The organism is Lentibacillus halophilus (assembly GCF_055395055.1).
The window spans coordinates 1,670,650-1,727,052 of sequence record NZ_AP043750.1; the positions used below are offsets into that span (position 1 = coordinate 1,670,650).

Annotated in this window: 61 protein-coding genes, 2 pseudogenes, 1 riboswitch and 1 other annotated feature (2 of these 65 cut by a window edge); of the genes and pseudogenes, 37 read left to right on the forward strand and 26 right to left on the reverse strand. The window is 43.4% G+C overall.

Annotation, left to right across the window (positions count from 1 at the left end; genetic code table 11):
* The 4 genes from ACZ5Q7_RS08185 to hemY all read left to right on the forward strand — a co-directional run.
* Positions 1-1,355 carry the 3' portion of a transglycosylase domain-containing protein gene (locus tag ACZ5Q7_RS08185; RefSeq protein WP_343752033.1) on the forward strand. 799 nt of this gene lie to the left of the window's left edge, so the window shows 1,355 of its 2,154 coding nt (coding positions 800-2,154); its start codon lies beyond the left edge, outside the window; its stop codon occupies positions 1,353-1,355.
* Between the two features lie 88 nt (positions 1,356-1,443).
* A complete protein-coding gene (gene hemE / locus ACZ5Q7_RS08190; RefSeq protein ID WP_343752031.1) occupies positions 1,444-2,478 on the forward strand; it encodes a uroporphyrinogen decarboxylase in 1,035 nt (344 codons plus the stop codon).
* Between the two features lie 24 nt (positions 2,479-2,502).
* Positions 2,503-3,441: a ferrochelatase gene (gene hemH / locus ACZ5Q7_RS08195; RefSeq protein WP_343752030.1), complete on the forward strand. Its 939-nt coding sequence runs from the start codon at positions 2,503-2,505 to the stop codon at positions 3,439-3,441.
* Positions 3,438-4,838, forward strand: coding sequence for a protoporphyrinogen oxidase (gene hemY, locus ACZ5Q7_RS08200; protein ID WP_343752029.1), 1,401 nt, complete (start codon positions 3,438-3,440; stop codon positions 4,836-4,838). The genes hemH and hemY overlap by 4 nt, the downstream gene beginning before the upstream one ends.
* 427 nt (positions 4,839-5,265) lie before the next feature.
* Here the strand turns inward: hemY and pepF are convergent, their stop codons facing one another.
* Together pepF and yhfH are read right to left on the reverse strand one after the other, a co-directional pair.
* Positions 5,266-7,068, reverse strand: a complete 1,803-nt coding sequence (gene pepF, locus ACZ5Q7_RS08205; protein WP_343752028.1) for an oligoendopeptidase F — start codon at positions 7,066-7,068, stop codon at positions 5,266-5,268.
* A 172-nt stretch (positions 7,069-7,240) separates the two neighbouring features.
* On the reverse strand, positions 7,241-7,369 hold the full coding sequence (gene yhfH / locus ACZ5Q7_RS08210; RefSeq protein WP_343752027.1) for a protein YhfH: 129 nt from the start codon (positions 7,367-7,369) through the stop codon (positions 7,241-7,243).
* Between the two features lie 100 nt (positions 7,370-7,469).
* Here yhfH and ACZ5Q7_RS08215 point away from each other — a divergent pair, with 100 nt between their 5' ends.
* From ACZ5Q7_RS08215 to ACZ5Q7_RS08225, 3 genes are all read left to right on the forward strand, one after another.
* A complete protein-coding gene (locus ACZ5Q7_RS08215; protein WP_343752026.1) occupies positions 7,470-8,213 on the forward strand; it encodes an MBL fold metallo-hydrolase in 744 nt (247 codons plus the stop codon).
* Positions 8,214-8,275: 62 nt separating this feature from the next.
* Positions 8,276-9,271 carry a lipoate--protein ligase gene (locus tag ACZ5Q7_RS08220; RefSeq protein WP_343752025.1) on the forward strand — a complete coding sequence of 332 codons (996 nt, stop codon included), beginning with the start codon at positions 8,276-8,278 and terminating at the stop codon, positions 9,269-9,271.
* A 192-nt stretch (positions 9,272-9,463) separates the two neighbouring features.
* Positions 9,464-9,985, forward strand: a complete 522-nt coding sequence (locus tag ACZ5Q7_RS08225) for a competence protein ComK (RefSeq protein ID WP_343752024.1) — start codon at positions 9,464-9,466, stop codon at positions 9,983-9,985.
* Here the strand turns inward: ACZ5Q7_RS08225 and ACZ5Q7_RS08230 are convergent.
* Positions 9,933-10,322: a YhjD family protein gene (locus ACZ5Q7_RS08230; RefSeq protein ID WP_343752023.1), complete on the reverse strand. Its 390-nt coding sequence runs from the start codon at positions 10,320-10,322 to the stop codon at positions 9,933-9,935. The genes ACZ5Q7_RS08225 and ACZ5Q7_RS08230 overlap by 53 nt on opposite strands.
* Before the next feature lie 192 nt (positions 10,323-10,514).
* Between ACZ5Q7_RS08230 and ACZ5Q7_RS08235 the strand changes: the two genes are divergently transcribed.
* The 4 genes from ACZ5Q7_RS08235 to addA all read left to right on the forward strand — a co-directional run bounded on the left by ACZ5Q7_RS08235 (position 10,515) and on the right by addA (position 19,123).
* Positions 10,515-11,177 (forward strand): TVP38/TMEM64 family protein, encoded by a 663-nt coding sequence (locus tag ACZ5Q7_RS08235; protein ID WP_343752022.1) that lies wholly within the window; start codon positions 10,515-10,517, stop codon positions 11,175-11,177.
* A 72-nt stretch (positions 11,178-11,249) separates the two neighbouring features.
* Entirely contained in the window at positions 11,250-11,798 is a 549-nt protein-coding gene (gene lepB, locus ACZ5Q7_RS08240; protein ID WP_343752021.1) for a signal peptidase I, read from the forward strand.
* Positions 11,799-11,906: 108 nt separating this feature from the next.
* Positions 11,907-15,401, forward strand: coding sequence for a helicase-exonuclease AddAB subunit AddB (addB, locus tag ACZ5Q7_RS08245; protein WP_343752020.1), 3,495 nt, complete (start codon positions 11,907-11,909; stop codon positions 15,399-15,401).
* Positions 15,402-15,403: 2 nt separating this feature from the next.
* Positions 15,404-19,123 (forward strand): helicase-exonuclease AddAB subunit AddA, encoded by a 3,720-nt coding sequence (addA, locus tag ACZ5Q7_RS08250; protein WP_343752019.1) that lies wholly within the window; start codon positions 15,404-15,406, stop codon positions 19,121-19,123.
* 195 nt (positions 19,124-19,318) lie between these two features.
* Here addA and ACZ5Q7_RS08255 read toward each other — a convergent pair whose 3' ends face one another.
* From ACZ5Q7_RS08255 to ACZ5Q7_RS08285, 7 genes are all read right to left on the reverse strand, one after another.
* On the reverse strand, positions 19,319-19,537 hold the full coding sequence (locus ACZ5Q7_RS08255; protein WP_343752018.1) for a spore germination protein: 219 nt from the start codon (positions 19,535-19,537) through the stop codon (positions 19,319-19,321).
* A gap of 40 nt (positions 19,538-19,577) precedes the next feature.
* Complete coding sequence (locus tag ACZ5Q7_RS08260; RefSeq protein ID WP_343752017.1) at positions 19,578-19,976, reverse strand: spore germination protein GerPE; 399 nt, start codon at positions 19,974-19,976, stop codon at positions 19,578-19,580.
* A gap of 6 nt (positions 19,977-19,982) precedes the next feature.
* Entirely contained in the window at positions 19,983-20,156 is a 174-nt protein-coding gene (locus ACZ5Q7_RS08265; RefSeq protein WP_343752015.1) for a spore gernimation protein GerPD, read from the reverse strand.
* Complete coding sequence (gene gerPC, locus ACZ5Q7_RS08270) at positions 20,153-20,707, reverse strand: spore germination protein GerPC (RefSeq protein ID WP_343752014.1); 555 nt, start codon at positions 20,705-20,707, stop codon at positions 20,153-20,155. Before gerPC ends, ACZ5Q7_RS08265 begins: the two co-directional genes overlap by 4 nt.
* 64 nt (positions 20,708-20,771) lie before the next feature.
* The gene (locus ACZ5Q7_RS08275) at positions 20,772-20,978 is read right to left on the reverse strand and encodes a spore germination protein GerPE (protein ID WP_343752013.1); all 207 of its coding nucleotides are present in this window, start codon (positions 20,976-20,978) and stop codon (positions 20,772-20,774) included.
* An 18-nt stretch (positions 20,979-20,996) separates the two neighbouring features.
* Positions 20,997-21,212, reverse strand: a complete 216-nt coding sequence (locus tag ACZ5Q7_RS08280; RefSeq protein ID WP_343752011.1) for a spore germination protein — start codon at positions 21,210-21,212, stop codon at positions 20,997-20,999.
* A 119-nt stretch (positions 21,213-21,331) separates the two neighbouring features.
* Positions 21,332-22,528 carry an ornithine--oxo-acid transaminase gene (locus tag ACZ5Q7_RS08285; protein WP_343752010.1) on the reverse strand — a complete coding sequence of 399 codons (1,197 nt, stop codon included), beginning with the start codon at positions 22,526-22,528 and terminating at the stop codon, positions 21,332-21,334.
* A 170-nt stretch (positions 22,529-22,698) separates the two neighbouring features.
* On the opposite strand from ACZ5Q7_RS08285, the gene ACZ5Q7_RS08290 reads away from it, so the two are divergent.
* Together ACZ5Q7_RS08290 and ACZ5Q7_RS08295 are read left to right on the forward strand one after the other, a co-directional pair.
* Positions 22,699-23,064 (forward strand): YisL family protein, encoded by a 366-nt coding sequence (locus tag ACZ5Q7_RS08290; RefSeq protein WP_343752008.1) that lies wholly within the window; start codon positions 22,699-22,701, stop codon positions 23,062-23,064.
* A gap of 139 nt (positions 23,065-23,203) precedes the next feature.
* A complete protein-coding gene (locus tag ACZ5Q7_RS08295) occupies positions 23,204-24,709 on the forward strand; it encodes an alpha-amylase family glycosyl hydrolase (RefSeq protein ID WP_343752007.1) in 1,506 nt (501 codons plus the stop codon).
* 25 nt (positions 24,710-24,734) lie between these two features.
* On the opposite strand, the gene yppF is transcribed toward ACZ5Q7_RS08295, so the two are convergent.
* Both yppF and ACZ5Q7_RS08305 read right to left on the reverse strand, forming a co-directional pair.
* A complete protein-coding gene (gene yppF, locus ACZ5Q7_RS08300) occupies positions 24,735-24,920 on the reverse strand; it encodes a YppF family protein (RefSeq protein ID WP_343752006.1) in 186 nt (61 codons plus the stop codon).
* A gap of 144 nt (positions 24,921-25,064) precedes the next feature.
* Positions 25,065-25,925, reverse strand: a complete 861-nt coding sequence (locus ACZ5Q7_RS08305) for a DegV family protein (protein ID WP_343752005.1) — start codon at positions 25,923-25,925, stop codon at positions 25,065-25,067.
* A gap of 124 nt (positions 25,926-26,049) precedes the next feature.
* On the opposite strand from ACZ5Q7_RS08305, the gene ACZ5Q7_RS08310 reads away from it, so the two are divergent.
* Positions 26,050-26,892, forward strand: a complete 843-nt coding sequence (locus ACZ5Q7_RS08310) for a YitT family protein (RefSeq protein ID WP_343752004.1) — start codon at positions 26,050-26,052, stop codon at positions 26,890-26,892.
* Positions 26,893-26,943: 51 nt separating this feature from the next.
* Complete coding sequence (locus tag ACZ5Q7_RS08315; RefSeq protein WP_343752002.1) at positions 26,944-27,186, forward strand: hypothetical protein; 243 nt, start codon at positions 26,944-26,946, stop codon at positions 27,184-27,186.
* Between the two features lie 45 nt (positions 27,187-27,231).
* On the opposite strand, the gene ACZ5Q7_RS08320 is transcribed toward ACZ5Q7_RS08315, so the two are convergent.
* A complete protein-coding gene (locus ACZ5Q7_RS08320; protein ID WP_464432734.1) occupies positions 27,232-28,425 on the reverse strand; it encodes an IS256 family transposase in 1,194 nt (397 codons plus the stop codon).
* A gap of 101 nt (positions 28,426-28,526) precedes the next feature.
* Here ACZ5Q7_RS08320 and ACZ5Q7_RS08325 point away from each other — a divergent pair, with 101 nt between their 5' ends.
* A complete protein-coding gene (locus ACZ5Q7_RS08325) occupies positions 28,527-28,727 on the forward strand; it encodes a hypothetical protein (RefSeq protein WP_343751245.1) in 201 nt (66 codons plus the stop codon).
* Between the two features lie 58 nt (positions 28,728-28,785).
* On the opposite strand, the gene ACZ5Q7_RS08330 is transcribed toward ACZ5Q7_RS08325, so the two are convergent.
* The 4 genes and pseudogenes from ACZ5Q7_RS08330 to ACZ5Q7_RS08345 form a co-directional block, all read right to left on the reverse strand.
* Positions 28,786-29,049, reverse strand: coding sequence for a NifU N-terminal domain-containing protein (locus tag ACZ5Q7_RS08330; RefSeq protein ID WP_343751244.1), 264 nt, complete (start codon positions 29,047-29,049; stop codon positions 28,786-28,788).
* Positions 29,050-29,251: 202 nt separating this feature from the next.
* Positions 29,252-29,455: a DUF3813 family protein gene (locus ACZ5Q7_RS08335; RefSeq protein WP_343751243.1), complete on the reverse strand. Its 204-nt coding sequence runs from the start codon at positions 29,453-29,455 to the stop codon at positions 29,252-29,254.
* Positions 29,456-29,605 (reverse strand): hypothetical protein, encoded by a 150-nt coding sequence (locus ACZ5Q7_RS08340; RefSeq protein WP_343751242.1) that lies wholly within the window; start codon positions 29,603-29,605, stop codon positions 29,456-29,458.
* A gap of 157 nt (positions 29,606-29,762) precedes the next feature.
* Positions 29,763-30,594 (reverse strand): annotated as a pseudogene (locus tag ACZ5Q7_RS08345) (Cof-type HAD-IIB family hydrolase).
* Positions 30,595-30,719: 125 nt separating this feature from the next.
* Here ACZ5Q7_RS08345 and ACZ5Q7_RS08350 point away from each other — a divergent pair.
* The 5 genes from ACZ5Q7_RS08350 to moaD all read left to right on the forward strand — a co-directional run bounded on the left by ACZ5Q7_RS08350 (position 30,720) and on the right by moaD (position 33,291).
* Positions 30,720-31,481, forward strand: coding sequence for a prolyl oligopeptidase family serine peptidase (locus ACZ5Q7_RS08350; protein WP_343751241.1), 762 nt, complete (start codon positions 30,720-30,722; stop codon positions 31,479-31,481).
* 175 nt (positions 31,482-31,656) lie between these two features.
* The gene (locus ACZ5Q7_RS08355) at positions 31,657-31,968 is read left to right on the forward strand and encodes a metal-sulfur cluster assembly factor (protein WP_343751240.1); all 312 of its coding nucleotides are present in this window, start codon (positions 31,657-31,659) and stop codon (positions 31,966-31,968) included.
* A 117-nt stretch (positions 31,969-32,085) separates the two neighbouring features.
* Positions 32,086-32,592 (forward strand): molybdopterin-guanine dinucleotide biosynthesis protein B, encoded by a 507-nt coding sequence (mobB, locus tag ACZ5Q7_RS08360; RefSeq protein ID WP_343751238.1) that lies wholly within the window; start codon positions 32,086-32,088, stop codon positions 32,590-32,592.
* Complete coding sequence (locus ACZ5Q7_RS08365; protein ID WP_343751237.1) at positions 32,592-33,065, forward strand: molybdenum cofactor biosynthesis protein MoaE; 474 nt, start codon at positions 32,592-32,594, stop codon at positions 33,063-33,065. Before mobB ends, ACZ5Q7_RS08365 begins: the two co-directional genes overlap by 1 nt.
* Positions 33,058-33,291 (forward strand): molybdopterin converting factor subunit 1, encoded by a 234-nt coding sequence (gene moaD, locus ACZ5Q7_RS08370; RefSeq protein WP_343751236.1) that lies wholly within the window; start codon positions 33,058-33,060, stop codon positions 33,289-33,291. The genes ACZ5Q7_RS08365 and moaD overlap by 8 nt, the downstream gene beginning before the upstream one ends.
* 72 nt (positions 33,292-33,363) lie before the next feature.
* Here the strand turns inward: moaD and ACZ5Q7_RS08375 are convergent, their stop codons facing one another.
* Both ACZ5Q7_RS08375 and ACZ5Q7_RS08380 read right to left on the reverse strand, forming a co-directional pair.
* Positions 33,364-34,056, reverse strand: a complete 693-nt coding sequence (locus ACZ5Q7_RS08375; RefSeq protein ID WP_343751235.1) for a Crp/Fnr family transcriptional regulator — start codon at positions 34,054-34,056, stop codon at positions 33,364-33,366.
* A gap of 345 nt (positions 34,057-34,401) precedes the next feature.
* Positions 34,402-35,217 carry an undecaprenyl-diphosphate phosphatase gene (locus tag ACZ5Q7_RS08380; RefSeq protein ID WP_343751256.1) on the reverse strand — a complete coding sequence of 272 codons (816 nt, stop codon included), beginning with the start codon at positions 35,215-35,217 and terminating at the stop codon, positions 34,402-34,404.
* A 103-nt stretch (positions 35,218-35,320) separates the two neighbouring features.
* Here ACZ5Q7_RS08380 and ACZ5Q7_RS08385 point away from each other — a divergent pair, with 103 nt between their 5' ends.
* Positions 35,321-35,695 carry a hypothetical protein gene (locus tag ACZ5Q7_RS08385; protein ID WP_343751233.1) on the forward strand — a complete coding sequence of 125 codons (375 nt, stop codon included), beginning with the start codon at positions 35,321-35,323 and terminating at the stop codon, positions 35,693-35,695.
* A gap of 117 nt (positions 35,696-35,812) precedes the next feature.
* Here ACZ5Q7_RS08385 and ACZ5Q7_RS08390 read toward each other — a convergent pair whose 3' ends face one another.
* Positions 35,813-35,992, reverse strand: a complete 180-nt coding sequence (locus ACZ5Q7_RS08390; RefSeq protein ID WP_343751232.1) for a DUF2929 family protein — start codon at positions 35,990-35,992, stop codon at positions 35,813-35,815.
* A 93-nt stretch (positions 35,993-36,085) separates the two neighbouring features.
* Here ACZ5Q7_RS08390 and ACZ5Q7_RS08395 point away from each other — a divergent pair, with 93 nt between their 5' ends.
* The 5 genes from ACZ5Q7_RS08395 (at position 36,086) to ACZ5Q7_RS08415 (ending at position 40,571) form a co-directional block, all read left to right on the forward strand.
* Positions 36,086-36,649, forward strand: a complete 564-nt coding sequence (locus ACZ5Q7_RS08395; protein WP_343751231.1) for a hypothetical protein — start codon at positions 36,086-36,088, stop codon at positions 36,647-36,649.
* Between the two features lie 301 nt (positions 36,650-36,950).
* A complete protein-coding gene (locus ACZ5Q7_RS08400) occupies positions 36,951-37,892 on the forward strand; it encodes a beta-ketoacyl-ACP synthase III (RefSeq protein ID WP_343751230.1) in 942 nt (313 codons plus the stop codon).
* A gap of 181 nt (positions 37,893-38,073) precedes the next feature.
* Positions 38,074-39,312, forward strand: a complete 1,239-nt coding sequence (fabF, locus tag ACZ5Q7_RS08405) for a beta-ketoacyl-ACP synthase II (RefSeq protein WP_343751228.1) — start codon at positions 38,074-38,076, stop codon at positions 39,310-39,312.
* Positions 39,313-39,457: 145 nt separating this feature from the next.
* Positions 39,458-39,664, forward strand: a complete 207-nt coding sequence (locus ACZ5Q7_RS08410; protein WP_343751227.1) for a hypothetical protein — start codon at positions 39,458-39,460, stop codon at positions 39,662-39,664.
* 145 nt (positions 39,665-39,809) lie between these two features.
* A complete protein-coding gene (locus ACZ5Q7_RS08415) occupies positions 39,810-40,571 on the forward strand; it encodes a YjbA family protein (RefSeq protein ID WP_343751226.1) in 762 nt (253 codons plus the stop codon).
* Positions 40,572-40,697: 126 nt separating this feature from the next.
* On the opposite strand, the gene trpS is transcribed toward ACZ5Q7_RS08415, so the two are convergent.
* Entirely contained in the window at positions 40,698-41,696 is a 999-nt protein-coding gene (gene trpS, locus ACZ5Q7_RS08420) for a tryptophan--tRNA ligase (RefSeq protein ID WP_343751225.1), read from the reverse strand.
* A 57-nt stretch (positions 41,697-41,753) separates the two neighbouring features.
* Positions 41,754-41,932 (reverse strand) — a binding site (T-box leader).
* 543 nt (positions 41,933-42,475) lie between these two features.
* Between trpS and ACZ5Q7_RS08425 the strand changes: the two genes are divergently transcribed.
* The 3 genes from ACZ5Q7_RS08425 (at position 42,476) to ACZ5Q7_RS08435 (ending at position 44,196) form a co-directional block, all read left to right on the forward strand.
* Positions 42,476-43,393, forward strand: a complete 918-nt coding sequence (locus tag ACZ5Q7_RS08425; RefSeq protein WP_343751223.1) for a COX15/CtaA family protein — start codon at positions 42,476-42,478, stop codon at positions 43,391-43,393.
* A gap of 1 nt (position 43,394) precedes the next feature.
* Positions 43,395-43,775 carry a hypothetical protein gene (locus ACZ5Q7_RS08430; RefSeq protein ID WP_343751222.1) on the forward strand — a complete coding sequence of 127 codons (381 nt, stop codon included), beginning with the start codon at positions 43,395-43,397 and terminating at the stop codon, positions 43,773-43,775.
* Between the two features lie 94 nt (positions 43,776-43,869).
* Positions 43,870-44,196 (forward strand): hypothetical protein, encoded by a 327-nt coding sequence (locus ACZ5Q7_RS08435; protein WP_343751221.1) that lies wholly within the window; start codon positions 43,870-43,872, stop codon positions 44,194-44,196.
* 208 nt (positions 44,197-44,404) lie between these two features.
* Here ACZ5Q7_RS08435 and folE read toward each other — a convergent pair whose 3' ends face one another.
* Both folE and ACZ5Q7_RS08445 read right to left on the reverse strand, forming a co-directional pair.
* Positions 44,405-44,977, reverse strand: a complete 573-nt coding sequence (gene folE, locus ACZ5Q7_RS08440; protein ID WP_343751220.1) for a GTP cyclohydrolase I FolE — start codon at positions 44,975-44,977, stop codon at positions 44,405-44,407.
* 142 nt (positions 44,978-45,119) lie between these two features.
* Positions 45,120-45,992 carry a LysR family transcriptional regulator gene (locus ACZ5Q7_RS08445; protein WP_343751219.1) on the reverse strand — a complete coding sequence of 291 codons (873 nt, stop codon included), beginning with the start codon at positions 45,990-45,992 and terminating at the stop codon, positions 45,120-45,122.
* Positions 45,993-46,126: 134 nt separating this feature from the next.
* On the opposite strand from ACZ5Q7_RS08445, the gene ACZ5Q7_RS08450 reads away from it, so the two are divergent.
* Together ACZ5Q7_RS08450 and ACZ5Q7_RS08455 are read left to right on the forward strand one after the other, a co-directional pair.
* Positions 46,127-47,329: an MFS transporter gene (locus ACZ5Q7_RS08450; protein WP_343751254.1), complete on the forward strand. Its 1,203-nt coding sequence runs from the start codon at positions 46,127-46,129 to the stop codon at positions 47,327-47,329.
* A gap of 23 nt (positions 47,330-47,352) precedes the next feature.
* The gene (locus tag ACZ5Q7_RS08455) at positions 47,353-47,778 is read left to right on the forward strand and encodes a universal stress protein (RefSeq protein WP_343751218.1); all 426 of its coding nucleotides are present in this window, start codon (positions 47,353-47,355) and stop codon (positions 47,776-47,778) included.
* A gap of 87 nt (positions 47,779-47,865) precedes the next feature.
* Here ACZ5Q7_RS08455 and ACZ5Q7_RS08460 read toward each other — a convergent pair whose 3' ends face one another.
* The 3 genes from ACZ5Q7_RS08460 to ACZ5Q7_RS08470 all read right to left on the reverse strand — a co-directional run bounded on the left by ACZ5Q7_RS08460 (position 47,866) and on the right by ACZ5Q7_RS08470 (position 52,394).
* A complete protein-coding gene (locus tag ACZ5Q7_RS08460; protein WP_343751217.1) occupies positions 47,866-48,915 on the reverse strand; it encodes a homocysteine S-methyltransferase family protein in 1,050 nt (349 codons plus the stop codon).
* Positions 48,916-48,995: 80 nt separating this feature from the next.
* Positions 48,996-49,096, reverse strand: a riboswitch (SAM riboswitch).
* A gap of 151 nt (positions 49,097-49,247) precedes the next feature.
* Positions 49,248-51,455: a heavy metal translocating P-type ATPase gene (locus ACZ5Q7_RS08465; protein ID WP_343751216.1), complete on the reverse strand. Its 2,208-nt coding sequence runs from the start codon at positions 51,453-51,455 to the stop codon at positions 49,248-49,250.
* Positions 51,456-51,569: 114 nt separating this feature from the next.
* On the reverse strand, positions 51,570-52,394 hold the full coding sequence (locus ACZ5Q7_RS08470; protein ID WP_343751214.1) for a cytochrome c oxidase assembly protein: 825 nt from the start codon (positions 52,392-52,394) through the stop codon (positions 51,570-51,572).
* Between the two features lie 318 nt (positions 52,395-52,712).
* Here ACZ5Q7_RS08470 and ACZ5Q7_RS08475 point away from each other — a divergent pair, with 318 nt between their 5' ends.
* The 5 genes and pseudogenes from ACZ5Q7_RS08475 to ACZ5Q7_RS08495 form a co-directional block, all read left to right on the forward strand.
* Complete coding sequence (locus tag ACZ5Q7_RS08475; RefSeq protein WP_343751213.1) at positions 52,713-53,297, forward strand: DeoR family transcriptional regulator; 585 nt, start codon at positions 52,713-52,715, stop codon at positions 53,295-53,297.
* Between the two features lie 26 nt (positions 53,298-53,323).
* A complete protein-coding gene (locus ACZ5Q7_RS08480; protein WP_343751212.1) occupies positions 53,324-53,947 on the forward strand; it encodes an SCO family protein in 624 nt (207 codons plus the stop codon).
* A gap of 3 nt (positions 53,948-53,950) precedes the next feature.
* Entirely contained in the window at positions 53,951-54,700 is a 750-nt protein-coding gene (locus ACZ5Q7_RS08485) for a FixH family protein (RefSeq protein WP_343751211.1), read from the forward strand.
* A 126-nt stretch (positions 54,701-54,826) separates the two neighbouring features.
* Positions 54,827-56,050, forward strand: a complete 1,224-nt coding sequence (locus ACZ5Q7_RS08490) for a molybdopterin-dependent oxidoreductase (RefSeq protein ID WP_343751252.1) — start codon at positions 54,827-54,829, stop codon at positions 56,048-56,050.
* A 125-nt stretch (positions 56,051-56,175) separates the two neighbouring features.
* Positions 56,176-56,403 (forward strand): annotated as a pseudogene (locus tag ACZ5Q7_RS08495) (hypothetical protein); its annotated part runs 261 nt beyond the window's last position; the annotation flags it as partial.

Sequence of the window (56,403 nt, forward strand, 5' to 3'; positions counted from 1 at the left end):
TAGCTGTTCAGAAAGCAGCGGACCGATACCATTTATCTATGGACGAATTACAGCGCGGCGGCTATCGAATTGTTGTCACCGTCCATCCGGAAGCACAGAAGATTGCTTACCGACAATTTCAGAATGATAGCCATTTCCCGGGGAATACCGACGGCGTGCAAGGGGCGTTTGTGATGCTGGACCAACAGTCCGGTGAGGTTGCTGCGGCTATGAGCGGACGGAATTATGAATTCGGGAATTTGAACCGGGTGACGGTAAAAAGACAGCCCGGATCGGCAATAAAGCCGCTTGCAGTCTATGGTCCTGCCATGATGACAGGCAACTACGACCCGTATTCATTGATTCAGGATAAGAAACAAGCGATTGATGGGTATACCCCGACCAATTATGATGGACAATATGCCGGTTCGGTCTCCATTTATCAAGCGCTTATAGAATCAAAAAATGCTGCCGCTGTCTGGCTTTTGAATGATATTGGCATCCCGTATGCTAAAGATTATCTGAATCAGCTCGGTATGCCTATTCAGGATGATGGATTGGCGATTGCACTAGGTGGCCTGTCTGAAGGGGTGACGCCACTAAAAATGGCGCAAAGTTATCGGGCATTTGCCAATAGCGGCAAAACCATCGACGCATTCGCTATTGAAAAAATGATGAACCGGGATGACGAGGTAATTCATCAAGCAGATCCAGAAACGACATCGGTATTTCGTCCGCAAGTGGCCTGGAATATGACACGTATGCTCTCATCAGCTGTTGCGGATGGAACAGCCAGCGCGGGACATTATTCAAAAGCGCTGGCCGGTAAAACCGGATCCACACAGCATCCGCATGTGGAAGGGGCCGTCAAGGATGCATGGTTTGCAGGATTTACGCCCAAGTATGCCATGGCTACGTGGATAGGATATGACACATCCGATAAGACCCATTATCTGACAACTGGCAGTGAAGCGCCGACACGTTTAACAAAGGCTATTTTGTCTGAAATGAACAACCAAACCCCGTTGACAGCTTCCTTTGATAAGCCCGCCAATGTTTCAGATTTACCGGAACCAATAGACTTACCAACAAACATAACATTACACGGGAATCATTCATTTGGCGGTCTGTCATTTCTGAAAGGAACATTGGAATGGACGGAGTCTGCTGATGATCGAATCGTTTATCGTATTTATCGGGAGGAAGACGGCTCGGATGAACAAATTGGCAAAGTAAAAGGAGATAACGAGTATACGATTAAGCCTTTCCCATTTTTCGACTCGTCCCGATACTACGTGGTCCCGTACAACCCGTTGACAGATAAGGAAGGCAAGAAGTCCAATACGGTCAAACTCTCTCTGAATAAGACAAAATGATGACAATCGTCGTTGGTTGCTATGCAGTACAGCTGGAAAGCGCTATAGTGAATACAGATGAGATACGTTTTAATAAGGGTGAAAATAAGTGACTACAAACATTAATGATACCATTATCAAAGCCTATAATGGGGAAAAAACAGATTATACACCCGCTTGGTTTATGCGTCAGGCGGGTCGCTCGCAGCCGGAGTATCGGCAACTGAAAGAAAAATATTCGCTGTTTGAAATTACACATCAGCCGGAACTTTGTGCTTATGTGACTCGTTTACCGGTCGAGCACTATGGGGTGGATGCGGCTGTTTTGTACAAGGATATTATGTCCCCGCTTCCGGCAATGGGAATGGAAGTGGAAATTAAAAAAGGCATCGGCCCGGTAATCGACAATCCGATCACGAATTTTCAGGATGTGGAGGCACTGGGCATGCTTGACCCCGAGCGGGATGTGTCCTATGTACTCGATACGATTCGTTTGCTTACAGAAGAACAGCTAAATGTGCCGCTCGTTGGTTTTAGCGGGGCCCCGTTCACACTTGCCAGTTACATGATTGAAGGCGGTCCGTCCAAAAATTACAGTAAAACAAAAGCATTGATGTACAGCCAGCCGGACGTCTGGTTTGCATTAATGGATAAACTGGCGGAGATGAGCATTGCTTATATGAAAGCACAGATTGATGCCGGAGCGAGAACGGTGCAAATTTTTGATTCGTGGGTTGGTGCACTGAGTGTGGATGATTACCGTTATTACATCAAACCGGTGATGCATCGTATTTGTTCCGCACTGCGGACAAAACAGGTGCCGCTGATTATATTTGGTGTTGGCGCGCGGCATTTGCTGCTGGAATGGAATGACCTTCCGGTTGATGTCATTGGGCTTGACTGGCGTACATCCATTACCGAAGCGCGAAAGATGGGGATTACCAAAGTGCTGCAAGGCAATCTCGATCCGGCTGTGCTGATCAGTGATTGGGAGACGATTGAGACGAAAACAAAAGCGATTCTTGATGAAAGTGTCGCGGATGGGAACCATGTATTTAACCTCGGACATGGTGTTACGCCGGACGTTAAACCGGAAACACTTGAAAAACTGACAACATTGATTCACACGTACGCCAAGCGCTAAGATGAAAGCAGAGGTGCAGTAAAAATGAAAAAAAAGAAATTGGGACTGCTCGTTATGGCTTATGGGACACCGTATAAGGAAGAAGATATTGAACCGTATTATACGGATATCCGCGGTGGGCGAAAACCGACAGAGGAACAACTTCAGAATTTGAAAGACCGCTATAAAGCCATTGGAGGTATTTCGCCACTAGCCAGAATCACCGAAGAACAGACGCAAGCTCTTGAAGACCAATTGAATTCGATGCAGGATGAGGTTGAATTCAAGGCGTACATAGGTTTGAAACATATTCATCCGTTTATTGAAGATGCCGTCCGACAGATGGCGGATGACGGTATTACAGAAGCTGTGTCGCTTGTTCTGGCGCCGCATTATTCCACATTCAGTGTCAAATCGTATAACAAACGTGCTAATGATATCGCAGAAAACTATGGGATTGACATAGGATCAGTTGAAAGCTGGTATAACGAGCCGGGCTTTATTAAGTACTGGGCTGATCAAATCGGCTCTGTTTATGGCCGTATGCCGGCTGACGAGCGGGATAAAGCCGTGCTGGTCGTTTCCGCGCACAGTCTTCCGGAAAAGATTCTGAAAGACGGCGACCCGTATCCGGAGCAGCTCAAGGAAACAGCACGGCTTATCTCCGAAGCGACAGGCATCGATAACTATGCGATCGGTTGGCAAAGCGAGGGAAACACCCCTGATCCATGGATCGGCCCGGATGTGCAGGATCTGACTCGCGAACTTTATGAACAGGAAGGCTACGAGTCATTTGTTTATGCACCGGTCGGGTTTATTGCTGATCATCTCGAAGTATTGTATGATAACGATTATGAATGCAAGGTGGTTTGTGATGAACTTGGTGTTAACTATCACCGCCCGGAAATGCCGAATAGCCACCCGCAGTTTATCGCAACTCTTGCTGATGTCGTGATGAAGAAAGTGAAGCGTGAAGTCCAATGAGCACACATAAAAAAATACTGATAGCAGGCGGTGGCATAACAGGTTTGACAACTGCCTACTACTTGCAAAAAGAAATCGCGGAAAAGGATTTGCCATATGACGTGACGTTAGTTGAAGCGGGCAACCGGCTCGGTGGTAAGATAAAAACAATTCGCCGTAACGGGTTCGTCATTGAACAGGGGCCCGATTCATTCTTATCCCGCAAACAACCTGCTGTGAAACTGGCGTATGAACTCGGCCTTCACGATCAACTTGTCCGAAATGGGACAGGGCAGTCTTATATTCTCGTCAATGACAAGCTACACAAAATGCCAAAAGGATCCTATATGGGCATTCCAAAGCAAATCCGCCCCTTTTTATTCTCAGGCATATTGTCACCAGCAGGAAAGTTACGAACAGGAATGGATTTGATTATGTCAAGGGGGAAACAGGGGGATCAGTCATTAGGGAGCTTTTTCCGACGCCGTTTTGGCAATCAACTGGTGGAAAATCAGATTGAGCCCCTTTTGTCCGGTATATATGCTGGTAATATCGATGAGATGAGCATCAAGGCGACATTCCCGAACTTTTACGATTTGGAACAGACGTACCGCAGTCTGATTAAAGGGCTTCAGGAAACCGACCCAAAACCAAAAACCAAAAACGACGGAAAAAAACAAGGTGTGTTTTTTTCTTTCAAAAACGGATTGGAAACATTAATCGAGGAACTTGAAGCGTCTCTGGGTGATATTGTGGAAAAAAATGCCGGAATTGATCATGTTGAGAAAAAAGAGCACGGTTATCACGTGCTTCTGAGCAATGGCGATGTTCATAAAGCAGATGCGATTGTGATGGCCACACCGCATTATACCGTGCCTAAAGTTTTCAGTCAATTTGATCTGTTTGACAGCTTTCAGGAGATTCCCTCTAATTCGGTTGCGAATGTGGCCATGGCTTTTGATGAATCTGCTATCAAGCAGGATATTGACGGAACCGGTTTTGTTGTATCACGAAACAGCGATTATCGCATTACGGCATGCACCTGGACTCATAAAAAATGGCCGAATGCGGCACCCGAAGGCAAAGCGCTTGTCCGTTGTTATGTTGGTAAACCGGATGATCAGGATGTGATCAATCTGTCGGATGATGACATGATCGACATTGTGCTGAATGATTTAAACAAAACCATGAATATAACACAAAAGCCTGAGTTCAGTGTTATCAGCCGTTGGAAGAATGCAATGCCGCAGTACACAGTCGGTCATAACGATATGCTTGAGCATGTCCGTGCATCGATGCACAAAGAACTTCCCGGTGTATTTTTGGCCGGAAGCTCCTATGAAGGCGTCGGCATCCCGGACTGTATCGGCCAAGGAGAACAAGCCGTCGCAGACGTTCTTGATTTTTTAAAAAACTAGAAAAAACGGGCTGGGACAAAAGACGTTTAGTCAAATAAAAATCCGAACTATGATTCGCGAAAAATCTGAATCAGTTCGGATTTTCATTTAGCGTAGGAAAAACACGGAGACTCCTGCGGGATGAAAAGCCTAGATAAGACCCCGCAGTGCGATAAGCACAAAGCAAAGCTTCCATGAGTAGGCTGCGACCTGCGAGGAGCGTAGGCTTCGACGAATAACCTTGCAACGCGACGAGCACGAGGAGGCTTATCAGCGCCCGCGGCAAAGAAGACACTGTGAAAGCGACCAAAGGAAGCTTGAACAGATGTCGCGCTTGTGCCTGGCAAGGTGAAAGCGTAGTGTTTTTCCGGAGCGGTGACTACGTCTTAACTATATTGTTCGTGTTTAGAAAGGATTTGTTCAATCTTATCCCAGTCCCTTTCTTTATTCAAAAGCTTTCTTCCAGTTCATCGACGAGCTGTCCAACATAAGCGACGGCTTCTTTGATAGCGTCTGGACTGGACATATCGATGCCGGCCTTTTTGGCGAGTTCAAGCGGTTTCAAGGTGCCGCCGGCTTTTAGAACAGAAAGCCAGCGATCCACGGCAGGCTGGCCTTCATTCCGGATTTGTCCGGCCATGGCGGTAGAGATGGTCAGTCCGGCTGAGTACGTATACGGGTACAGCCCCATGTAATAGTGTGGCTGACGCATCCATGTTAGTCCTGCTTTGTCATCGATGGTTACCGCATCGCCCCAGAAGTTTTGCAGGGCTTCTTTCTTCTGTTCCGTCAAAATAGATGCTGTCAATGCTGTTCCTTCTTCAGCCAGTGTGTACACGCGGCGCTGGAATTCGCCCTCAAGCAGATGGGTGACAAAGTTGTGATAGTACGTTTCTAAAAGCTGGCTGATAACCCAGCGTCGCATTCGTTTGTCGTTAGTTCTGGCAAGCAGATGATCGGCCAGTAGCAATTCATTCAAGGTGGACGGTGCCTCGATGAAATAAGTGGATGGACTTGTATTGACAAGGGACTGGTTTTCGCCTGCCAGATAAAAATGACCGGCATGCCCAAGCTCGTGTGCCAATACAAAAGCGCTCCGCATGGTGTCGGTCCATGTCATCATGATATAAGGATGGACGTCATACGGGGGGTCACAGAACGCTCCGGACTGTTTACCGATATTGTCTGCCCGGTCCACCCAGCGATTGTTAATGCCTTTTTCTATGATGCTGCTATATTCTGGTCCCATCACCTGCAGCGCCTCAAGGATGGTGTCTGTTGCTTCATCATACGTTGTTTCCGGATTAAATTCCGGGTCAAGAGGTGCCTTCAGGTCGGCAAAATGCATGTCTTTGAGTCCGAGTTGTTCTTGTTTTAGACGGGCAAACCGGCGCATGTGCGGTGCCAGCTCGTCCTGAATGATATCCAGCTGTTGGTGATACATAGGTTTCGTGACTTGCTGCGGGTGCAGCAGCATGTCCGTGACCGAATCAAAGTAACGTAGACGTGCCATGGTCACCTGTTTGGTAACTTCCGTGGCATACGTTGCGGCATAGGTGTTTTTGTAGTGATTCAATGTTTTAAAAAACGTGTCATATGCCTGCCGCCGAATCGTTGTATCCGGTGATCCTTCATAACGGTCCTCAAACAGGGATTCGGACATGGGCCATTGGTCGCCGTTACTGTCCGTGATCGGTTCAAACGACATATCCGAGGCTTTGCTGCGTTCATAGATCATATAGGGGGCGTTATGTATCTCCTCAAGTGCTGCGACTGTTTCTTCTATTTCTGGTGCCAGGGTGAACGGTTTTTTCTCCAGTATGTCCTTAAGGCTTTTTCGGTACGTTTCCAATTCCGGTTCTTCTGATAGAAAATAATCAATCGCGTCCTGGGAAAGCGCCAGCAGTTCGTTTTCGACAAATGCCAGCTTTGCCCCGACAGCAGCCATGACCGATGCCGTTTTGGCCGAATCGGCTTGGTTTTGGGGGTCCGATCCATCGGCGCTTGCTTTCAGACTGGCGTAGGTGGAAACGCGGATGAGCCGTTTTTCGAAATGGTCTTTTGCTTTTAGTCCGTTTAATAACTGCTGAGCACTGGTTGTCAGTCTTCCTTTATATTGGGTGACATCACTGACGTTGGCCTGAAGGGCGTTCAATTCTTTTTCCCATGCTTCTCTCGTTGCAAATAGGTCGGTTAAATCCCATGTTTCTTCTTCCGGTACTTCCGAGCGGACGTTCCGATTGGCAGTCATTACCTTACTCCTCCCCTGATATGATTGGTTTTCATATCCAATTATAAACGATACAAGATGGAAATAATATGATTTCCCCCACCGTTTCGCCAAAAAAAAATACAGCTGTGTGCATAGCTGTATCAGTGGAAAGAAAATATAGGTTTAACGTACAATGGAAATAGATGGGTGATCATAGAGCAGGATGATCACATTCATCGCATAAGTTGCCATAGCAGTCGGCTTTCTCATGCATGGTATGGCCGCAATGATGGCACTTCTTCTCCGGCAGGTTACGGAAAAACTCAACAATGTTATACATATGGCATCCCCCTTTGATTTGTTATTTATATTGTAATATAACAGTATGCTAAAAGTCAATACTGTGTTACAACAAAAATTAAAAATCGAGGTGATTACAGGTGAAGCTGACCGTTATTGGTTTCTGGGGGGCTTACCCGGCTCAGGATAGTGCGACGTCTGCTTATTTATTGGAAAAAGATGGTTTTAATCTGTTGGTGGATGCCGGCAGTGGTTCGTTGTCCAAACTGCAAAAACAGATACATGTGATGGATTTGGATGCGGTTATCCTTTCACATTATCACAGCGATCACGCGGCGGATATTGGTGTTCTGCAGCATGCTTGGCTCGTGCAGTCTTATTTGACAGGACAGAAGGGTGTGCTGCCGATATATGGACACACGGACGATAACGACCATTTTCGTCAATTATCTCATAAATTTACGGAAGGTGTTTCTTATGATCCGGATACTGAATTGGTGATCGGACCGTTTTCGATCACTTTTCTGAAGACTATTCATCCGGTTCCGTGTTACGGGATGCGCATTACGGATGGCGACACGACGATTGTTTATACAGCAGATACAGCGTTTATGGATACATGGATGAATTTTGCCAAAGACGCTGATCTTCTTATAACGGATTGTAATTTTTATGCGGATCAAAACGGATCGGTTGCAGGCCATATGACAAGTGAAGAAGGGGCCTCCATTGCAGAAGGGGCGCATGTCGGTGAATTGCTGCTTAGCCATCTGCCGCACTATCGTAATACGCATGATCTAATTGATGAGGCCGGCGTGTATTTTTCCGGAGACATTTATTTGGCGCGGGAAGGACTGACTTGGGAAAAAAATAATAACTTTTGAATGGTATAACCATTTCGGTTACACTGATAGATATGGAATATTTAAGTCAAGGGGGCGTTGCTATGAAATTTATTGATAATCAGGGTATCACCGACCCAATGGTTAACTTGGCGATCGAGGAATACATTTTACAACATTTCGGGGAAGAGGATACATATCTGCTGTTCTATATTAACCGGCCTTCGATTATTGTTGGGCGGAACCAGAACAGTGTGGAAGAAATTAATACGGACTATGTGGAGGAAAATGATATTAAGGTTGTCCGGCGTCTTTCCGGTGGCGGTGCGGTTTACCATGATGAACAGAATCTTAACTTTAGTTTTATTACACAGGATGATGGGGAAAGCTTTCAGGACTTTGCCAAATTCACTCAGCCTGTCGTTGATGTCTTGAATAAATTGGGTGTGCCTGCCGACATGAAGGGCCGTAACGACCTTGCTGTTGAAGGACGGAAAATTTCCGGGAATGCGATGTTTTCAACCAAAGGGCGTATGTTCAGCCATGGAACACTGATGTTTGACTCCGCTATTGAAAATGTTGTGGAATCTTTGAATGTTAATAAAGAAAAAATCGAATCAAAAGGTATCAAATCCATTCGCAGTCGCGTTGCCAACATTTCCGAGTATCTCGATGAAAAAATATCGATCGAATCGTTTAAAGAATTGATTTTGAAATATGTTTTTGATGTGGACGATGTGAACGATGTCCCTCGTTATGAATTGACTGAAGCGGATTGGGAGGAGATCCACAACATTTCCGAAAACCGCTATCAGAGATGGGAATGGAACTTTGGGCGATCACCGAAGTTCAACGTACAGGCGTCACATAAGTTTGACGGAGGCCTTGTTGATGTGCGGCTTGATGTAAAGAATGGCATCATCGAAAATTGTAAAATCTATGGAGACTTTTTCGGACTGGGTGAAATCAGCGAACTGGAGGACAAGCTTACCGGTGTCCGTCATGAGCGTAAGGCTATTGACGAAGCACTTGCCGACGTTGATGTTTCCTACTATCTCGGTAAAATTTCGAGAGATGAGTTCGTTGGTTTGCTTTATTGAATGGAAACAGACGTTCATGTGACATCTATTTCCGAACGCATCATCTATTTGGATCAACTCTGTCCAGCCGACGCTGAATGGTATTGGTCCTTTTTTTATGAAAATCGAATTTCCTCTATCATTTTTGCAAAAAATCTGGTAAATTATAGTCATGCCTCTTTCTTTTCATGCCAATGAAAGGATGAAAATTAAATGATCAATAATATGTATTCATCGACATATGAAGTTACTCCGCTTACGATGGCCATTGTGGCGGCCCCCGAAAACCATACAAAGCCATCAGCCATGGTGTTGGAAGAGGAGGGAACATGGATAGTGGAAAACACCCCAAGCAAGATTATGGAAAATGCGTGCAAATTTTTTGGTTCGAGTCTCAAAGGTCGTCAAGAAGGTACACGCAGTATTTGCGGCATTACCCATAAGGCCCCGATCTCCATTGCTCCATCATGCGGTATGTATTTCTTTCCCACCGCATCACCATCCAGCCACAAGTGTTCATGGATCGCCCATTCCCATATTGAACAGGTGAATAGAGGTCCATACCGGCAAACAGAAATCATTTTTAAAAACGGCAAAACCATTTTGCTGGACGTATCTTTCGGCTCTATCCTTAATCAGGTGCAGCGCACGGCTCAATACAGGTACATGTTGGATAATCGCATTAAGTATGCGCAGCGGGATCATGTTGATGTGGTGGCTGAACCTTATCCATAAGTTCCTGCATAATTGATTTTACTCGCTTGCGAATAACCGGATTAAAGTAATTTCGTTTTTCCTCTCGTCCGCTGCAAACGAATAAGTAGGATGAGAAAGAATGGCTCTTGTTCAACGCAACAACCTGTACGTTTCTGTCCCGCATCATTTTCCGTAAATCATTGCGTTCATTGATGGCTTTAGTGTTCATGGCTTCCAATAGGTTAAGATAAGGCTCCTTTATTTTGAATGTCCCGGCCTGAATATGCTGGATATCCTGCTGTATGACAGTGATTGCCATGGAAAGAAATAAGAACCGTGAAGCAAGGTGTAATTCGTCATCGGTCAGATAGCGCATAGAATCTCCTCCGTAAACGAACATTTGTTCCATTTCATTATATGATAAACAATCAAAAAAATACACTAAAATGAAAAGAAAGAGGCAAAAAAATTATATTCTGCTAGGCAGATGTAGACGTTTATTTTAAAATGATGATAGAAATACTAATTGTGAATCGATGCATGGAATGGGTGAGGGGACAATGATGTTATGTACTTGCTAAACGTCAGCCTGATGGATTGGAGGCTGTGGCTGGAGCAGGGAAAGATGGATGAATATATCCTGGAATTACTGAATGAATATGAAAGCCTTGGTCCACTGCCGGGAATCCTTTTACCATTTATAGAAGCATTTTTGCCTTTCTTGCCGCTCGTAGTGTTTGTGTTTGCCAATGCAGCGGCGTACGGTCTTTGGAAAGGGTTCATATTATCATGGTTGGGAGCGTGTGTTGGATCCATTCTCGTATTCCTGGTCATTCGTCGACTAGGAGATAAGCGCATGTTCAAAGCCATTCGTCGAAACAAACAAGTGCACCGGGTGACCAACTGGGTGGAACGGCATGGCTTCGGCCCCTTGTTTCTGCTGATGTGTTTTCCGTTTTCACCGTCGTCAGTTATCAATGTGGTGTCAGGGTTATCCAGAATAAGCACACATCAATTTATTCTTGCGGTCCTGATGGGCAAATCAGTTATGATTTTTTCCATTGCGTATGTAGGATCCAGCATATTGGAATTCGCCAAAAATCCGGTAAAAACCATTGTCGTTGGAATATGTATTCTATTGTTCTGGGTGTTTGGGAAATATATGGAACGTCGGTTAAATCGGAGAGCCACAGAAAAAGAATTTTCGGAAAAACATCAGGTTAAAAAGTAAACGACCGGGGTATGCTGTTAAAAGCAGAATCACTTGCTTTTTCTGCAAAACGAAACCCTGGAGGAACATGCTATGAAGAAAAAAAGTATACGTAAATATTTTACCATCATTTTATTGGCTGTTGTTCTGGCTTTCGTTTTCCGGTCACAGCTGTTTGCCAGCTACATTGTAAATGGTGAATCGATGGAGCCAACCCTTTATGACGGCAATCTGTTGATGGTCAACAAAGTCGTTTACGATCTTACGGATGTGGATCGATTTGATATTATTGTATTCCATGCCAATGACACGGACGATTATGTTAAACGGGTCATTGGTTTGCCGGGTGATGACATTGTTTACAAGAATGATAAATTGTTTATTAATGGTGAATATATGAAAGAACCGTTTTTAAAATCGTTCAAGAAAGCCAGCGCCATCAGGCCTTATACCGGTGATTTCACATTGAAAGAAGCAACCGGAAAGACAACGGTGCCGGAAGGGAAATTGTTTGTTATGGGCGACAATCGCAAAGATAGCCTGGACAGCCGCAAAATCGGTTTTATACCGATTGACACCGTTGTTGGCAAAGTGGACATTACGTATTGGCCTTTTTCCGATCTTCAGTTGGGTTTCGGCTGACCAGACTCTGAAGGGGCCCAGAGCATACATATATTGATAAGTGTCATCAAACCTGTTCTCTGCTAAAATGAGAACAGGTTTGATTTTTTCATTAAGGGAGCGGGAGAGATGGGACTCCGATTCTTACTGGGAAGAGCCGGAACCGGCAAAAGTGGAAAGATTTTGGATGAAATCAAAGAAGCGTTGACTGCTGATCCACAAGGGGCGCCTATCTATTATATGGTGCCTGATCAAATGACGTTTCAACAGGAATATGCTCTGTTTCAAGATGAGAAAATAGAGGGAAGTACCCGTGCCCATGTCGTTAGCTTTTCACGACTGGCCTATCGCGTGCTTCAGGAAACCGGCGGCGGGACAAGACAATTTATCAGCTCGGTCGGTACACAAATGATGCTCAGGAAAATTATTGAAGAAAAGGAAACCGAATGGACCATTTTTCAGAAAACGCTCGAAAAACAAGGTTTTCTTGAGCAACTGGAAGCCATGATTACTGAGTTCAAACGGTATCGAATCACCCCTGATATGCTTTATATGCAAGTTGAACAAATGAAACAATTTGTCCATAAGAAGCCAGGTGAAATGACACTGGCCAGTAAATTGAATGATTTGGCGTATATGTATGAAAAATTGAATATGGCTCTGCAAGGTCAATACGTCGACAGCGAGGACCAACTGCAGATGCTTGCCGATCAAATAAAAGATGCCCCGATGTTGGAAGGCGCAACCATCTACATGGACGGATTTCACCAGCTGTCACCGAAAGAACAACTCGTCGTGAAAGCTTTACTGAAAAAATGCCGGTCAGTGACAGTGGCATTAACAACGGATATTCCGGGTGTAGAACGTCCCTCTGAGCTTGACTTATTCTATCAGACGAAGGAAACATACCATGTGCTTCAAACAATCGCACAGGCGAACGGAATTTCAACTTATGAGCCGGACGTACTGGGGACCGAAGTTGACAGATTTTACACCCGGCCCTATTTCGCTCATTTGGAGCGATATTTTGATGTGCGGCCGGCACCAGTTTATGAAGGCGAAGCGCCCGTTCAGATTGCCGAAGCGGTTCATCCGCGAGCTGAAGTGGAAGGTGTTGCTCAGGAGATTCTTCGTCTCGTCAGAGAGGAACATTATCGTTTCCGGGATATAGCTGTATTTATGCGTCAGACCGAGGTCTATCATGACTTAATTGAAACAATTTTCAGTGATCACGATATCCCGGTATTTATTGATGAAAAACGTACGATGCTGAATCACTCAATGATTGAGCTGATTCGTTCGGTTCTGGAGGTCGTTGACGGTAACTGGCGTTATGATGCGGTGTTCCGCGTGCTGAAAACCGGCTTCATTCCGCCTGCTCATTCGACATACCCATTGAATGATGATGCGATTGACGAATTGGAAAATTACGTCCTTGAATATGGCATTCGATCACGTGAGCGTTGGCTCGGGGAGGATGAATGGATTTTCCAGCGTTTCCGCGGTTTTGATCGCTCTACTCAGACGGATGCGGAAATAGAGACGCAAAAGCGAATTAACGCCTATCGCAGCCAGGTTGTGCAGGCATTGCAGCAGTTTGACCGGGAGATCCGTCAAGCAAAAACCGTACGTGAACGATGTGAGGCTATATATCTGTTTTTGGAACGGGTGAACGTACCTGGACGACTGGAACAGATGCGGGAGATGTATGACTCAGAAGGTGATCTGGAAAAGGGACGGGAACAAGAACAAGTGTGGAATGCGGTCACTCAGCTGTTTGATGAAATAGTTGAAATGGCCGGCGATGAAACGATGACGCTCAAAACGTTTCGCTCGGCTGTTGAAGCCGGATTCGAATCACTCACGTTTGCCCACGTCCCACCCAGCATCGATCATGTTATCGTCGGAACCATTGACCGTTCGCGCATTAGTGGTGTCAAGTGCTCCTTGCTGCTTGGGGTGAATGACGGCACATGGCCGATGAAGCCGGAAGAAGATGGCGTGATCAATGAACAGGAACGTCATCTTCTTTCTGAGCATGGCATTGAGCTGGCTGAAAGCGGGAGTCGCCAACTTCTTGATGATTGGTTTTATATGTATGCGGCTTTTACGTCCGCCAGTGATTACTTATGGGTCAGTTATCCGTTAAGTGATGAAGAAGGCAAATCAAAAATGCCATCCCAACTGATTAATCGACTGGAAGAACTATTTCCGGCATGCGCAGACCATATGCTGCTGCAGGATCCGGATGAATTGCTTGATGCTGAACGATTCATTACGACACCAATCAAAACACGAGCCGCACTGACGGCACAACTAGCGCGCAACCGTAAAGGGTACCCCATGAAGGATGTATGGTGGCATGTGCTGAACTGGTATATACAACATGAACCGAAAGACAGCACCACTTACAACATATTGCAAAGCTTGCATTATCAAAACCAGCCTGTCCACTTGTCGCGGGATACAGCGCATCATCTTTATCCAAAACAGGTGCGAGCAAGTGTATCGAGACTGGAATCTTATTACCGCTGTTCGTATCAACACTTTGCAAATTATAGCCTGAATCTGCAGGAGAGAAAAACGTATAAATTGGATGCTCCGGATATTGGCCAACTTTTCCATGAAGCACTAAAAAAAATTACCGAATGGATTCAGAACGAGGGAAAAGAATTTGCCCAAATCACGAAAACGGACAGTGCCGGCTATGCTCATCAGGCTGTCGAGAAACTGGCCCCCGCGTTGCAACATCAAATTTTGCATAGTTCCAACCGATATAAATACATTCAAGAGAAACTCCAGGAAGTCATTACCCGGGCAACGTACATGTTGAGTGAGCAAGCCCGGCAGAGTGAGTTTACTCCAGTGGGTCTTGAACTTGGCTTTGGGGACAGGCAGACACTTGAACCGGTTACTCTCGCATTACCAAACGGCTTTGAGCTGATGCTGCGCGGGCGTATTGACCGGGTTGATAAAGCAGAAAATGACCATGGCTTATTTTTACGAATTATTGATTATAAATCAAGTGATCAGAGCTTGAACTTACTCGAAGTCTATTACGGGCTGGCCCTGCAAATGTTGACGTATCTGGATGTGGTTCTGTCCCAGTCGGAGCAATGGCTCGGCACCAAAGCAAACCCAGCCGGCGTGCTTTATTTTCACGTGCACAATCCGATGTTGTCCATCAGTAAACAAATGACCGATGCTGATATTGAAAGGGAATTATTTAAAAAGTATAAAATGCAAGGATTGCTGTTGTCCGATGAAGAGGTTGTTAAACTGATGGATACATCCGTCGAATCCGGAAAAAGTCACATTGTTCCGGCCGGCGTTAAAAAGAACGGAGGGTTTTACAGCGATTCCAGAATAACGGACCAAGAATCGTTCTCCGCGCTGCAGCAACATGTTCACCAGCTTATGATTCAAGCCGGTGTAGATATTACTTCAGGCGGCGTTGATTTAAACCCGTATCAGCATAAGGGGCGGATTCCGTGCACGTATTGCCCGTTTTTATCGGTCTGCCAATTCGATCCGTCGCTCGAGGAGAACAATTACCGAAAGCTGACGGATATGAATGATGAAGATATTTTTGAACAAATCCGCCACAAGCAGAGGGAGGAATAACGTTGAGCACTTGGACAAAAAAACAAGAAGAAGCTATTTATACAGATGGCAGCGATGTCCTTGTTGCCGCTGCGGCAGGTTCGGGAAAAACCGCCGTATTGGTGGAGCGGATTATCCAAAAGCTTATTCGCCAGGAGAATCCCGTCGATATCGATTCGCTCCTTGTTGTCACCTTTACGAACGCGGCAGCACAAGAAATGAAAAGCCGGGTTGGACAGGCACTTGAAGCGAACCTGGCAGAAAACCCGACCTCTAACCACCTGAAAAAGCAATTGTCAATGCTGCAGCGTGCGTCGATATCAACGTTCCATTCCTTTTGCCTTGATATTGTACGGCGACATGCCTATTTGCTTGATTTGGATCCTGCTTTCCGGATAGCCGATAATATGGAGGCGGATTTGATCAAGCAGGACGTTATTGATGACTTGTTTGAAGAATGGTATGGGAAAGAAGGCGAAGAACAGGCGATGTTTTTTGCTGCTGCCGACCGTTTTTCCAGTGACCGCAGTGATGCTGATATGGAGGAACTTATATTAAAATTATATACATTTGCCATGCAGAATCCTTGGCCGGAATCCTGGCTTGATTGCCTTGCGGATGTGTACAAAGTACCGGATGATTGGCAGGAGGATGATTTGGATTGGTTGGATATTATTAAAAATGAGGTCCGCAACGAGCTGGACGCTATGGAACACGAAATGCAGCTGGCGATGAACGTAACGAGAGAAAGCGATGGTCCATATCACTACGCTGATGCCGTGGAATCCGATTTTTCCAATTTACAGGAAGCACGTAGATGCCTCCATTCGTGGGATTCGCTCCAATCGTTTATGGTTGCCAGCTCGTTCAGCCGACTATCCGGAAAAAAAGTAGACTGTAACGAATCCAAAAAAGAAAACGTGAAAAAATTGCGTGACCGCTATAAAAAACGCTGGAATGACATGAAAGAAAAATGGTTCAGCCGCAACCTGTCTAATCATATTTCTGATATGCAGGAACTGGCACCGGTTATCAGCCATTTGGCTGAACTTGTCAAACAATTCCGAACACGTTTCACCGAACAGAAGCGGGAACGGGCGGTAGTTGACTTTTCTGATCTAGAACATTATTGTATGCAGCTTTTGATGGATCCAACTTCACAGCCCGGATACGTCCAACCGTCAAATGTAGCGTGGAATTTGCATGAGCAATTTACCGAGCTGCTTGTGGATGAATATCAGGATACCAATCTTGTTCAGGAAACGATTCTGTCGCTTATCAGTGATCAACAGGGCTCCGGCAACATGTTTATGGTTGGTGATGTGAAACAAAGTATCTATCGCTTCCGTCATGCGGAACCGTCGTTGTTTATCAAAAAGTATAAACGTTTCGCGGATGCAGCCAGCCTAGCTGGACGTATTGATTTGTCCAGCAACTTCCGAAGTCGGGAAGACGTGCTTAACGGGGTAAATTTTGTGTTCCGGCAAATTCTTGATGAGCATGTTGGCGAAATCGACTACAATCGGGATTCGGAATTAATGTACGGCAATGACAGGTATGATGCCCTTCCGCTTGCTGATCCCGAGCCGGAGCTGCTCATCATTGATCGGGAAGCACCGGACGAACAGGAGGATGTATCGCTGGAACAGGAAGACTACCAGGATTTAGAAAAGGCTCAGTTGGAAGCGAGAGCTTATGCGGAAAAGATCAAAAGATGGATCGGAACAAATGGAAACACACCGTTGCAAGTGTATGATAAAACAATGGATGCACAACGCGACTTGCAATACCGGGATACCGTTATTTTATTACGTTCGATGACATGGGCACCAACCATTATGGATGAATTGAAAAAACAAGGCATCCCTGTTTATGCTGATTTGTCGACTGGTTATTTTGATGCGATCGAGGTAAAGGTGATGTTAAACGTTTTGAAAATCATCGATAACCCAAGACAGGATATTCCGCTTGCTTCAGTGTTGAAATCACCGATTGTCGGAATGAATGAAGAAGATCTTGGTCAGATTCGCCTGGCGGATAGGGACGGGGCGTATTATGACGCGCTAAGAGCTTTCCGGCGTCAACATACGAACGAAACAGCCGTCAAAGCTGGCCGCTTTCTGGATAGTCTTGCTCGATATCGTCTTGCATCACGCCAAGGTGCGCTGTCCGAATTGATTTGGCAAGTTTACAGAGAAACCGGTTATTATGATTTTGTCGGTGGCATGCCGGGCGGACGCCAGCGGCAAGCGAATTTACGAGCTCTGTATGATCGGGCACGCAGCTATGAAACAACGTCATTTCGTGGCTTGTTCCGATTTTTGCGATTCATTGAACGAATGGAGGAGCGCGGAGACGATTTAGGCGCAGCACGCGCACTCAGTGAACAGGAAGATGTCGTTCGAATTATGACTATCCATAAAAGCAAAGGGTTGGAATTTCCGGCTGTCATTCTTGGCGCGATGGATAAACAGTTTAACTTGCAGGATTTAAATAACCGTTATTTGTTGCATAAGGACCTCGGTATGGCGAGCAAATTTATCGACCCGATCAAGCGGATTATATATCCGACACTGTATTATCATGCGATAAAACAGGAAAAACTCCGTGAGATGTTGGCTGAAGAAATGCGCGTTCTGTATGTTGCCATGACCCGCGCAAAAGAGAAATTGCTGATGGTTGGCAATGTTGCCTCTTTTGCCAAAAAACAGGAGAATTGGGAGCAGATGATGGTCCATAAAGAATGGATGTTACCGGCCCATTATCGTGTGCAATCAAGATCCTATCTGGATTGGGTTGGGCCTGCGCTGATCCGTCATAAGATGAATGATTCCCTTCGATCGATCGATTTGCCTGATAGCGTTATGGAAGCCATACGTCTGGATCCTTCCGAATGGAAGACAATGGTGGTACATGGCAGTACTTATACCAATCTTGGAGAGGCTTCTGAATCAGCGGAAATACATCTCCAGGAAAAACTGATTAACTGGGAGCCATTGGAACTGGAGGAGAATGCCTATACCAAAGCAGTCGCCAACCGTCTGTCGTATCAATATCCATACCAGCAAGCTGCTAAATCCCGTTCCAAACAGACCGTTACTGAGCTGAAACGTCAGCATGAGCAGAAGGATGAATACAGTGGTGATCAATTTATCGCCCCGTTTCAGCCCCCTATTATTAAACGGCCAGCATTTATGCAGGAAAAAAAAGAACTAACTGCTACCGAACGAGGAACGGCCATGCATACTGTCATGCAGCATATTCCATTGGAAAAACCAATTTCGTCGGCTGAGATTGCCGAATGGGTGGAATCATTGGTGGAAAAGGAATTTCTTACTCGGCAGGAAGCGAATGTGATCGATATGGGCGCGGTAGAACAATTTTTCATGACAACGATTGGTCAAACAATCATGAACGCCGATAAGGTCCATCGCGAAGTTCCATTCAACTTGTCGCTGCCTGCAAGCAACGTCTATGCTGACTGGAGTAGTTATACAGACGAGCACGTTCTTGTTCAGGGTGTAATTGACTGTGTCATACCTATGGACGGTGGCTGGGCGATACTTGATTACAAGACGGATACCATTACTGAAAATGTAACCGAAACCGTAAAGGACGACTTGCGCAACCGGTATAATGTACAAATGAACCTTTATAAAGAAGCCTTGGAACGCATTTGGAAAAAACCAGTAACCGCAACGCATCTTTATTTCTTCTCCCGTCAACTGGAATTGAAAATGTGACATATGGATGGGGACAAATTGTGATGCTGCTGTGATGACATAACCTTTGCGAAAAACAACTTGATGAAAATATGGAATCAAAAATCCGAACGATGATTCAAAGGTTGTTTATATTTTTTGAATCAGTTCGGATTTTAAATATCCGTCTTAAGGGTTGAACAGTTCAGTTATGTCTCAATCCCTTGATATCTCACTTTATGCGTTGGCTGTAACATTTTGATCACTAACATCGGAATCCAGCGGGTTGGTTGAACTGACGCCATTATTCGTGCAAATGAAATCACCTGTATTTTGTGCGCCGGAGCCGGTGCTTGTTTTGGAGGAACTTTTCGGTGAAAGATAGAAGGAGTCACCAAAATTGACCACGCCACCTCCAACACTGTTTATCTTAATGGGTCCGACCATCGATGGCATAACAACACCTTCTTCATTTGAGATATGATGATATGATAGCTTATGAATCCGCTTGGTTCGTGTGTATACTACCGTGCAAATACTGGCGGAAATGTTTGATTCGTGCTTCTCCGGTCACTTCGTGGATACTGCCTACTTGGAAGATGGAAGCCTGACTGACACCGGTAACGTTGATGTCCCCAACATGGATGGTTTCTTCGTGCTGGTGTGTTCGTTTTTGGACGGGCGATTTTTGTGCCGGAACATTCGCATTCCTGTCAAAGAGAGAGTAGTCTTCAAATTGCACGTCATCATCACCGGAAAAAACAGCACCTTCTTTTTGCACGGCGATTCCCTTGGCGTTTGTACGGGCATAGGTTGCATCACCGATATTAACAATACTGCTGTATGTTAAACCGTTTAATTTAATGTTATGAACGGAAGATGTACGCTGCTGCATGGTTTGTCACCCTGATAAAGGAACAATGGACCCAATGGCGGCTGCTTCAGGCGGGGTGTCATAGAACGACGAGAGAGTGAAGCTTTCATTATCACCCACCAGGAATACGGATGATGCACTTACGGTACCAACGTTCACATGATCGACATGAAGCCCCCAATTGTGTACTTCCATATTCATCTATGATCATTCCCTTCCATATAGTTGCTTAAGGAGTGGCGGATTTCATGTTTAATCTGGTCCGCAATATACGATTTTGTTTCATCGTCGTGAAGGTTGCGCTGATGACGTTTAGCCTCTTGTTCATAGAAGGCGATCCGGTCAGGAAGCTGTTTGGCAATATCCTCTATAAGAACAGTCGAATCGATGGTTTCCGGAGAGATTTGGTGCTGCGATGCTATTTCACGGACGAGTTGTTCCCCGTTTCTATTCAGATACGTGTTCAGTTCGGAATTCAATTGTTGATGAATCGGAGACGTTTCTGTGTCGGGAACAGATAGGTCTTCTATGCCTTTCATGTCATCCGGGGATAAACCGATATGCAGTGTGCCTTCCAAGTTTTCAATTTTTAACTGATCAAAATTGTACTCCACTTTTTCAACGGTTTGCTGTTTGTTGTCGTCTTTATGGTTTTCGGCAACCTGCATTCTCGTTTCAAGTGACCGGATGCGCTGATCCTGTTCATCAATCCGCTGATGAAGATAATAGATATAATCATTCCAGTTATTCATGGAGTGTCCTCCTTTAATCTGGGCAAAGACCTATCACATTCTATGCGTGGGTAAGCAATCTGTGTTAATGCTCAGGTTGCTTCAATCGAATGATGGCAGGCTCGCCAATCGGTTCCGCTGGTTCAGCCGGTTCGATGTATCCACCTGTATTGTGAATATCCGATTGTGCCTGGACGCTACCAGTGCTGCCAATTTGAAAGACAGAGGAATTGGATATCGCCTCAATTTTAATGAAATGGATGGCGATGGATTGATGGATAGTGAAATGCATAGGGATACCACCTCCTGTTCAAAAAATGATATTTTGATCCGACTGATCGTTATCCATTACATACGTTCGTGACTGTCCGAGTCTGATGTATGTTCCGTCACCAGTGTTGAAAGAGCCGCCGCCAGCATAGGTTTTTGCAGTGCTTTCTGGAGACATGGCATAGACGTCGCCGATATTAAAAATGCTGGAGTTTCCGATGTTGTTAATTTTAACTGCACCTACTTTTGCCGGCATTGCACTTCCCCCCTTTGATGTATATAGTTTATGCGTGCATGTGTATTTGTGAAACCTTGAAGCTATATGGAAAAACGAAAGGGGCAGCTCCTTCTGGTGGAGCTGCCCCTTTGACGATGTCAGGCTTTTAATACATCTTTAATCTGTCCAATCGCCCAATCGAGATCGTCCTTCTCAATGACAAGCGGCGGCGCAAAGCGGATAACTTTGTCATGGGTTTCTTTGCACAGAAGTCCTTTTTCTTTCAGGGCTTCACAGTATGGACGAGCTGATTCGGTTAATTCAATACCGATAAAAAGCCCTTTGCCACGTACTTCTTTGATTTTCGAATTGCTGATTTTCTTCAATTCATTCATCATGTGATTACCCAATTCGAGGGAACGATCAGCCAGTTTTTCTTCCTCGAGTACTTCTAATGCGGTAGTGGATACGGCACAAGCAAGCGGATTTCCACCGAATGTCGACCCATGTGATCCAGGATTGAAGACACCGAGAATTTCCTTATTGGCCAGAACGCAGGAGATAGGCATGACGCCTCCACCGAGGGCTTTTCCGAGGATCAGAACGTCCGGTGTGACATCTTCCCAGTCACAGGCAAACATTTTTCCAGTACGGCCGAGACCTGCTTGAATTTCATCAGCCATGTACAATACGTTGTTCTCAGCGCAAATGTCATACGCTTCTTTTAAAAATCCTTCCGGTGGTATGTTGATACCTGCTTCTCCTTGAATAGGTTCGAACAAAAAAGCAGCTGTATGCTCGGTGATGGCGTCTCTCAATGCGTCTGCATCACCGTATGGAATGATTTTGATGCCTGACAGCAACGGGCCGAAACCACGTTGATAAGCAGCTTCGGATGACAATGATACGGGTGTCATCGTCCGACCGTGGAAATTTCCTTCACAGACAATAACTTCTGCTTGGTTGTCGGCAACGCCTTTGACATCATACGCCCAGCGTCGAGCTGCTTTAAATGCTGTTTCAACCGCTTCCGTTCCGGTGTTTACCGGCAATGCCATTTCTTTATTGGTCAGCTTGCAAATTTTTTCATACCAGGGACCGAGTTGATCGTTATGAAAGGCACGGGATGTAAGGGTCAAAGCATCGGCTTGATTTTTTAACGTCTGGATAACTTTGGGATGGCGGTGTCCCAGATTCAGCGCAGAGTATGAACTGAGCATATCCATATAGCGATTGCCTTCCGGATCATTAACCCAGACACCTTCAGCTTCGGATATGACAACAGGAAGTGGATGATAGTTTTTCGCACCATATTCCTGTGTTTGGTCAATAATCTGCTGGCTTGTTTCCTGCATAGTATCCCTCCGAATTAAAACTCCATTCCATCCTATTATAACAGTTTTTGTGTCTTTTTACTTCTTTTAATCCATTCAAATAATTTTCAAATGAATTTCATGCAGGCACATGTTAATATAGTATATATGGTAAAAGGAAAAACTATGGTTGAAGGAGGAACAGGCAATAAATGAATACACATTTGCACGTGACAGCGTGGGTATTGGCATTCATCCTTTTTATCGTTGTTCTTGCATTGAATAAAGCGGACAAGTCGAAAGGTGCCAAAATTGTTCAAATGATTCTTCGTTTGGACTATTTATTGATTCTGTATTCCGGTGGCTCCTTGCTTGGTGCGTACTTAAACAGTCCGCAAATGGGAGAGGCGATTTTCAAAGCATTGGCCGGTATTTGGGTCATATTCGCGATGGAGATGATCAGTCTGAAATCAGGCAGAAACGAAACCACAAAAAGTTGGTGGATCCAACTCATCATCGCTGTTATACTTACATTGCTTTTAGGATTTGGTCGACTTGGTCTGGGCTTTTTGCCATAATGAATCAGGCTCTCTCCCGGCGAGAGAGCTTTTTTCAGAAGAAGTCACTTTCAACAACACCCCACAACGGGGTGACTATTGGCATTAATGGTTAATCAAAGAAGCAGAGTTATTATTTTATCCATGAAGGAGTACATATATGAGGTTTTTAGCAATAACGATACTGCTTACCGCCGTAATGCTGACTACCGGGACGGTTGATCCGGCTGCTGCCGAGAATGAAACAGAGATGGTCAATGATGAGATTTTTTACAATATCCTGGTCGATCGCTTCAATAACGGGAATCAGTCTCAAGATGTGCCGATTGATTTGAATGACCCGGGTGCATTTCATGGGGGAGATTTGCAGGGAGTGATAGACAAACTTGGTCATTTGAAGGAAATGGGGTATACAACCCTTATTCTTTCCCCGATTATGGATAATGCCCCTGGTGGTTATCACGGCTATTGGGTGGAAAACTTTCGTAAAATTGATCCGCACTACGGCACTATGAAAGATCTGAAAAAATTGGTGCAAGAAGCTCATAACAGGGATATGAAAGTGGTTCTTGAGTTTGTTACTAATTATGTGGCTGAAACAAGTCCTATGCTTGATGAACCGAATAAAGCTGATTGGGTGCAGGACACGAATCCGGAAGTGTCGCAGCGCTGGCTTGGAAAGACGAAGAAGCTGGATCAGACGAACCCGGAAGTTCAATCGTTTTTGAAGCAAACAGTCGACTTTTGGATGGATGAAACAGACATTGACGGTTATCGGTTCCATGCAGCTGATAAGGCGAATCAAGCCTTTTTGCAGAAGCTAACAGACCATATTAATCAGAAGGATGCATCGTTTATGCAGTTGGCTGACATCCTTGATCCTGATGATTACAATGGGGACCTTGCCGAGCTAACGCATATGAGTGCAGTGGACGCCCCCGGTTTGCACAACCCTATGTCCAAAACCATTGCTAACCCCGGTGCGCCGGTTAAAGATGTATATGACGCTTGGCAAGCGGATGGCAAACCCAAAAGTCTGAATTATTTGGATAACAAGCATACTGAGCGATTCACGAAACGATTGGTTAACAACGGGCGGAATCCCCTGACAACATGGAAATTGGCATTAACCTATCTGTATACAGCCCCTGGTGCACCAATGATTTTACAAGGGTCCGAAATTCCGATGGCAGGGAAGAATTTTCCTGACAAACAGCGAATGGTGCAATGGAACAGTGCCGATGACGATTTGCAAACATTCACCGGTCGTATAGCGACAATCCGTTCGAAATTCCCAGCACTAAAATATGGAGATTATGAGCTTGCTGGTTCGGATGGTGCGATGAGTGTCTTCAGTCGATCTTTTCAAGGAGAGACGGTCTATATTGCGATTAACAATGATACCCATTCACGCTCCGTCACGTTAGATAACATCCCTGACGACAAACAGCTAAAAGGGCTTCTCGAAGATCATCTTGTCCGTGCTGATGAAGAAGGCACATACCGGATTGGATTGGCGAGAGAAAAAGCTGAAGTTTATGTTACCGAGAATGATACAGGATTGAATTGGTTGGTCATTGTACCGTTTGCTGGAATCTTTGTTATTTTTATAGCTGGTATTATTTGGTTGTCACGGAAACAAAAAAGTGGAAAGGCTAATGCATAGTGCACAGCCTTCCAACGTTTATAACCTATGTATATTCATGGGCTGAAATGGCACCTTGTCGATGCAAGTAATGGTAAATTTTCCGGTAATGACATACGTCGATATTTCCAGTGATATACTGACGTTGGTAAAAATCCAATAGAGCGTTAATGGACTCCGGTGGTTCGTTTCGTTCTTGTTCAAAAATGGTTATTAGCTCAAAAATGCTCATTCCGGTATTCGCCTCCGTTCCGGTTAAATGGATTTACCGGAAATATATGCTGAAGACGATAGAATCATGTTGGGTTTTTAAATAACCGTATTTTAGAAAAGAAAGAGCTGATCGGTGATGTCCGGATCAGCTCCATGCTTTTTCCTATTTATATGAGCTATTCAAAAAGAACAGGGCGAGTGTTCCCGGCCCGGAATGTGCGCCAATAGTCGATCCAACCATTTCGACGATGGTGTCGGCGGGGTTGAATCTTTCCTGAATTCTGGATCGCATCATTTCAGCTGTTTCTGCATCATCACCGTGACTGATGCCAACCGTCTGACGTGAAATATCAGCACCGCGCTCCTCCAAGAGATCCAGCATACGGTTTAAGACTTTTTTGGAGCCGCGTATTTTTTCCAAAGGGACCAATCGGCCATCGTCCACGTGAAGAATGGGTTTGATCTTTAGAAACGACCCGATGGATGCAGCTGTTTTGCTCACACGTCCGCCACGGTACAGATAGTCAAGATCATCGACAGTGAAAATGTGTTCCATATGGTTCGCGTGGTACCGGGCCGTTTCGATGATGTCTCCAATAGCAGCACCGTCTTTCGCTAGTTTGGCTGCACGTAAAATGACAAGTCCGTATCCAATGGAGGCGCATTTTGTATCGATCACCCGGAGCTCGGCATCCGGCCATGATTCTTTCACATCCTGTTCTGCTATTTTCGCTGCTTGATAGGTGCCTGACAGTTCCGAGGAAAAAGCCAAATACACTAATGGTTGCTTTTTTTCAGCGTATGATGTAAAAATAGTTTTGAATGTTTGTGGGGATACTTGGGACGTTTTTGGATGCTTTCCTTCTCTCATGGCATCATAAACGGACTTTGGTTTTATTTCCAGACTGTCTTTGAACGTTTGATCATCCAATTGAACGGTTAATGGTACCATGTCAATGTGGTAGGCATTATAATGTTCTTCCGTTAAATCACATGCGGAATCAGCAAGTATCATCGTATTCATATTTTCACCTGCCATTCCCATTTTAAAATGGGTATATTGGTTTTCAGTTTAAAGCGGCGGGTTGTAATAGTCAACGAAAAGTAACCGATGACTCACCCTGTGACCATGCGAGAGGAGGCATTCAATGTTTCTGGTTGAGGCCAAACGGATTGTAATTGTTATATTCGGCGCCATTCTGAATGCGCTGTCCTTGAATTTTTTCCTGATCTCAGCAAATGTTTATGCGAGTGGTTTTACAGGTGCGGCACAGCTCCTGTCCAGTATTTTTCAAGATTTTCTGAGTATCGGGCTATCCACTGGTATTATATTATTTATTTTGAACATTCCGGTGGTCGTGCTCGGCTGGATGAAGGTAGGAAAAGGGTTCACGATATATAGTGTGATATCTGTTATCGTGGCTACATTCTTCTTGGAAGTCCTTCCTGTCGTGCAACTTTCAGAAGATATCATTTTAAATGCCGTGTTTGGCGGTGTGTTGGGCGGAGCCGGTGTTGGTATCACGCTCAAGCACGGTGCGTCAACCGGTGGAATGGATATTGTAGCCATGGTTTTGTCCCGGATGAAGGATAAACCTATCGGGACGTATTTTTTAATTTTGAATGCCGTCATTATTGCACTGGCTGGTATTTTGTATGAACCGGAAAACGCGTTGTATACGTTACTGACATTGTATGTCACGACTCGTGTTATTGATGCCATCCATACACGTCATGAGAAAGTAACGGCCATGATTATTACCCATAAGGCGGAAGAGTTGCAGCAGGCGATCCATGATACTATGGTGCGCGGCATTACGATCCTTCCTGCAAAAGGAGCTTATACGCGGGATGATAAAAACATGATGTATCTCGTTGTCACACGGTACGAGCTGTATGACTTGGAACGGATTATTGGGGAGGTGGATCCCAACGCTTTCACCAATATTGTGCAGACAACGGGTATCTTCGGGTTTTTCCGGCGGGATTAAACATAATAACGTGAACCATCAATCAGTGCGCGATAAAAGGAGTTATTACTCATGCAAAAATGGGCCATCTTATTAGTTGTCGCCGTCATATTAGCAGCATGCAGCAATACAGATGATCAGCAGCCAACGGAATCACTCGTTACATTCCAGGATATGGACGTGACAACGACAAACCAAACAGCGCAATTAACCGCCAAAGCGAAGACGAATAACGATAGACTTTATTACACGTTTAAACAAGGTGACACCGTGCTCGTGGACGAACGTGACGGGGGCGTCAACAAGTTTGTGTAAATGACCCTATCCCTTTTGAATTTCGTTAGCCAGTGTTTTTATCGTTTAAACTTTCTCCTCTAGCGATTCAAACATTTGCAGTAATTCAGGCTTTGCCTTTCCAAAGCCTCTGTGGCACCGCATGCCAAACTTATGGTTATAATCTAAAAACTGGGTCACCAGGAAACGTTCCAGGGCATCTTCATTGGGAAATTGTTCTTTGCGTTTGACGTAACGTTTGATTTCTTTATTAAAACCTTCGATGAGGTTTGTTGTATAGATGCTGGGTCGGATGGATGCCGGAAAATCATAGAACGTTAATAAGCGGTCCTGTTTCATCACCGCATCGACAGCACGTGGATACGTCTTATGCCATTTGTCTTGAAATTGGTCCAGGGCATTTAGAGCCTCCTGGCGGCTTTCAGCCTCGTAAACAGCCTTGAAGTCATCCAGAATGGCGGCACGATCTTTCACACGCACTTTATTAGCGATATTGCGGGAAACATGAACACAGCACACCTGATGTTTAGCTTTTGGGTAGACGCGATGCAGCGCATCCGTCATACCGTTCAAGCCGTCTGAAATAAAAAGAAGAACGTGCTCGACACCGCGTTCAGATAAACGCTGGACCAGCTCTTCCCACACCTCGGCAGATTCCGTTGGGGCGATGGTAAAGTCCAGCACTTCTTTGCCGCCATCTTCTGCGATGCCAATGGCAATATAGACCGATTCTTTTTCAACGCTTTGGCGCCGGATCGGAATTTGCGTGGCATCCAGATAGATGCAGACATAACGCTGTTCCAGCGTTCGCTCATGAAAAGCCTGCACATCTTCTGACACGAGACGAGTCAGGTTGGATACGGTCTGTTTAGAATAATGCTGGCCATACATCTTTTCGATTAAATCGGCGATTTCATCCGTCGTGATGCCCTTTTCGTACAAATGGATGATAAACTGTTCCAGTGTGTCGTTGGAACGTTTATAGGGCGTCAGAGTTTGTTGCTGAAAGGCACCGTTGCGGTCTCTGGGAATATGCAGCTCAAGGTTGCCGTATTCCGTTTTGAACGTCCGGCCGTAAAATCCATTACGGGAATTACCAGAGTTAACGCCAGCCTGCTCATAAGGTTCATAGTCCAGAAAAGCCGTTAGTTCATGTTTTAAAAGCTGATTGATCGCCGTTTCCAAATGGCAGCGAAAAACTTCTTCAATATCTTGTTTTTGGGCTAGTGCTTCAAGCAAATCTGTAGTAAGATGGCTCATAGGGAAGACCTCCTGTGGGTTTGTTGTGACTAACTCTATTCTACAGGAAAGGGTCTTCCTTTTTCTATGACCATCTTTCATCATAGCCGTTTACACAAACTATGTTACGCTCTCAACGTGACATTGATCTTCAAAAACAACAAGGGATAAATTCGATCACGATTGAACTTGAGCTTACTGAATCGATCAAAAACGCCAATGACGTTCCCATTGTCATTCTGTATGCCAAAAATGAAAACGGGAAAAAGGTGAACAAGAATCACATTCCAATTGATTTGAACGCCGACGAAGACAAGAATTAAAAAAGACAGCCTTGTATGCTGTCTTTTTTACGTTCGTATTAATTGAGAAATAAGGGCTTTAGTATCCGTGTTTTTCAAAAACTTCCATAACACGCGGTTGAAGCTCGTCCCATTCAACATCAAACGCTTTATTAACGGTAATGAAATTTTGATACCCAAATACGTTATCAACACCATTTACGTCCATCAAATCATTCATAATGGCATGTTCGCTTGTATCTCCCGGCATAACAGAAATGCTATTGTCACCTTGAAAAATAAGGCTGTCTGTGGTGAATTTCAGTGCATTTGGATTTGGTGTGGATTCTGGTCTTACTCCCATATTCTTTACCTCCATCAATCATAATACATACTTGATTTTTATTGTAGCAGAAAGATGTTGAAAAACAAAATAAAAACACCCTTATTCGATAAGACGAATAAGGGTGAATGCTGTGAGTCTTTTATCATTCCCGCCTCATCTTGTTTGATGTGCGTAGAATTCGTAAAAAACCCATGCATTTTTTTAGAAAATGTGATGGAGGTTATTGCAATTGATTTTTTTGCTGCAATTGCTGTTCAAGCTGTTGAAGTTGCTGCTGTTCTTCAGAAGATGCTTGGCTTTTCGCAGCTTGAATGGCATTTTGTGCCGCTTGTTTTTCCTGCTGGTTCGCATTGGCTTTTCCATTGGTCATTGTGTTAACAGCTTCACGGGCACGTTGCATCAAGTTATTGTTTTGCTGCTGCATTTAAAACCCTCCCATTGGATGCCTGTCTGATTCCTCTTGTTCGCGTTCAGCTTCTGAAAAACGCATTTTGTAAGGGAATCGTTCAGCATGTTTTCGGACAGCATCTTCACTATGCTGGCTGAAACGCTTTGATTTGCTTTGTTTTCCCATCGGTTATTCCCCCTGTGGAATGTCTTGCCAGAGCTTATGCGTTTTGTAAGCCTAGTGGCAGGACGGTTGATGGAATGAAGAGCAAACGTTAAGTGAACGCTTCTTTCGCGTTCATTTATAGTTTGACCGGATTTTCACCGGGTATGTCAGGAAAAAATTAGATAAGTTTTTTTGGATGAAGCAAATAATTTTCAAGAAAAGAACTGATCCCGTTGTGCTCATTTGTGTCCGTTACATGATCAGCTATGGCTTTCAAGTCATCAATCGCATTGCCCATGGCCACACCAATGCCAGCAAATTCAAGCATTTCCTGATCGTTGTCTTCATCCCCGAATGCAATAATCCGCTCATTTGGGATATGATAGTAAAAAGCGATTTTTTCCAGACCGATCGCTTTATTCATTCCTTTTTTGACAATTTCAATAATATTCCAGGGTCCCCCCCCATTTTCGGTGTTCAATCAGTTCGGCATGATCGTCCTCCAAATGTTTACGAATGGATTGGATATTTTCTTCCTTGGGGTGAATAAGCAACGATGTTGGGTCATGTGTTAAATTATTTTTCAGGCTGCCAATCGTGAACGGGGAATTCGGTGATGTTTGAAATATATCAATAAGTTGTTCGTCATATCGGTCAAGGTAAACATTGTCCATAACCTCTGCCACAATATTGTGTGTGCTGATTTCGTAACAGGCGTCGACAATCCGGAGAGCGGTTCGTATTGACATCGGATTGTGCAATACATTCCATTGATTATTTGCTGGATGATGAATAAGGGCTCCGTTAAAATTCACCATTGGTGTATTCAGACCGAGCGTATGATAATGATCAATGCTGGAACGGTGCGGTCGTCCAGTAGCAATAACAACAATATGGCCGGCATCTGCTGCCTTTTCAAGCGCCTCCAAATTACGCTTGCTGATGGTTTTATCATCGGTCAGCAGTGTGCCATCCAAATCAACGGCAATTAAGTGCTGTTTTGTTTCCATTATGCTTCACCTCGTATTCTTATCAGTTTATCGGGCTTGTTGCGATATGTAAAGGATTTGTTTGCAATTTACAAAAATGTCGTACTATGATAATGATATTAAGCACAGAAAGAAAGGTGACGGTCATGATCGGTATTGATAACATAATGCTGGCATCGATTCCAAGCTTAATGGTGGCTGATCAGGCATACGAACAGGAAGCCTTGCCGGTGCTTACATATTTTCACGGTTTCACCAGTGCAAAAGAACATAATTTGCCGCTTGCTTATTATTTGGCGCAAAAAGGTTACCGTGTCGTTCTTCCGGACAGTTTATATCACGGCGAACGGGAAACAGACGCGTCTGTAATGGAAAAACAATTATCGTTTTGGGATATTGTTATGCAGAATGTGCACGAGTTAAAAGCCATCAAACAGGCACTGGCTGATCAAGGATTGATAATGAATGGCCGGTTTGGCGTGGCTGGTACAAGCATGGGCGGTATTACAACCACAGCAGCATTGAGGCACTATTCGTGGATTCAAACGGCTGCCATCCTGATGGGTTCCCCGAAAATGACTGATTATGCCAGGATATTGGTGGACCAATTAAAAAAGGACGGTGATCTGTCGGTTACGGATGAGTCAATTGCGCAACTTTATGAGCAACTTCAAAGTTATGATCTGTCTGAACAAGTCAGCGCACTGAACGAGCGCCCTGTCTTATTCTGGCACGGAGACAGTGATCCTGTGATACCGTTTGATCATTCCCATACATTTTATGAACACGCACGATACTATTATACCAATACCGAACATATTCAATTGTTGAAAGAGCCAAATCGTGGGCATAAAGTGAGTCGCTATGCAATTCTGGAAACGGTAAAATGGTTTGAGAAATATTTATGACATGATTGTCCATCCGTCAATCATATATGGAGGGATTGTCTGGAGAGTTAAGGTTATAAAGAATCCATTCATGCGTGATAAAATGGTCAGAAACGTCTGATGTGTGAGGGAAATCATTTAAAAATGCGCTTGTTTATGTTTAAATAAACATAGGAACCATGAAGGAGGGTTTTTAATGGATGAGGCTTTGCAGGAAAACATCCTTGGCGGTTTGGAAAATGTTATAGACCCGGAATTAGGCATTGATATTGTTAATCTCGGGCTGATTTATAATGTTGATCTGGATGACAATGGTCTATGCACTGTTACCATGACACTGACGGCAATGGGTTGCCCTCTTGCTGCTCATATTGAACAGGACGTGCGCCGGGCTATTGCTGATATTCCTGAGGTTGAAGAAATAGATGTCAATATTGTCTGGGACCCGCCTTGGGATAAAGACAAAATGTCGCGTTATGCCAAAATTGCTCTCGGCATTCCGGATTGATTCCGGCCGGTCTTCGGAAAGGTTGATTCATATGATAGTGAATCGGCCTTTTTTTGTATCGAATGGTGAATGATTTTATAAGCATGAAAAGGTCAATTGGAAAGCAGAGGTTGCTGTATGCAGATTTGTCAGATTACCGGGTACAAACATTCCGGAAAGACGACGATCATGAGTGCATTGATCCGTTATTTTTCGGATAAAGGATTTCAGGTCGGCTCCGTCAAACATCACGGTCATGGCGGTGATCCGGATATGGTGGAAGGAACCGACAGCGGGACACATCTTGAGTCCGGATCCGTCATTAGCGGTGTTCAGGGAGAAACCGTAACACAGCTATCGTTAACGATCCCATTGGGCTTGGATGGGCTGATTAATTTGTACCAGCAATGGCCGCTTGATTTATTGCTTGTAGAAGGTTATAAACAAGCGGATTATCCAAAGATTGTTTTGCTGAGGAATGAAGCGGACCGATCGCTTTTAGAGGAACTATCAGCTATAATAGCTGTGGGAACATGGGATGGGGATGGCCGTTGGTTGAACGATCTTGATATGCCCGTGTTTGACATGAATCAATTGGAGAAACATATATCAGCACTGGCTGAAAGAATAAGAAGGGAAATGTGATGGATAAAAACTATTGGATAACCAAAGAGCCGATCAATCCAGGTGATTGCATTGACAAAGTCGTCCGGAACGAAGCGGGAGCTGTGAATACGTTCATGGGCACAGTCCGTGAGTTTACCAAAGGAAAGCGAACCCTTTTTCTTGAGTATCAGGCTTATGTACCCATGGCGGAGAAAAAACTGGAACAGATCGGTGACGAAATAAAGGAAAAGTGGGGCAATGCTGAAATTGCCATCGTACATCGGATCGGACGCTTGGAAATCACCGATATAGCGGTGGCCATTGCGGTATCCACGCCACATCGCGCTGATGCGTTTGATGCCAGCCGCTATGCCATCGAACGGATCAAAGAAATGGTGCCGATTTGGAAAAAGGAACATTGGGAAGACGGGGAAAAATGGCTTGGCGATCAGAAAGAAAATATATCATATGAAGCAAAAATTCCTTCCAAGGAGGAGATGCGCGATGATTAATGTTCTATTTTTTGCTGAGTTGCAGGAGACGTCCGGGCACGAAAAGGTGACGGTGGATGAGGATGGGTTATCAGTAAGCGAACTGAAATCCAAACTGTCAACGGCTTACGAATTGAGCCGACTGGATCAGGCGATGATAGCGGTCAATGAAGAGTATTCACAGGAGGATACGGTTGTCAACAGCGGCGATGTTGTGGCATTTATTCCACCGGTAAGCGGCGGATGAACAACGCGTGAATGAACTCTGCCTGGCCTTGGAATGAGCCAGGCAGTGCTTTTTTTAGAAATGTACCGGAATTTAAAATAACTCATCTTCAAGGGTGTCGACATTAAGCACAATAGCTCCTTTATTGTCGGTTGAGAGAAGGTTCTTTTTTTTAAGCTGGGTGATGGTGCGGCTGACAGTTTCGCGGCTGGAGCCAATCATATTGGCGAGTTCTCGATTGGTAAATTGCGTTGTCAGCTTCATCTGCCCTTCATTTATTTCCTTACCATAACCTTTGGAAAGCCGCAGCAGCAGCATGATGATTTGTTCATATGTATTATGAAGAATTTTTTCCTCCAGACGCCCTTGCAAGTCAACGATTATATCTCCGAGCACGCGGAATAATTTAATGGAAATTTCCGGATGTGTGATCAAAGCGTTTTCAAAGGAAGGAATAGGAATGTGGATTAAAATGGCATCGTCCAGCACTTCAGCGTGGGCAGGGCAGTCGTCCTGCCTGAAAAATCCCTGATGTGGAAACATATCCCCCGCCTGCAGCACATTAACAATTTGCTCGTTTCCATGAACGTCGGTTTTATAAATTTTCACTTTGCCTTGATGAATAAAATAAACGTTGGTTAACAGGTCGCCTTGCATAAAAATGTAGGTGCCACGCCGGTACATATCATGTTGAGCTATGTCGACGATGGGTTCTATTTCATACTCGGTTAGATCTTTAAATAATGGAAATCGTTGCAGCAAATTTTTGATCGTATCGTTATTCAATGCATTCGCTCCCTTCGTTCAAACGTCCAATTCACATCATTATAACAAGTTGCCACGATTTGCGGTCTATTATATCGTATCCATCTTTTTTCATGATTTAAATGGAAGCTAAAATGATTAGAACGATACCAAGCATGGAGACCTCCTTAACGATCCGCTATTCTTGTCCATATCCTTTACTCATTGTAACCCCTTTGTTTATTTTATTAAAAGGCCGATAAATGAATATGTTATCACGTATCTCTTTTTTAAGTTGGACTAGTATAGCTTGTGTGTTAAAGAGGTTTTGTTTCATTGATTTCATTCAAATCAGCCTTTGATGGAAGTATGGTGATGCAGGATTCTTTATAAAAACAGAATGACAAGCAGCCCAACCGCAAAACAATAATAAGCAAAGTATTTGAGATTGCCTTTGGCCATAATGTTCATGAACCAACGAAGGGAATAATAGGTTGCAATAATGGAAGCGGCAAATGCCAGGATCACTGGGATAGCAACAATGCTGAGCCCACTTTGACCACTGACCAAATCACTGGCCGACATCATGGTAATGCCGAGGCTGACCGGAATGTACAGCAGGAAAGAAAATCGTAGAGCCGTTTGAGTTTTCATACCGACAAGCATGGCTGCGACAATCGTGGCTCCCGAACGGCTAATACCGGGAACGAGTGCAACGGATTGGGCCAGTCCAACAATAATAGCATCGCGCACAGTGATGCCGCCGTCATTTTTGCGACCGCGCAAGTTGCGGATAACCCATAAGGCAAGTCCCGTTATCAACAGCGTCACACCGACTACCGAAACGAAACTGAGCTTGTCCTCAATATAATCCTCAAACAGAAGCCCGATAATCCCAGTTGGAATGGTTGCAATGACGAGATAAAGAACGAACTGACAATCATCTTTCGCATCCGTCGCACGAGTCATTATGTAGCGGACGGTGTTTTCGATAAGCCGGTAAATATCCTGGCGATAAATGATCAATACCGCAATCAGGGAGCCGAAATTAACCATGATCTCAAATGACAGCCCTTCAATGGATATGTTGAAGAGCTCCCTAACAATGACCAAATGGCCGCTTGATGAAATGGGGATTGGTTCAGTAAATCCTTGCAGCAAACCAAGAACAATGTATTTTATTAATAGCCAAAATTCGTTGATAGCTTCCATGTAACGTTCCTCCTGTATCAATGTATTGGTCGCACAGAGTCGGTCACCAACCACTGGGCAAATGCATAGTCTGGTTGGTGAGGAGGCTGAGAATATGCACTACAATCAACAACATACGTATGACATGTGTAAGAACCATATGCACGCCTATGTGCTGGTGGAAGTGAATGACGGAACACAAGTAGATGGCATCATTACCGGATTGGATAACGACTATGTTTATATGGCGGTACCGATAGGTCAGGAACCGGCATATGACAGCAATTGGCGTCCGAATGAATTCGATGGGTTTGGCTATGGCTACTCCGGATATGGTTACGGAGGTTATCCCGGCTATGGGTATCCCGGTCCCGGCTATGGCGGCTCCCCCGGATATGGTTACGGGGGCAACTATCGACCGAGAAGATTCAGGCGGCTCGTTTTGCCATTAGCCGCGTTGACAGCTTTAAGTGTACTGCCTTGGTATTAATGGAGTCTTATACCTCCCTCTTGTTATGGATGCGTCGTGTTCGGAACAAAACACAAAACCCTTGCCACCACGATCGTGAGGCAAGGGTTTATCATAAGCCACTACGTTGTGCCGTTTTTACTGTTCGGCTTCATCGTTCAGTATGCCGTCACCCAGTATATAAACGCCAAGTGTAATAATAATGGCAATCACTAGTGTACTTATGATGTTGAATGGATTTCCGGCCATGCTTGTCAATACATAGGAAATGACACAGCTAATGAAAAATGCCCAGAAAAATGACCAAAAGAATCGCATGTTGATACACCTCAATTTTTAAAGCATTCCTTAATTAGTTTATCAAAACGATGATAAAAATAAAAGGCTTATTACAGAAAGGAGAAAAATGAATTGAATTACATGGTCCAAAATTGTTTTCATTGGATAGGTTACCACATCCTTAATGCTCTGCTTGAAAAAGGATACCGAGTGGATGGTGCTGATGATCTTACCACAGGTAAAAAAGAAAACCTGGCCATGTTTGTCGGACGGAATGATCTGTTCCGGCATGTTCCGTTAAATAATGATGACACCGAGTATGACGTAAGCATAACGGTTAAGGGTAATACATTGATTCTATGTAAGCAGAAGACTGTGACCATCCATTTACCGCTTTTATTCGGCAAATGGATGCCGATGAATCAGCAAGGCATTTATTACGGGGATGCGTTTTACTCATTTGATGCGGAGGAAGTTGTCACACAGGCGGTGCATATAGAGGATTTGTTGGAAAGCCTTATGCAATGGATTCATGCCTCCTGTCTGCCATCTTCATTAATTATCAAATCCAGAAACGACCATTCCGATCAAGATGACAGGCATGGTACCATTCTTTATATTCGGCAACGATGGTCGGTAAAACAGGCATTGCAATCGATAAAGAATCATTATGAGACATACAACGCATTCTATTGATTCAGCGTATTGTCATTTTACGAAGCGAGTCAACCAACTAAAATAAACTGTTGTTTCATTTAATTTAGGGGGCCAATGATTTCAGGATGAGGAGATTTCTCTCGAAGCGTTCAGTCCGGATGTACCTCAAGAATTCCAGGAGAAAAATGAAAAAGAAAGAGACCACGTATATCGATGCCAGTTTGCTTCCGAATGGGCGGGGAATGGACTGAGGAATTCAGACTTGCATTCATGTCTCCGAATACATTAAAATTAGTACCAAGTCATAAGAATAGCTATAAATTTGCAAGGGGATGAACATATGAACGCTGGTTTGTTGGGCACCGGTCATTATGTGCCAGATCATGTTGTGACAAATAAAGACTTGGAAAAGATAGTGGATACAAATGATGAGTGGATCCGGACGAGAACCGGTATTGAAGAACGTCGGATTGCCAATGATGACGTTAATACATCGGATATGGCGTATTACGCAGCCAAGAACGCGTTGGACGAGTCAGGTGTACAGGTAGAGGATCTTGACATGATTCTGGTGGCAACCGTCACACCTGACACACCTTTTCCATCGGTCTCATGTATGTTACAGGACCGACTCGGTGCGCGCACGATACCTGCCATGGATATCAGTGCAGCTTGTTCCGGTTTTATGTATGGCGTGATCACGGCCAAACAGTTTTTGGAAACAAATGCTTATCGCCATATCCTTGTTGTCGGTTCGGATAAATTATCCAAAATCACTGACTGGCAAGACCGGAGTACCTGTGTTCTGTTTGGTGATGGTGCTGGAGCAGCAGTAATCGGACCTGTATCAGAAGGCAAAGGGATTCTGACCTCTGAGCTTGGTTCGGATGGCTCCGGCGGCAAGGACTTGTACCAGGATCAGGAAACAGACTATTTATCCATGAATGGACGGGAAGTTTTCAAATTTGCCGTACGTCAAATGCCGGAATCATCTGTTAAAGTCGTTACAGAAGCCGGATATGCCAAGGAAGATGTCGATTATCTCATTCCACACCAGGCAAATATCCGAATTATGGAAGCTGCTCGTGAACGGTTGGGAATTAATGAGGATAGAATGGACATATCTGTCAAGTCTTATGGGAACACATCGTCTGCGTCCATACCAATTGCTTTATCAGAAAGTGTAAAAGGTGGTAGAATAAATGATAATGACTTACTCGTTCTTGTCGGTTTCGGTGGAGGACTGACTTGGGGTGCGATTGCATTGCGTTGGGGACGATAAGGTTTTATCACGTATTAAGGCTGACATATCCTCATCGCTCAACATGGGTCAACCACATAACAGGATGGTGACGTATATGCAGCCTCTGAGTCCTTGATTCATTCAACGACCATTCAGCGGGGAGTCAGGGAACGCCCTGTGAATGACGTTTTATTTTATCAGCTTATAGGAGGAGTATGAAATGGTGGAAAGAAGAGTAGTTGTGACTGGTCTTGGCACCGTATCCCCCAATGGCAATGATACGGACGTCATGTGGGATAACGTTGTTGCTGGAAATACCGGGATTGATTATATTAGTCGCATAGATACCGGGGATCTGTCAGCTCAAGCGGCTGCGGAAGTAAAGAATTTTGATCCAACGAACTATATGGAAAAAAAAGACGCCCGGAAAATGGACTTGTTTACACAGTATGCAGTGGCAGCGGCGCGCATGGCCATAAATGACGCTGGTCTGACGATTGATGATTCTAATGCAGATCGTGTCGGTGTCTGGGTTGGCTCCGGCATCGGTGGTATGGGAACGTTGGAAGACCAGCATCGAAAACTTTTGAATAAAGGTGCGCGGCGTGTCAGTCCTTTTTTTGTGCCGATGATGATTCCGGATATGGCCGCTGGGCAAGTATCTATTCAGCTTGGGGCCAAGGGTATTAACTCGTGTACGACGACCGCCTGTGCCTCCGGTGCCAATTCCATCGGGGATGCTTATAAAGCCATTGAACGTGGCGATGCGGATATTATGGTCGCAGGTGGGACAGAAGCGCCGATTACGGACATGTCATTTGCTGGATTTTCTGCGATGAAAGCATTGTCAACAAATGAAGATCCGCATAAAGCAAGCCGACCATTTGATAAGGATCGTGATGGGTTTGTCATGGGTGAAGGAGCAGGCATTTTGTGCTTGGAAACACTAGAATCGGCCTTGGACCGCGGCGCTTATATATATGGCGAAATCATCGGCTATGCGGCTACCGGTGATGCCTATCATATCACTGCTCCTGCTGAAAATGGAGAAGGAGCGGCGCGTGCTATGAAACAAGCTGTCGCTGATGCCGGCATTGCGCTGGAATCAGTGGATTATATCAATGCGCATGGTACGAGCACTGAGTTGAATGATAAGTATGAAACCCAAGCTATTAAAGATGTGTTTGGTGACCATGCGGACAAGCTTGCTGTAAGCTCCACAAAAGGCGTGACCGGTCATCTGCTAGGGGCCGCTGGAGGTCTGGAATCGGTTATAGCTATCAAAACAATTGACGACAGCATTATACCTGCAACAGTGAATTATGAAACACCGGATCCTGACTGCGATTTGGATTATGTTCCGAATGAATCAAGAGATCAGGATGTAAACGTTGTGATGAGTAACTCACTCGGCTTTGGCGGACATAATGCCACTCTCATATTCCAAAAGTATCAATAAGCACACTGACTGCTCCGGCGGTCAGTTTTTTTGTAAAACGCTGAAGTCAATGGACTTATATAGAAGGAATGGACATGCGTCATTAATTTCCACTCAGTGCATACAATGAAATAGGTGATACGGACAAGCATGGGTGGTGATCCGATTGGGATATTTGTTTCTGTTTTTGACAGGATTTGGACTGGCTGTGACTGGTGGCGTGACTGCCATAGCTTATATGAATTTTCTTCCGGTGGGTATTTCCTGGCCTGATTATTTTATATTTATTGCGAACCGGCCGGAATCTTATTTTCTTCCTGCGGGTATGCTGTTGATCGCCATCGCACTTCTCCGCTATCCAAACGGCTCCTGAAATGTTCCGGTTGTCGGGTTGTGTTTGTTGTTGAGTCAGCCTTGGTCGAAAGTATTTCCCGCGTTTTTCCAATGAATCGCATAAATTTTTTCATAATGGTCATAATGTATGCTAAACGATTCATTCAATAAGCGAGGGTTGTTTTATGCTATATTTACATGACGTTTGGATAAACTGGTTCGAAGGGGAAGAAAATGGCTACAACGTTTGTTATTTCCACGAATGGCGTAAAGACGATGGGGTTGAGCTGCTGGACCAAGTTCCGCTTTTATACATATCAGAGGCGCTTTTTGACTACATTGAAAATGATCTGCACGACTTGCCTGAAGATTTGATGCAACAAATATGTGAGCGTGCATATGTACGTAAAGGCCAGGAACGGAAACCGCTTGAGTATGCAGCCGTTGTCACGGATGGAAATGATATTATTGCATTTGATACCATTGGTTACCAGATCCCTGTTCGTAAAAGCAGACTCATACCAAGACAGGAGCAACTCGCATTCGATATGATCAAAACGACACAGCCGGAATCCTTTAATTTTAACGAGAGAGACATTGAAAAAGAATACCATATCCTGTCCATGGAACCACGGCTTATTCATGGTCTGACACGCAAGGAACGTAATCTGAAGCAAATTTTAATGATTGCGCTTGATCAGTTACGGACGACAAACAATCTGGAAGAACTTCGCTACTGGCTGACAGAGTGGGATCCGAAACAATACCCATACATCAGATATATGAAGGAAGATAGGGTATGGGAAACCCTATATGAAGGTGTAAAACACGGGTGGAGCAACTGGCACGAAGATTTGTGTGCCAAAATGATCAAAGGGCAGCCGTTTCTGGAAAAAATGTGGGAAATGGAACAGGAAACGAAACAGAATACGTCCAACCTGAATTGAGATACCGCATGGCTCGACCTCTCGTGGATAGGGATGCTGTGACTCATCGACAAGGACCATTTTTCAAAAACGCTTGGAATCCAATGAATGATTATCCAAGCGTTTTTTCGTGCACGTATTCAATTTTTATCGTTTGTTGGTCACGCGTCCGAGCCCCATTGCTTTTTTGGCTTTTCGGAGCATTTTATTGGCTTGATAGGATGCTTTTTCCGCACCTGTGTCCAGGATATCGTCCAGGGCATCAGAGTTAATCAACTCATGGTAACGGTCTTGAATCGGTTGCAGCACATTAATGACTGCTTGCGCCAAATCTTGTTTGAACGTCCCATATCCTTTATCCATATACTCAGTTTCCAGTGCTTCTATGGATTTCCCGGAACAGCTTGCATAGATGGTGAGCAGATTGGATATTGCCGGTTTGTTTTCTTGATCAAATGCAACAACACCTTCCGAATCGGTGACAGCACTTTTTATTTTCTTTTCGATTCTTTTCGGGTCATCCAACATGGAAATATATGCTTTTTCATTCTCATCCGATTTGCTCATCTTTTTGGTCGGGTCCTGAAGAGACATAATGCGGGCTCCTACCTTTGGAATACTGATTTCCGGGGCGGTGAAAATGTCATTGAACCGGTTATTGAACCGCTCCGCTATGTGTCGTGTTAATTCAAGGTGTTGTTTCTGATCCTCTCCGACTGGAACGATATCGGTTTGATATAACAAAATATCTGCAGCCATTAATGGCGGATAGGTTAATAATGCTGCGGATACCCCTTCTTTTCCACCAGTCGATTTATCCTTGAATTGCGTCATGCGCTCCAGTTCACCTATGTAGCTAATGGATTGGAGCATCCAATTGAGTTGCGCGTGTGCGGGGACTTCCGATTGAATAAACAAGGTTGACTTTTCCGGGTCAATGCCGGAAGCAAGGTAGAGTGCTGCCAGGGAGCGAATGTTTTGACGTAACTCGAGTCGATCCTGTGGCACTGTGATTGCATGCTCGTCCACAATACAGAAGTAGCAATTATTTTCTTCTTGAAGTCCTACAAAATGTTGAATAGCACCTAAAAAATTTCCAATCGTCAATGTTCCGCTCGGTTGAATGCCTGAAAAGATGGTTTGCATGCCGTATTCACTCCTATCGTTTTTCTGAACAATAAAAAAGCCCATTAATCCCGCATGAAAAGGGACGAATGAACCGCGGTGCCACCCTGTTTATCACACAGCAAACACGTGTGATCACCTTTTTGTCAAAAGCTCCAAAGTCCAATTCCAATTCACCGTGATGCTTGTTTTCAGCAGCCACAAGCTCTCTGAATAGTTAGTGGGTAATCGTACTGTGTCTTTTTCATTGCTGGGAATATCTATGTTTTAACTATTATATAAATCCTATACTTGAAATGCAAGAAGAAACTCTCTTGGAGGTTGTTCAATGTTGGGATGAGCGCCCGAACGAGCTATCTCCCGACGCAAAAGTTAATCATTGCCGTTATGAAAGCCCGAACAAGACAGCAATCCGAACAAAAAGTCACTCATCGTTGTAATGAGCGACCCAGGAAACACAATTATATAAATTATTCATAATACGTCCACTGGCGAACCCCAACCGCACGAAAATGACTTGGGTTTTGTTCTTGATTTATAAAGCACAGCATTGTCCACATCCTTTTTAATACTATTATATATTAGTTTTATAAAAGAAGTTTTTATCATGCAGAAGCGGATTGTCTTATACCAGCCATAAAATGAACTTATGTGAATTTACTTTGACAAAGCACGGTTAGCCGTTGCATTTCAAATAAAATATGATAATTTATGACACGTGTATGATATAAATGTTTATTCTTGTGTGGGATTTTTAAGTTATTTGAGATTAAAATTTAACTGGAGAGAAGGTAAATAAATTGCGTCAACAAAGCTATCGTTTCGCCGTCTTTACTGCCATCATGACTGTTTTAGCATTAATTATTGGCAACTTGGTTGTGGCAACCGGGTCCGGGGACGCGTGTGGAACCGATTGGCCAAAATGTAACGGAAGTTTTCTACCAGATTTTCTGGATTACAAACAAATTATTGAATACTCGCATCGGTTATTCACCGGTTCGCTGGGATTTGTTATTTTAATTAATGCAGTGCTGGCATGGAAAAGAAAATACACAGGAGAGACGTCCATTAAAGTACTCGCGTTGCTTACCTTGATACTACTGCTTGCACAGTCCATGGTAGGCGCATTGAACGTTGTGCTTGGGACACCGCCCGGTTTTACAACGCTAGATGTGATAATCAGTCTATTTTTATTGACGAGCACTGTTTTTCTGGCTGTGGCTCTGCAGCGGATTGACGTCAATTCACCGAGAAGCAAAGAGAAAAACAGATCCTTTCAAACGTTTTTTAAACCTGCATTATGGGTGTTTGTTATTTACTTTTTAGAGGTTTTAGTGGGAGCTTTTCTAAAGCACAGTGGAGCCAGTAAAATAATCAATGATATAATGACAAATGAATCGTTACTTCATTCGGAATCACTGTCTCAAGTTATTTATAGTGTCCATGGTATAAGCAATACATTAATCGTTATTGGGGCATTATATCTTTTATTTATGTCCATTAAGAAACGTTTCCTGGTTCCGGCAGCCGTTGCCTTTTTCCTATTGATTGTTGCGAATGGAATCACTGGCTTTATGACTCAACTTTCTGTGTTGGCTGAATGGGCGTCATCCATTCATATGATTGTTGTTATATTGACCGTATTTCAAGGTGCCTACTTGGTTGCTAAAACTTATTTTGGACCTTACTTTTTGTACGGAACGGAGAAAGGGGGATGAGATGTCTATTAAAGTACCTGTCATACCGGTGTATGTATTGAATATCAGTTATATCGTTCTGTTCTTTATAGCCAGTTACATGACAAGTTTATTCATTACAGATGTAGTATTCCAGCATTTGATTGTTTTTACCGGTGTCGTTATCGTTTATTGGTTCATCGCAAATGCCATTACAGGGTTATACAAACGATCGAAAAATATAAAACAGATACAACTTAAAACGACTGTCAGTCTTTTGGTAATAATGGTCGTATCTATCCTCCAGCAGATTCTGTTTTTTAAGATACCAATCGCATCGACGTTTCTGTTCTTCGGAATAAGTTTATTGTTTCTTCTGTTGCTGCATTCGGCGATTTTTCGGACGAGACTTAGAGCTGAATAACAATCATTTTTATCATAATGATGTTAGTGGCTCGTTTTGGTTGTTGTTAATCAAATATGTTTGTAGCAAGGTAAAACAAGAGATGGAGGCCTTTATGAAAAAAAGAATGTGGGAAATAATCATAGCCATTGTTGGCATGATCGTTGTGATTGGTTTTTTTATTCCTGCAGAAACAACGCCATCTGCCGATACGAGGATTATTCTTGAACATACGAAAAAAACGTATATTGCTCCACCATGTTTTAAGCAGTCCAATCCAACAAACAATTTGGCGGATTCCACGTTGGGGGAAGCAAACGAACTGAATTATAAAGCGAATGGAACGTGTACGAAAAATGCTTTCAAGAGTGAAGATGATTCGCTGCTTATGAATCTTTTTAAAAATATGGGGATCGTGGCAAAAAAATGGGATGATTGGTGATTTATCACAACTATTTGAAGGATGGGGATGAACTTAATATGTGGTAATCGACTATATCGCGTCATCCCCGATTTAGAAGAATTTATACTTTTTCATTAACGACTTTAAGGGCATCCCACCGTTTGATGGAGCACTGACCACGGGGTGCCCTTTTGTAATATTTAAAGCATGAAAGCGTCTTGATCCAACATTCAACTTGATTAATGGTTCAACTGTTTCCGCCTCTGATTAAACTGAACACTTCTGATCGGGATGCCGCGTCATTTTGAAAAATACCCCGGACAGCTGAAGTGACGGTTTTCGACCCCGGTTTTTTAATACCGCGCATGGTCATGCACATATGTTCTGCTTCAACGACAACGATAACGCCGTGTGGATCAAGTGTTTCTTTCAAAGAATCGGCAACGGTTGCGGTCACCCGCTCCTGCAGTTGTGGGCGGCTTGTTACCGCTTCAACGGCACGTGCCAGCTTGCTCAAGCCGGTGACTCTGCCACCCTTTGGTATATAGCCAATGTGAGCGACACCGTGAAACGGGACAAGGTGATGCTCACACATGGAATAAAAGGGAATATCTTTGACTAAAACAAGCTCCTCGTGGTCCTCACCAAAGACGGTGGCGAAATATTCTTTTGGATCCTGATCCATACCTTGAAACACTTCGTCATACATGCGGGCGATACGACTTGGTGTATCAATAAGACCTTCCCGGTCAGGATCTTCCCCAATGGCCTCTAACATCATGCGCGCTGCTTGTTCAATTTTTTCGTGATCAACTGCCATGTCATTACCTCCATTATTACAAAGGACACATCCTTAATTGTCACAATCATTATATCAACCTACATGATACTACAAAATTTCACTACATTCGATTCTTTTGCATTTGGATAGAAACAATTGGCAGTTATGGTTGTTTTGATCGTTATTGGTATGCTAGAAAACGTTCAGCCGCTTTTGATAAACGGTGGTTTTTAAGCCAAATAACAGATGGCTCTATAAAAAAGTCAAAATTTTTCATGTCAATGGCTGCAATATCATGGTAAAACGCTTTTTGAATTGCTGATTTAGGCAGTATGGAGAGCCCAACACCTGAGGCGACAAGGGCCAATAAAGTCGAAATATCCTTACATTCCATAATTACATTTGGAGAAAGATAATGTTTATGAAAATGTTGGATAATATTTTCATAAACAGCGTATCCCTCCATTGGTGCTAGCATTAGAAATGGATAGTTGACAATTTGATTCAATTGAACATCATCTGTAACGAGCTGCTTTTCCCATTGTTTTGGTGCTGCAATGACAAACGGCTCGGAAGGAAGCTTAATAAAATGGTACGCGTCTAGTTTCATCGGCAGCAGCATGAACGCCATCTCAATAACCCCTTCCTGAAGCAGTTCTTCCAAATAAGACGAATCACCTCTCCAAATTTTTAAATAGACGTTCGGGTGTGCAGCTCTGAATGTTTTAATCATCTCCGGCAGATAGGAAATACACGTTGACGATACACCTAAGGTCAATGTGCCACGCGTTCCCTGACTGAATTCCTGAATTTCCGTTACGATATCTTTAGATTTTTGCAACATGTTTACCGCATGCTTGTATAACGTGCTGCCTGCTTCGGTTAATTCCCATTGCTGATTGGTTCGATGAATTAAAGTGGCATCCAGTTCCGTTTCCAGTCGTTTTAAATTTTGACTTAAAGGCGGTTGGGCCATATACAAGGTTTTTGCTGCTTTTGAAATACTTCCGGCATCTACTATTGTTTTAAAATAAGAGAGCTGTTTTAAATCCATAACGTCTCACATCCATATATCATTTTTATAATACCACTATCATAATACATATATTTTATATATAAAACGAACCTTGTTAAACTTAGTGGGTGTTAATATTGAAAGGTAACAAACGAATGGGAGGGAAACGTTTGATGAAAACACACACGCTATGGTCCAAAAACTTTATCTTAATTGTTGTTGCTAATTTATTTGTCTATCAGGGATTTCAAATGTTGATCCCAACATTGCCGGTTTATATCAAAAATCTTGGCGGAAGTGATCTGCAAGCCGGATTGGTCGTCAGTCTATTTGCTTTATCGGCATTGGTTTTTAGGTCGATCACCGGAAAAGGTGCTGACTCAATTGGCAGAAAGCCATTTTTATTGATCGGATTTTTCATACTGATTTTATTTAACGTTAGCTTTTTTGCGTTTTCCATTGTAGCGATGCTTCCGCTTTTACGTTTATTCCAAGGCGTAGGGTGGGGAATGACGTCGACATCAATCGCTACGATTATGTCGGATAACGTTCCGGATGCCCGGCGCGGAGAAGGGACAGGCTATTATGCATTATCCGTTATTCTTGCAACATCCATTGCGCCGATTATTGGCATTGCGGTGTTGAATCATTATGATTTTAATATGATATTGATTTTAACAACGGTATTTATGATCATCGGATTTTTGTTCACCCAAGGCATTTCGATTCCAAAACTGGATAAGCTGGACAAGCAGGCAAACAAACAAAAAGAATCCTTCTGGAAAAGTCTTTTCGAAAAGCAAGCACTGCTTCCATCACTGCTTTGTTTACTGTTAGCCATTCCGTTCGGTGGTTTAATGAGTTTTATTGCCATCTTCGGTGAAGAAGTAGGAATTGAAAATAGTTGGATTTATTTCGTCGGGCATTGTTTAATGATTTTAATATCCCGACCATTTATTGGTAAGTTATTTGACAGCAGAGGTCCTGCTATTGTTGTATTTCCAGGAGCCATTTTAATGCTTATAGGATTACTGCTTTTATCATATACAACGACCGTGCCTATGCTGATTCTGACGTCTGTTTTTTACGGGTTAAGTTTTGGGGCGGTTCAGCCATCACTGCAGGCGTGGGCTATTGATCGATCGAACTCAGACCGGAAAGGAGCCGCAAACGGTACCTTTTTATCCTTTATGGATTTAGGAGTGGCATTAGGATCGCTAGTGCTAAGTTCTATTGCTGCTGCAACCAGTTATGCGATGATGTATCGAATGTCTTCCATTTGCATGGTAATTTTTATCATCGTTTATGGTGTTTATTTATTGAAAAGTCGAAACAAGAAGCACGCCGACGTTTACGCTCAAACGGCGTATCATTAATTAAAAAAAGCAGGTGAAGATGAATGTTTTGTGAAAGAATAGTACTCGCCTATGATGGTTCCGATGTAGCTAAAAGAGCTTTGGAAAAGACAGTGGCGATTGCTGAAACAAATGTATCGATTAAAGTTGATGTGTTATATACAATCGAACTGCCGCAAACACCCTACGTGATAGAAGATGTATTTGAGGATATGCAACAGTCGATGCATGAATATGGCAATGCGGTTCTTTCTGAAGCAAAAGAAAAAATGGCGACACTTCCCAATTACGTGGACTTTTACGCCGTGGAAGGGAAAGCATCTCAATCCATTTTAGAACATGCCGATGATCAAGCGTGTGATTTAATTGTGATTGGCAGCAGAGGACTGACAGGTATTAAAGAGTTTCTCGGAAGCGTTAGTCATTACGTCGTTCATCATTCGCACGTTCCGGTATTGGTTGTTCGATGATAGGTATCGTTTTTGAAAAAGAACCATCCTGCAATAGTCTGTCCACTATGCAGGATGGTTCTAAATGTGAACCGTTTCTCGTAGGTGTTAAGCTTTTGTCCGATAAGCCACATTATGATTTTTTAGTGTTTCGTCTTGCCCGAACAAGAAGTGTTTCTCCATATCCGGTGAGTATTTGGAGTTGATTGTGTTCACACCAACGGCTTCAGCTACAGCACGTAACATTGCCGGTGATGCTCCACAGCACAGGCCAATATAGTTCAAACCGATATCTTTTGCCTGTTTGGCCCATTCGGCCAGTTCATAACGGTTATGGTATAAAGGATCAAGTGCCGTCGGGAATGTTGTTTCTAACGGCAGATGACAGCTACATCCCCCATCAGGCAAGTTGAAGAATGTCGGGTGTTCTTCTGATGTCCGATACGGGATTGGCAAGCCGGCAACATATCCGCCCACATTTTCGCGGATCTTTTCCAAATATGGCTGCATCGTATTCGGACCGCGGAAACAATTCATACCAACGACAAGCGCTCCTTTTTCTGAAAGCAGACGAGAGCCCTCTTCTACTGTATAACCGTCCCGTAAAATGTTTTCGCCCATCATCGCGAATGTAATAACAGCCGGTAAATCCTGTTTCTGAATTTCTTCAAGTGCAATGAGTGCCTCTTCGTAATAGTAGAATGTTTCGCCGTTAATAAAATCGACGCCTTCTTCCTTGCACCATGAAATCATTTCAGCAAACATGTTTCGCACAGTATCTTTGGAGGCGGGGTCTTCCGGATCAAAAATATTGGTATTGGATATATTGCCGGCAACCAGCGCTTCTTCTGTTGGGTGCTCTTTGGCCACCTCTTTTGCTAAACGAATGGCATTACGGTTCAGCGGTTCCAGCTGATCTTCTTTGCCGATAATCCGCATTTTTTCACGATGGGCATTGTATGTAAATGCCAAAACGACATCGGAACCGGCATTCATATAGTCCCGGTAGGTTTGTTTTAAAACATCCGGATGTTCCAAGGCCACCTCTGGCACAAAGGAACCGGCCTGTAAATATCCTCTTCGTTCCAATTCAAATAAATACCCTTCCCCGACAATAACGGTTCCTTCGTATAATCGTTGTTCCAAACTGCGCTTCATGCGTATTCCTCCCTCTGTTTTCATATAAAAAGCCTCTTCTTAAAGTAAGAAGAGGCTAAATATACAATGTTTGGCGTCTCTTCTTATCTTCAGCATGTAGCATCTGGAATTGGCACAGTACTTTGACAAGTCCGCTGCCGAGGCTTCCAAGGGCCAGTCCCTCCACCTCTCTGGATAAGAAAATTGAAATATTTTATAATGTGATATGAATCATACACTTGATTTAAAGTGAAAGTCAAGGGTACAAAAGAAAATGGACACGTTATACGATTTACAAAATAGTCTTTGTGCATCTTAACGTGACGTAAACATAAAAATCTTGCTTATGTTTGTCAGAGTGGCACTGTTTTTAATCGAAGTGCATTTAAAACAACAGAAACCGAGCTTAAGGCCATTGCTGCTCCGGCCAACCAAGGAGCCAGCACACCAATCATAGCAAAAGGTATCATGATAACGTTGTATAGAAACGCCCAAAATAGGTTTTGCTTTATATTCCGCATTGTTTTTTTACTAATCAGGATGGCATCAACCAATCGATTTAAATCGCCTTTGATAATCGTGACATCTCCGGATTCAATTGCAATATCTGATCCCGTCCCAATTACTGCTCCGACATCGGCAACAGCAAGGGAAGGGGCATCATTAATGCCATCACCTGCCATCAGAACCGTACTTCCGTTTTGCTGTAATTGCTTGATGACATCAGCTTTATCGTGTGGAGATGCCTCTGCTTGATAATTATTTATGCCCGCTTTTTTTGCAATAACCCTACTTGCATTTGTATTATCACCTGTCAGCATAGAGATATCGAATCCTAACTGTTTTAAACGGGAAATAGCGTCTGCAGAAGATGTTTTCATATCATCAGCAACGGCAATGATTCCAGCAAAACGTGAATGGATAAATGCAATCATAGCTGTTTTTCCTTCTGCCTCCAACTGTGTCATCAGTTGATATGCTTTTTGCGGGAGGGGGTAGTTGTTTTTTATAAAGTATTTGGCTTTAGCAATCGTTACTTGTTTTCCGTGTACATACGCCTGTACACCATAACCTGGGAGAGAAACCACTTGAGATGCTTGAGGAATCGCATGCATTTTCGTTTTCGCTTTATTGACAATTGCTTTTGCTACAGGATGCTCGATATTGTTTTCGACCGCGGCGATTGTTTCCAGAAATGCATTTTCACTGAAATGCTCAACGTAAATGTCTGTTATGTGAGGGGACCCTTTTGTAAGTGTCCCTGTTTTATCTAAAATTAAGGTTTTGCAGTTACCTAATAATTCTAAATGTTTCCCTTCCTTAAATAGAATCCCTAACTGCGCAGCCCGTCCGCTTCCAATCATAATGGATGTTGGTGTGGCTAAACCGAGGGCACATGGACACGCTACGATTAAAACAGCAATGACTTTTTCCAGTGCTTCGTTAAACGACATCTCCAGAAAATTTGTATACCATGCCGCTAATGGAATACATGCGATAACGATAACGATAGGTACGAAAACGCCTGTGATTTTATCGGCTATGTGCTGTATAGGCGCTTTGGAAGCTTGTGCCTCCTCTACAACATCAATAATTTGCGATAAAACCGTTTCTGAATCTCGCTTCGTCACCTCTATGGTTAGTAGACCATTTTGATTAACAGTTCCTGCATACACTGATTTCCCAGAGTTTTTTTCCACTGGTATACTTTCACCGGTTAAAAGAGATTCATCCATCATGGAATTTCCTTTAATCACTTGTCCGTCAATTGGAACCTTTTCGCCGGGCCTAACGATAAGAATCTCTCCTGGTAATATTTGGTTAACAGGCATGTTACATTCTTGGCCATCTTTATATATTATTGCTGTTTTGGTTTGCAATTGATAAAGCTTTTTGACAGCCTCAGTCGTTCGCAATTTCGTTTTTGCTTCCAATAACTTACCTAATAAAATAAATGTTATAATAAAGGCGCTCGTTTCAAAATATAACGTCGGATGTCCTGGGGGTAGTGCAGAATATGACACAAACGTGATATAGTGACTGTAAAAGAAAGCCGCTGATGTACTTAATACGACTAAAACATCCATGTTGGCGCTACCGCTTTTTATTGCCTTCCAGGCCCTTTCATAGAATGGAAAGCCGATTATGAACTGAATGGGAATTGTAATGACAAGCTGAAAAAACGGGTTGGTCAATATTGTGGGGACATACATAAAGGAAGCCCAGTTAAAATGCGCAAACATGGCCCAAGCTAAAGGAAAAGTTAGTAATGCCGAAACAATAAACTTCAACCGAAGAATTTTGATCTCCTTTTGTTTTTGATGATTAGACTCGTCATTACTTTTAACGATTTCTTTAGCTTCAAAGCCAATTTTATTAATCCTACTGATGATAGCTGACATGCTTGTCCGATTTGTGTTAAATGTAACACGTCCCTTTTCAGTTGTTAAATTAACGTTTATTTCGGTGACCCCATCTATCTTAGAGACGACTTTTTCAATTCTGGCAGCACACGCAGCACAGTGCATCCCTGTGATATCCAAGTAATTGGTTTCCTCCACCCATATCACCCACCTTTTTATACACTATGCTGTATTTTATTTTAAATAGAATACATTTAGAACATATAAAAAGCAGTCTAACTGAGTAGACTGCAAAAACGTGGATCGTGTCTGTTATGAGCTTGGAATGGAAGCTCTGAATTTATCCCGTAACTTAAATGTCACCATCAATCCCGCCTTGTGCAACCCTAGCATAACGATTCCCGCCATCAATTGATCAAACTTTGTGTTAAAGGGAGGAGGAAGTAAACTGAAGGAACCGGCTTGCGAGGGAGAACAGTATGGGGCTGTGGTTTGACTAAGAGACGTATTATTTCCAATATCAATGACAGCCATAAAAATTAGCAGTAAACATGCTGGCATTAAAATGATTCCGCTTAAAAACGCATAACGTTTCATGTCGCTTCTGCAAAGTCGCTGATTAGAGTCGGGTGCTGCAATGGGCCACCACATCCCAAAAGATAATAGGAATAAAACGAATATATAGCCACTTTGCATTTGTGCACTTTTGGAGAGAATCATTAATACAAATGGTAGGTGGTACATAAAGAATAATGCGGCAAACGCATAAAGCGCTATTTTAGGGGCGAAAAATAGTTTGCTAATCCTGTTCAATTTAAGAATTTGAAACACATGGTTAAACAGTTGATCGGGGATACCTAACAAAAAAACAGGCGGGATTAGAAAATAAAGAATGCTCATTTGTATCATGTGTAAACTTAATGAGAGGTGACTAATATCGGCCAAAGGGCTGCCAGCTGTGACGTATAATAAGCCTAAACCAAAAAGAAAAAAAAGTGGCTCTATGTGAATCAATTTTAGTTGCGTATAGCGTTTGATCAGAAAAGCATATAAAACGGCTATACAACAAAGGAAAGCTAATAAGGGATACCCCCATTCCAATTGACCGCCTACCAATAATTGAATGTATTCAATCAAATAAAAATTACCTCCTCTTTAAACGTTTCTAAATTTATATAGTATGTTAAGGGACCCCATTTTATAACATTTAAATAAAAATACTTTCAGAAGTATATTCACGGCCTGTTCACAGAATATTCATTGATAAACAAGGAACCTATTATTATAATAATGTTAAATATTGTTTTGATTTGTTATTAATTAAACGTATTTGTTTAGCGGAGGAGAAAACCTGTGTACGAATACAGGTATCCAGGATGGAAAGTAGGATAATCGGTGAATTGCCACCACTAATAACAGTATAGATAACAACATAATTAGAAGGGAAGGAACAACATGCTGCCAGTTGAAAGACAAAATCGAATCAAAGACCTAATTAAGAAAAAAGCCAACATGAAGATTTCTGAATTAAGTACGGAGCTGGGTGTTTCTGAAATGACCATTCATCGGGATCTTAAGCCTTTAATCGAAGAAGGCATTATTATTAAGACGTTCGGAGGTATTATGCTTGCCAAGGAAGATCCAATTGAATTCACACGTTCAGATGAATGTGTATTTTGCAGTCGCAGTATAAATGAAAGGTTGGCTTATCGACTTATTCTTTCTGAAAGCAAAATCGAGATGACGTGTTGTGCACATTGTGGACTTTTGCGGCACCGGCTATTGGGAGATAACGTCATCCAGGCAATCAGTCAAGATTTCTTAAGACAAACAACTATAAGCGCACCATTAGCCTGGTATGTAATGGACACGTCGATTCATATAGGGTGTTGTCAGCCGCAAGTGTTGGTTTTTGAATGGCAGGAGCATGCTGAAAAATTTGTTCAAGGGTTTGGTGGAAAGGTCTATCAATTTCATGAAGCAATGGAAGCGGTCTTTGAAAAAATGAATGGAAACAACCATAACTGTAACGAAACGTGATGAGAATGAGAAAGATAGAAACTAAAATGAAATCGTTTAGGAGGCGGGTGAGATTGAAACAAGTACTATTACTTGCAACGTTTCTGTTACTAATCGTCATAGGCTCGGCATGCAGCAGTGAAAAAACAATCTCCGACAAGCTGGACTGGGATGTTCAAAAGTTTGAAGCGACAGACCAGAAAGGGGGTGCTCTATCATTAGCTGATCTTAAGGGTAAAGTCTGGATTGCGGATTTCATCTTTACGAGCTGTACTTCAGTGTGTCCACCAATGACGGCCAACATGGCGAAACTCCAGAAAAGATTGAAAGAAGCGAATGCTTCGGTTGACATTGTTTCATTTAGTGTTGATCCGGAACGTGATACACAAAGTATACGGAAAAAATATATTTCAGCACGCGGAGGGGATTTATCAAACTGGTCTTTTTTGGGTGGCTACGATTTTGATTATGTGAAAGACCTTTCCGAATCGTCGTTCAAGTCTGCCGTTGAAAAGCCACCGGAAGGATCAGACCAATTCACACATGGAACACGATTTTTCTTGGTGAATCAGCAAGGCACCATTGTTAAACAGTATGACGGCTATTCGGATGTACCTTATGACAAAATAGTCGACCATGTGAAAATACTAAATTCGAAAGGGGGAGAATAACCAATGAAAAAATTATTCGTATTAATCATTGTATTGTCACTTACGTTTCTGGCAGCTTGCGGCAGTCCTAATGATGAGAACGCAAGTAATTCTAAAAATGATCAAGGAGCAGAACAGTCTTTAAAACCATTAGAAGTAGAATTTTTAACAGAAGCAGATGCCTTCCAGCCTGGAAAAGAAGGAACAATCAAAACGCAGGTAACAAAAGGCGACGAAAACGTTGCTGACGCAGAAGACGTCCAATTTGAAATTTGGAAAGGCGACAATCAGGATGAATCGGCAAAGTTTAAACCCGAAAACAAAGGGGAAGGTGTTTATGCCTTAAAACACACCTTTAATGAAAAAGGAATTTATAAGGTGATTGCACACACAACAGCCCGGGGCAGTCACACCATGCCGATACAGGAATTTAAGGTAGGAAACGTTGAAAAAACCGATCCTAAAAATGATCACCACGATGTAGATGTGATGGCTATGTTAATGAAGCCAGATACGATTCAAGCAAACGAGGAAGTCACGCTGATCGCGCATTTGCAAAAAGGTAACAAGCCTTTCACCAGTGCCTCAGTGAAGTTGGAATACTGGAAAAGTGGTCAGGAAAAACATAACTTTATAGAAACCGAAGAAAGTGAAAAAGGAAAATACCAAGCAAACGTAACTTTTGACGATCCAGGAAATTATACAGTAAAAGTGCATTTCAAAAAAGAGGAGATACACTCCCATAAAGAAGAAACAGTTGACGTTCAGCAGTAGTTATACGGCTCAAAGGAACGGTCACTTTTGTGATGGTTCCTTTTTTTATTATGAATCAAACCAATTGGTGATTTTGTACGTTATATAAATGTAAGCATATCTATAATATAGGGGGATTGGTTGGAAATGAACTGGAGACTATTCTTTGCGCGTAATTTGAAGTTCGGCCGAAAGCTTACACGTCTGCATCACATCAACGCTATTCTTTTTCTAGTTTTGACGGTAACTGGATTTGTATTGTTTTCTTCGTATTACCGTTCAACCTTCCCCGGGTCGCGTGTGCTTGTAAAAGACTTTCATGTTTGGATTGGTATCCTCAGTACGCTCCCTGTTTTATTTTACATACCAAAAATGACGAAGCATCTGAAAACATTACGGAAAAGGAAAAATCACCGAATGAATTTGTACGCTGTTCTTAGTGTATTGGCTTCATTGATCGTTTCTGGATTGTTGTTAACGTACCATCGGCAGATTCCGCCGCAGCTCAGCTCTTTCGCTTTAATCATTCATGACCTTGCTACATGGTTGGGTGTCCCATATGTTATCTACCACAGTGTAACCAGAAGTCAATGGTTTAAAAATCTTGGTAAACAACGGCAAACAAAACCGCAAAGTGAACCAATGCTGATTGACCGCGAAAATCCTATTTTAAAACGCCGTTCTTTTCTCAGGGTGCTGACGGGAGGTATATTGGCGGCTGTCTTTCTTCCGTTGTTTGGTAACTGGCTGCAACCCTATTTACCGACAATGGCTGGCTCCTCCTCACCCAAACCGGATCGCAATAAATTCGACCCATTACCAGAGCCGAAAAATCCCGAACCGATTGGCGGAGAACGAAAAGGACAATTTCGCAATTACACCGTTACAGAAGTCCCGACGTTCACCGACGAAAATTGGGGCTTTACCATTGATGGACTGGTGAAAAAGCAACAAAAATATAATTGGCAGGAATTTTTAGAGTTGGAGCGGCGTGTTCAAGTAAGCGACTTTCATTGTGTGACTGGCTGGAGTGTTTATAACGTTACGTGGGAAGGGATTCCACTAAAAAAAATCTTACAGGACTCCGGAATTGATCCCAAAGCAAACTATGTGAAGTTTTACTCGGGAGATGGGGTTTATACCGATTCGTTAACAATAAGCCAGGCCATGCAAGATGATATGATTGTCGCGGTTTTAATGGATGGGGAATTAATACCACAACAAAATGGTGGTCCTGTTAGATTAATTACTCCAAAAATGTATGGCTATAAATCGGTTAAGTGGCTAACCCGTATTGAACTGATTGAAAATGAACATATTGGTTATTGGGAGAAGCGCGGTTATAAGAAGAACGCTTGGGTGACGTCATAATACGTAAAATCAGATATCCCCATATTCTATAATTTTTTAAAATAAATTCATTAACAGGCAAACCGTTATTGGGTTTCATACGTTACCTAAGATGAAAACATTAATTGACTGAGGGAGGGACGACAATGAAAAAATGGATACTTTTTTTAAGTATTCTGGCAACCATCTTTTTATTGGCAGCGTGTGGTAACGGATCAAACGAAGAATCACAGGACGACAACAACGATAGTTCAAACAGTGAGGAAACGAGTGGAGATGCAGATGACGGAGCGAAAAGCCTGCAATTAATGGAAAACGATAAGGTGGGCAACTATTTAGCTGATTCAGAGGGCATGACGCTTTATTACTTTACA

Excerpts from the sequence above, each read along its gene's own strand:
- trpS (WP_343751225.1), bottom strand. The coding sequence starts at position 41,696 with ATGCAAACCATCTTTTCAGGCATTCAACCGAGCGGAACATTGACGATT.
- ACZ5Q7_RS08350 (WP_343751241.1), top strand. The coding sequence starts at position 30,720 with ATGATCGGTATTGATAACATAATGCTGGCATCGATTCCAAGCTTAATG.
- ACZ5Q7_RS08230 (WP_343752023.1), bottom strand. The coding sequence starts at position 10,322 with ATGCGCTATCTGACCGATGACGAATTACACCTTGCTTCACGGTTCTTA.
- ACZ5Q7_RS08430 (WP_343751222.1), top strand. The coding sequence starts at position 43,395 with ATGTCTATTAAAGTACCTGTCATACCGGTGTATGTATTGAATATCAGT.
- ACZ5Q7_RS08460 (WP_343751217.1), bottom strand. The coding sequence starts at position 48,915 with ATGAAGCGCAGTTTGGAACAACGATTATACGAAGGAACCGTTATTGTC.
- moaD (WP_343751236.1), top strand. The coding sequence starts at position 33,058 with ATGATTAATGTTCTATTTTTTGCTGAGTTGCAGGAGACGTCCGGGCAC.
- ACZ5Q7_RS08435 (WP_343751221.1), top strand. The coding sequence starts at position 43,870 with ATGAAAAAAAGAATGTGGGAAATAATCATAGCCATTGTTGGCATGATC.
- ACZ5Q7_RS08315 (WP_343752002.1), top strand. The coding sequence starts at position 26,944 with ATGCAAAAATGGGCCATCTTATTAGTTGTCGCCGTCATATTAGCAGCA.
- ACZ5Q7_RS08490 (WP_343751252.1), top strand. The coding sequence starts at position 54,827 with ATGAACTGGAGACTATTCTTTGCGCGTAATTTGAAGTTCGGCCGAAAG.
- ACZ5Q7_RS08295 (WP_343752007.1), top strand. The coding sequence starts at position 23,204 with ATGAGGTTTTTAGCAATAACGATACTGCTTACCGCCGTAATGCTGACT.
- yppF (WP_343752006.1), bottom strand. The coding sequence starts at position 24,920 with ATGAGCATTTTTGAGCTAATAACCATTTTTGAACAAGAACGAAACGAA.
- ACZ5Q7_RS08325 (WP_343751245.1), top strand. The coding sequence starts at position 28,527 with ATGTTACGCTCTCAACGTGACATTGATCTTCAAAAACAACAAGGGATA.
- yhfH (WP_343752027.1), bottom strand. The coding sequence starts at position 7,369 with ATGTATAACATTGTTGAGTTTTTCCGTAACCTGCCGGAGAAGAAGTGC.
- hemY (WP_343752029.1), top strand. The coding sequence starts at position 3,438 with ATGAGCACACATAAAAAAATACTGATAGCAGGCGGTGGCATAACAGGT.
- ACZ5Q7_RS08290 (WP_343752008.1), top strand. The coding sequence starts at position 22,699 with ATGAATACACATTTGCACGTGACAGCGTGGGTATTGGCATTCATCCTT.
- ACZ5Q7_RS08265 (WP_343752015.1), bottom strand. The coding sequence starts at position 20,156 with ATGAATATGGAAGTACACAATTGGGGGCTTCATGTCGATCATGTGAAC.
- ACZ5Q7_RS08385 (WP_343751233.1), top strand. The coding sequence starts at position 35,321 with ATGCACTACAATCAACAACATACGTATGACATGTGTAAGAACCATATG.
- ACZ5Q7_RS08260 (WP_343752017.1), bottom strand. The coding sequence starts at position 19,976 with ATGCAGCAGCGTACATCTTCCGTTCATAACATTAAATTAAACGGTTTA.
- ACZ5Q7_RS08310 (WP_343752004.1), top strand. The coding sequence starts at position 26,050 with ATGTTTCTGGTTGAGGCCAAACGGATTGTAATTGTTATATTCGGCGCC.
- ACZ5Q7_RS08330 (WP_343751244.1), bottom strand. The coding sequence starts at position 29,049 with ATGGGAGTAAGACCAGAATCCACACCAAATCCAAATGCACTGAAATTC.
- ACZ5Q7_RS08335 (WP_343751243.1), bottom strand. The coding sequence starts at position 29,455 with ATGCAGCAGCAAAACAATAACTTGATGCAACGTGCCCGTGAAGCTGTT.
- ACZ5Q7_RS08355 (WP_343751240.1), top strand. The coding sequence starts at position 31,657 with ATGGATGAGGCTTTGCAGGAAAACATCCTTGGCGGTTTGGAAAATGTT.
- gerPC (WP_343752014.1), bottom strand. The coding sequence starts at position 20,707 with ATGAATAACTGGAATGATTATATCTATTATCTTCATCAGCGGATTGAT.
- ACZ5Q7_RS08480 (WP_343751212.1), top strand. The coding sequence starts at position 53,324 with ATGAAATCGTTTAGGAGGCGGGTGAGATTGAAACAAGTACTATTACTT.
- ACZ5Q7_RS08450 (WP_343751254.1), top strand. The coding sequence starts at position 46,127 with ATGAAAACACACACGCTATGGTCCAAAAACTTTATCTTAATTGTTGTT.
- pepF (WP_343752028.1), bottom strand. The coding sequence starts at position 7,068 with ATGACTGCCAATCGGAACGTCCGCTCGGAAGTACCGGAAGAAGAAACA.
- ACZ5Q7_RS08475 (WP_343751213.1), top strand. The coding sequence starts at position 52,713 with ATGCTGCCAGTTGAAAGACAAAATCGAATCAAAGACCTAATTAAGAAA.
- ACZ5Q7_RS08340 (WP_343751242.1), bottom strand. The coding sequence starts at position 29,605 with ATGGGAAAACAAAGCAAATCAAAGCGTTTCAGCCAGCATAGTGAAGAT.
- ACZ5Q7_RS08320 (WP_464432734.1), bottom strand. The coding sequence starts at position 28,425 with ATGAGCCATCTTACTACAGATTTGCTTGAAGCACTAGCCCAAAAACAA.
- ACZ5Q7_RS08275 (WP_343752013.1), bottom strand. The coding sequence starts at position 20,978 with ATGCATTTCACTATCCATCAATCCATCGCCATCCATTTCATTAAAATT.
- ACZ5Q7_RS08390 (WP_343751232.1), bottom strand. The coding sequence starts at position 35,992 with ATGCGATTCTTTTGGTCATTTTTCTGGGCATTTTTCATTAGCTGTGTC.
- lepB (WP_343752021.1), top strand. The coding sequence starts at position 11,250 with ATGAAGAAAAAAAGTATACGTAAATATTTTACCATCATTTTATTGGCT.
- ACZ5Q7_RS08365 (WP_343751237.1), top strand. The coding sequence starts at position 32,592 with ATGGATAAAAACTATTGGATAACCAAAGAGCCGATCAATCCAGGTGAT.
- ACZ5Q7_RS08415 (WP_343751226.1), top strand. The coding sequence starts at position 39,810 with ATGCTATATTTACATGACGTTTGGATAAACTGGTTCGAAGGGGAAGAA.
- ACZ5Q7_RS08485 (WP_343751211.1), top strand. The coding sequence starts at position 53,951 with ATGAAAAAATTATTCGTATTAATCATTGTATTGTCACTTACGTTTCTG.
- ACZ5Q7_RS08280 (WP_343752011.1), bottom strand. The coding sequence starts at position 21,212 with ATGCCGGCAAAAGTAGGTGCAGTTAAAATTAACAACATCGGAAACTCC.
- ACZ5Q7_RS08235 (WP_343752022.1), top strand. The coding sequence starts at position 10,515 with ATGTACTTGCTAAACGTCAGCCTGATGGATTGGAGGCTGTGGCTGGAG.
- hemH (WP_343752030.1), top strand. The coding sequence starts at position 2,503 with ATGAAAAAAAAGAAATTGGGACTGCTCGTTATGGCTTATGGGACACCG.
- fabF (WP_343751228.1), top strand. The coding sequence starts at position 38,074 with ATGGTGGAAAGAAGAGTAGTTGTGACTGGTCTTGGCACCGTATCCCCC.
- ACZ5Q7_RS08220 (WP_343752025.1), top strand. The coding sequence starts at position 8,276 with ATGAAATTTATTGATAATCAGGGTATCACCGACCCAATGGTTAACTTG.
- ACZ5Q7_RS08400 (WP_343751230.1), top strand. The coding sequence starts at position 36,951 with ATGAACGCTGGTTTGTTGGGCACCGGTCATTATGTGCCAGATCATGTT.
- ACZ5Q7_RS08305 (WP_343752005.1), bottom strand. The coding sequence starts at position 25,925 with ATGAATACGATGATACTTGCTGATTCCGCATGTGATTTAACGGAAGAA.
- ACZ5Q7_RS08225 (WP_343752024.1), top strand. The coding sequence starts at position 9,464 with ATGATCAATAATATGTATTCATCGACATATGAAGTTACTCCGCTTACG.
- ACZ5Q7_RS08445 (WP_343751219.1), bottom strand. The coding sequence starts at position 45,992 with ATGGATTTAAAACAGCTCTCTTATTTTAAAACAATAGTAGATGCCGGA.
- mobB (WP_343751238.1), top strand. The coding sequence starts at position 32,086 with ATGCAGATTTGTCAGATTACCGGGTACAAACATTCCGGAAAGACGACG.
- ACZ5Q7_RS08285 (WP_343752010.1), bottom strand. The coding sequence starts at position 22,528 with ATGCAGGAAACAAGCCAGCAGATTATTGACCAAACACAGGAATATGGT.
- ACZ5Q7_RS08255 (WP_343752018.1), bottom strand. The coding sequence starts at position 19,537 with ATGCCATCGATGGTCGGACCCATTAAGATAAACAGTGTTGGAGGTGGC.
- ACZ5Q7_RS08455 (WP_343751218.1), top strand. The coding sequence starts at position 47,353 with ATGTTTTGTGAAAGAATAGTACTCGCCTATGATGGTTCCGATGTAGCT.
- addB (WP_343752020.1), top strand. The coding sequence starts at position 11,907 with ATGGGACTCCGATTCTTACTGGGAAGAGCCGGAACCGGCAAAAGTGGA.
- folE (WP_343751220.1), bottom strand. The coding sequence starts at position 44,977 with ATGGCAGTTGATCACGAAAAAATTGAACAAGCAGCGCGCATGATGTTA.